The sequence below is a fragment of the Streptomyces sp. NPDC024017 genome, from assembly GCF_040638895.1.
Taxonomy (GTDB): Bacteria; Actinomycetota; Actinomycetes; order Streptomycetales; family Streptomycetaceae; genus Streptomyces.
Genome location: NZ_JBEZYZ010000002.1, coordinates 113,526 through 169,613, shown reverse-complemented (window position 1 = coordinate 169,613; position 56,088 = coordinate 113,526). Strand labels below are relative to the sequence as shown.

Genomic DNA, 56,088 nt, shown 5'->3' with positions numbered 1-56,088 from the left:
ATGGAGGTCTTGTCCGCGCCGGTCGGCGCCGCGGGCCGGGCGGGCCGGCCGACCAGCACGAACCGCGTCTGGGCGTTCTCCGCGTCGTGGATCCCGGTCTCCAGGGCCTCCAGGCCGTAGCGGGCGGCCGCGAACTCACCCGCGAAGGCGGCGTCGTACTGGCCCTCCTGGACCAGCCGGGCGGCGTCCGCGTTCGAGGCGGCCGACTCCCAGTGGGCGTCCGGGAGGTGCTTCTTCAGCCAGTTGCGCACCTGCGGCTGCGCGGCCGGGTGGGCGGAGACGGTCTTGATGTCCGACAGCTTCGTGCCGGGCCTGACCAACAGCGCGAAGGTGATCGACAGCAGCACCTCGCGGTAGATCATCAGCGGTGCGCCGGCGACCAGCTCGTCGAGGGTGGTGGTGATGCCGCCCTCGACGGAGTTCTCGATCGGCACGAACGCGGCCTCGGCCTCGCCGGCGCGTACCGCGTCGAGCGCGGACTGGACGGACACGTACGGGATGAGCTCCCGGGTGGCGGCCTCGGGAAGCGTGCGCAGGGCGACTTCGGTGAAGGTGCCCTCGGGGCCGAGATACGCATAGCTCGCTGGCATGACCTCACCCTAATGGGCCCGCGGAAGCGCTATCCCCCACAAGCCCGCACAGGGGTGAACTCTCACCCCTCCAGCAACTTCTGCCCCACGTATTCGCCCTCCGCCGCTCCGCCCGGCACCGCGAACAGCCCGCTCGACTCGTGCCGGATGAACTGCGACAGGGCGTCGCCGCGGTCGAGCTTGCGCTGCACCGGCACGAAGCCGCGCAGCGGATCGGCCTGCCAGCAGACGAAGAGCAGGCCGGCGTCGGGCACCCCGTCGGTGTCGATGCCGTCGTGGAAGGAGAACGGGCGGCGGAGCATCGCCGCGCCGCCGTTCTGGTCGGGCCGGGTGATGCGGGCGTGGGCGTTGATGGGGACGACCAGGTTGCCCTTGGCGTCCGTCTTCTCCAGGTCCATCGCGGTCGTCTCGGTGCCTCCGGACAGCGCCGCCCCGTCGGACTTGCGGCGCCCGATCACGTCCTCCTGCGCGGTGACGGAGAGCTTCTCCCAGTCGTCGAGGAGCATGCGGATGCGGCGTACGACGGCGTAGGAGCCGTTCGCCATCCAGGCCGGGTCGCCCTTCTCGGGGACGAAGATGCGCTGGTCGAAGTCGGTTTCGCTCGGCTTCGGATTGCGGGTGCCGTCGATCTGGCCCATCAGGTTGCGGGCCGTCATGGGGTGGGAGGTGGCTCCCGGTGAGCGGTTGAAGCCGTTCATCTGCCAGCGGACCTTGGCCGCCCGGCCCGCGTCCTTCTGGATCGCGCGCAGGGCGTGGAAGGCGACCAGGGCGTCGTTGGCGCCGATCTGCACCCAGAGGTCGCCGTTGCTGCGGTTCTTGTCGAGGTGGTCGGAGGAGAACTCGGGCAGCGGGTCCAGGGCGGTGGGGCGCTGCTTCTCCAGGCCCGTTCTGGCGAAGAAGCTGTGGCCGAAGCCGAAGGTGATCGTCAGTGACGAGGGTCCGGCGTCGCGGGCCACGTCGGTGTCGTCGTGAGTGCTCGGCTCGCCGGCCATCAGGCGCCGGGCCGTCTCCGACCAGCGGCGGAGCAGGGCGGCGGCCTCCTTGCGGCCGGCGCCCGCCGCCAGGTCGAAGGCGACGAGGTGGCCGCGTGCCTGGAGGCCGTCGGTGATGCCGGGCTGATGTTTCCCGTGAAACATCGCCCGGTCCGTGCCGAGCGAGGTGAGCGGAGCGGCGGCTTCGGAGGGGGCGGCCGCGTAGCCCACGGCGGCGCCCGCCGTGCCGAGGACGACCCCGGTGGCACCGGCGGTGCCGAGCAGCCGCCGCCGTGAGATGCCCTCGTGGGCGGGGGCCGCTTCGCTCTCCCCCGTGGTGGCCTCGGGGGTACGGGCCTTCGGAAGGGACTGTTCAGGCATGGTCGTTCAGCCGATCTGCGCGTTCTTGGTGACGGTCACCTCGTCGATGTCGGAGGTCCGCACGGTCACGGCGACCTGCCAGTCGCCGGCCATGGGGATCTGCACTCCGTTCGCCGACCAGTGTCCGGTTGCGATGTGGTCGGGGATGACGGGCAGGGGCCCGAGGTCCTTGGCCTTCAGGGTGAAGTCGACCTTCACCTCGGGGATGTCGAAGGCCCGTCCGTTGGGCCGCTCCACGTAGACGTGCATCTCGTTGTCGCCCACGCGTGCGGGGTCGACGTCGATGGTGACGATGCCCTTGCCGTCCTCGCCGCCGGTGTCGAACGGCATGTTCAGGGTCAGTGCCCCGGAGGCGCCCGAGTCCGCGGAGGGGGACACGGAGGACGAGGTGGCCGCCTTGGCCTCCTGCTCGGTGCGCCCCGGCTCGGTTTGGGTCAGCACGGTGGTGACGGCGAGCAGTACGACCGCGATGCCGGCCTCGGTCAGTACGGAGCGGCGCAGCCCGAAGCGGTTCGGGTCCGCGTCCCGCATCCGCTTCTGCCGTGCGGCGTCCCGTGCGGCCTGCTGCCGGGCGAGCTGGGCGGCCCGTTCGGAGTCGGCGGGCTCGGGGTCGGACTGCTGCTCGTCGGGGTCGAGGCCGGTGCCGGTGTCACTGCCGCCGTCGCCGTCACTTCCGCCCTCACCGGAGCCGTCCCCCTGGCCGCCAGCAGAGGCGTCCACGTCCCCGGCGGCATCCGCCCCCGCGCCGACCCGCTCCTTCTCCCGTACCGCCGATGCCTCCACCGGGACCGTCTCCGCGAGCCGCCCCGTCCACCGGCGCGAGATCCACGCCACGCCGACCAGGACGACCACGAGGGCGATCTTGGCCAGGAGGAGCTGGCCGTAGCGGGTGTCGGTGAAGGCCGACCAGGAGCCGAGCTGGCGCCAGGACTGGTACGTCCCGGTCGCGATCAGGGTGAGGACGCTGCCGAAGCCGACCCGGGAGAAGCGGCGTACGGCCGGTGCGTCGACGGGCGTGTCGGCGGGGGCGCGGTACAGGGCGACCAACAGCGCGCCCAGTCCGCCGAGCCAGGCGGCGACGGCCAGCAGATGGAGCACGTCGACCGGCATGGCGATGCCCGCCTGGAGGCCGACCGAGGCGTGCTCGGACATCGCCCAGCTCGCGGCGAGCCCGGCTGCCACGACGACGCCGCCGATCGAGAGCCCGAAGGTGAGGTCCCGCTTCTCCTGGGCGTCCTCACGCTTGTCATAGGCCCCGAACAGCACGGCGATGAACAGGGCCGCCGCGGCGAGCAGCAGCAGCCGGGACACCAGGGCCGCGCCGGTCTTGGTCTGCAGCACCTGCCCGAGCAGCGACAGGTCGAAGACGTCGGCGACCTTCCCGGAGCCCGTGAACGAGCCGCGCAGCAACAGCAGCGCGAGGGTGGCCGCGGTGAGCGCGACCCACCCGGTGACGACGAACCGCTGAACCGGCCGCACCCCGGAACCCCGCCGCCAGCAGGCGAGCACGAAGGCGGCGCCGCCGGCCATCACGATGAAACCGGCGTACGACACGTACCGCCCGAAGCCGTACAACCAGCCCACGACCCCGTCGTCGGCCGCCTGTCCGGAGACCGACACGGACGTCTTGGAGGGGGCGCCGATGGAGAAGGTCCAGGCGCCGGCGACGGGATGGCTGTCCGCCGAGACGACCTGGTAGGCCACGGTGTACGTGCCGTCGGGCAGGCCCGAGTGCAGCGGTACGGCGTACGTCGTGCCGCTGACGTTGGCCGGCTTGCCCGTGTCGACGCGCTTGCCCTCGGGGTCGAGCACGCGCAGCGAGTCGTCGGACAGCGCGACCTGCTCGGAGAAGGTGAGCGAGATCCGGGCCGGGGCCTTGTCGACCACCGCCCCCTGCCCGGGGTCGCTGCCGGTCACCGCGGCGTGCGCGGAGGCCGGGCCGGCTCCGGCGAGGAGCGCGCAGGCCGCGGCCAGGAGCAGCAGCACCAGTGTCCGGACGCGGGGGGCGATGGTCTGCGTCACAGGGTCCCTCCCTCAGTGTCCGGTCTTCGGTGTGTAGGTCGCCGGCTTCACCGGCATCTCGACCTTCACGGGGGCGGAGTGGGCGAAGTGCAGTTCGAGGGAGACCGTCCGGCCTTCCTTCGGCTTGCTCTTCAGCTGCTCGAACATCAGGTGGTCGCCGCCGCTCTTCAGCTCCAGCCGTCCGCCCGCGGGGATCTTCAGGCTCTTGACCTCCTGCATCGCCCCGTCGACGGTCTGGTGCACGGTGACCTGTCCGGCGACGTCACTGGTGACCGAGGTGAGCTCGTCGGCGGCGCCGCCCTTGTTGGTGACGGTGAGGAAGCCGGCCGCCATGTCGTCGGACACCGGCTGCGGCATGTACGCGGAGCCGACGGAGAGTTCCGCCTTCCCCGACTCGCCTTCACCGCCGGAGTCCGAGCCGCCGCAGCCCGTCAGGGCCAGCGTCCCGGCTATGACGAGGGCCGCCGCCGGGCCGAGCCGCCGCCTCACGGCTTCTCCCCCTTGACGATCTTGGGGAGGTCCTTGGTGTAGTCGTCGACGGAGGCGTCCTCGCCGTAGAGCACATAGCCGCCGTCGGTCTTCGGGGAGAACGCGATGACCTGGGTGCCGTGCTCGGAGACGAGCTTGCCGTTCTTGTCCTTCGTGGTCGGCTCGATGGAGATGCCGAGGGTGCGGGCGCCGGCCTGGATGGTCGCGAAGTCGCCGGTGAGGCCGACGAAGCTGGAGTCGATGCCCTTGAGCCACTTGCCGAGTTCGGCCGAGGTGTCGCGCTTGGGGTCGGTGGTGACGAACACCACGCGCAGCTCGTCCTGCTCGGCCTTCGGCAGCTGCTTCTTGGCGACGGCGATGTTGTTCATCGTCAGCGGGCAGACGTCGGGGCAGTGGGTGTAGCCGAAGTAGATCAGCGTGGGCTTGCCCTCGGTCTCCTTGCGGAGGTCGTACTTCTTGCCCTGCGTGTCGGTGAGGACCAGGTCCGGCTTCTCGAAGGGCTTGTCGAGGACGGTGGCGGCCTTGTCGGTGCCGGCCTCCTCCGACACCACGGCGACGGGCTTGTCGCTGTCGTCGCCGCTGCCGCAGGCGGTCAGGGTCAGGGAGGCGGCGGCGAGCAGTGCGGCCGCGGCGAAGGTCTTGGTGCGCATAGAAAAATGTCCCAGATGTCGGTGACCCGGCGCGCACCGGGGGTGCCCCCCGCTCAGGGCGGGGGGTCCGGTGCGCGCCGTCAACGGAAGCAGGCTCAGGCGTCGGACCGCCGACGCCCGGCGAGCACGCCGTAGGCGACACCCGCCGCGCCGACCACGATGCCGACGATGCCGAGCACGCGGGCGGTGGTGTCGGTGCCGTCGGAGGAGGCGGAGTCGGAGGCGGCGGTGTCGGCGGAGGTCTTCTCGGCCGACTCGGCGTGGGAGTCCTCGTCAGCCGCCGAGCCGTGGTGCCCGTCCTCGGAGGCGGCGGACAGCTCCAGCACCGGGGCCGGGTTGTCGGGCTCCTCCTGGCCCTTCTGCGGCACCTCGATCCAGCGGACGACCTCCTTGTTGGAGTACGTCTGCAGGGCCTTGAAGACCAACTCGTCGGTGTCCTCGGGCAGCTGGCCGACGGAGAGCGGGAACTTCTCGAAGTAGCCGGGCTCGATCCCCTTGCCGTCGGCGGTCCAGGTGACCTTGGTGACGGCCTCGGTGATCTTCTCGCCGTGCATCTCCAGCGGCTTGTCCAGCTTGGACGTGGTGACGTCGATCTTCCAGCCCGGCATGGGCTCCGGCATGACGGAGGCCAGCGGGTGGTCGGTGGGGAAGTTGACCTCGAGCTTGGTGGTCGAGGCGTCGTCACGCTCGTTCGGAACCTTGAAGTTCACCACCGCGTAGCCGCCCTTGGCGGCCGTGCCTTCGGGCTGCACGCTGACGTGCGCGAAGGCGGGGGCGGACAGGGCGAGAACGGTGACACCGGCGGCGGCACCGGCCGCGACGATACGGGAAACCTTCATGGAAGGAGCACTCCGCTGTGAGTTCGGTCTGGATGGTGTGGAAGGAGGGCTGCGCACGCGCGCGTGCCGCACGACGGCGGCCCTCCTCCGCGGGATCCAGGGCTCCGGGGCTCCGAAGAGGAGCACCCGGGACATCCGAGGGGCGCAGTGGTGGTGGTCGCGTCGCGTCAGGCGGCGAGGGCGAGTGCGGCTGCGGAAGCCGGGGCGGCGGGCGGGCCGCGCCGGATCACCGTGTGCTGGAGCGCCGTCGTGCGAGGCATCGGGGGCGCGGGCCGGGCGGCGTGCGCCGGGCGCGGGCCGGCCCCCGGGGCTCCCGGAAGCCCGGCGCGCAGGGCGCGCACCAGCGCGAGAGCGGCCCTCAGGGAGCGCACGAGCGCCCCCTCGGCGACTCCCTGCGCCGACAGTTCGGTGAGCCGCAGCAGTGCCAGGTCGCCGTGGCGCAGCAGCCAGCCGGCGGCGAGTGCCGCGAGGACGTGACCGAGCAGCATCGGCAGGGACGGCCACAGCGAGGCCGACGGCTCGGACAGAGGATCCCCGGGCAGGTGCGTGTGCGCCCCCGGGGACGGCTGGATCCGGGCCTCGGTGAGGATCCTGTGGGCCTGCGCCGGGCTGATCGCCGCCGCCGTCGTGCCGCACACGAACCGCGCGGCCTGCTGGACCAGCGCGGCGTCGCTCCCGCCCGCCGGCGCCGAGGCCGTGGCGGCGGCCGTACCGTGCTGGCCGAGGCCGAACAAGGTGTGGAGCACCGTCTGGCCGACGGCGAGCAGCGCCGCGATCCCCGCCAGCGAGCGCACCCGCCCGGCGAGTGGAGCCGCCACCGCGGCCACCCCGAGGAACCCGGCGCCCAGCGTCCACAGCGGGATGCCTTCGCAGGAGGCGAGCGCGTGACCTGCCCCGGCCAGCACGACGCAGACCGCGGCGAACACCGCGGCCCGCAGGATCCGGAGCGTGTGTCCGGAGCGCGTCGCGCGCGCGTGGGGGGCAGTCATGGCGGGCTCATCATCGCACTGGCCCCGTAGGCCTCGTGCGGCAGGTCCGCAAGATGCCGTACGACCGGAACGTCATGCTCTGGCCCCGCGCGCCCCCGGATGCGCCGATACCTGCGCCCACATACACCGATCAGGACCAGCGCGCATCCGCCGTATGGGCGGCGTCACGTCAACTTCACGCTTACACAGGGGCACTGAGGGCAATACGTAACGGTATGTCGAGCCGCAGCCAGGAGGCTGGAGCATGAGCATCTGGTGGTCACTCCATCTGCGGCGCGAAGCTGCGAGCGTGCCGCTCGCCCGCCGCCTGCTGATCGGCACGATGGAGACCGCGGGCGTCGACCCGGACATCTCCTACGACCTCTCCGTCGCGCTCAGCGAGGCGTGCGCGAACGCCGTGGAGCACGGCGGGGACACGGGGCGTGGCCCCGGCTCGGAGGCGTACCGGGTCACCGCGTACCTCGACGGGGAGAAGTGCCGGATCGAGGTCGCCGACGCGGGCCCGGGGTTCCCCGCGGCGTCAGCCGGTCCGTCCCGCCCGGCGATCCGTCCCGCGCACTCCGACGCGGAGAACGGCAGGGGGCTGTGCCTCATCGAGGAGCTCGCCGACCACGTCCACATCGGCAACAAGCCGGGCCGGGGCGGAGCCGTGGTGAGCTTCGACAAGGTCCTGAAGTGGCGTTCCGACGCACCGCTGATGGCGGTCTGACCTCCAGCGGACAGGGCGGTGTTTCACGTGAAACACCGCCCGTGACCGACCGCCCTACAGCGCCCCCCAGTCCAGCGTCGTACGCGCCAGCCCCGCCACCTCCGTGAGCAGCGCCAGCCGCGCCGCCCGGACCGCCGGGTCGGGGTCCATCACCAGCACCTCGTCGAAGAAGGCGCCGATCGCGTCGACCAGCGGGGCGGAGACCTCGATCAGCGCGCCGAGATCGTCCTCCTGCCCCTGCAGCGCCTGCCGTACGGCCTGTGCGCTCTCCGCGAGACGCAGTTCGGCGGGGGCGGTCAGCAGGGACACGTCCGCCGCCTCGACACCGCCCTCGGGCAGGATGCGCACCACCCGCTGGAAAGCGGCAGCGAGTGCCTCGAACGCCTCGCTGCCGACCTGCTGCTCCAGCGTGGCCAGCGTGCGATCGCCGTGGGCAGGTCGGTCGGCCCACACCAGCACGGCCTGGACGAGCCGGTGCTCGTGTCCGGCGTCGGTGAGCTGCTGCTCATAGCGCCGGGTGATGAGCTCGGCGGCCTCGGCGACCCGCTCGGCGGGCACCTCGACGCCCTGTGCGGCGTACCGTACGGCCGCCGCGCGCAACCCCTCGCTCACCCGCACCCCGGCCACGGCCGGCAGGTTCCGCAGTACGTTGAGCAGCCCGATCGCGGCCCGGCGCACCCCGTACGGGTCGGAGCTCCCGGTCGGCGCGGCGCCGATCAGGAACATGCCCGTCACCAGGTCGAACCGGTCGGCGAGGGACAGCACGGCCCCCGCGTCCCCGGCCGGCAGGGCGCCGCCGGCGGAGCGGGGCAGCTCCATCTCGGCCAGCGCCCGGGCGACCTCGTCGGACTCGCCGGACCGGCGGGCGTACTCCTCCGCCATGACCCCGGCGAGCCCGGAGAACTCGATCACCATCTGCGACGCCAGGTCGAACTTGGCCAGGGCGCCGGCCCGCCGCACGACCTCCACCGACTCCTCCGGGAGCCCGGCCCGACCGGCCAGGTCCTGAGCGAGGGAGGCGAGCCGGACCGCACGGTCGGCGACCGTGCCGAGGCGGTCCTCGAAGGTCAGCTTGTCCAGCCGCCGCCGGAACTCCTCCGGCGCCACCTTCAGGTCCGCCCGCCAGAAGAACGCGGCGTCCTCGTAGCGGGCCCGCAGCACCGCCTCGTTGCCCGCCCGGACCACGTCGTCGTCGCACAGGGCGTTGGCGAAGGTCACGAAGTGCGGCATGAGCCGCTCCCCGTCCAGCACCGGCAGATAGCGCTGGTGCTTGCGCATCACGGTGGTCAGGACACTCGCGGGCAGTTCGAGGTAGCGCTCGTCGAACGAGCCCCGCACGGCGTACGGGAACTCCAGGATGTCGGTGATCTCGTCGATCAGCCCGGACTGGCCCTCCACGTCGATGCGCCCGCCCACCTCGGCGGCGGCCTCCAGGGCACCGCGCACGACCGCGCCGCGCCGGGCCTCGCGGTCGAGCAGGATGCCGTGCATGTGCAGGAAGTGCGGGTAGCCCTCGGCGGAGGTCACCCGGACCTCCGGGTAGGGCGCCTGCCGCTGCACCCGCGTGGTGTCGCCGGCCGACAGCGAGGAGACCACCACGGGCAGGGGAGTGCGGCCCAGCAGCGCGAGCAGCCAGCGCACGGGACGCGAGAACGACAGCCCCGGATCGCTCCAGCGCATGTTGCGCCCGGCCCGCAGCCCGGAGACGACCTCGGCCAGCAGGTCGCTGAGCACCTCGACGGCCGGGCGCCCCTCCTCGTGCCGGGTGACGGCCACGTACTCGGCCCCGTTGAACTCGACCACCCGCACGTCGGCCGGTTCGGCGCCCTGGCTGCGGGCGAAGCCCTGGAGCGCGGGAGTGGGGGCGCCGTCCTTGTAGGCGGCGGCGACCTTGGGCCCGCGCACGGTCCGCATGGTGTCCCGCTCGCGCGGCTGCACCCCGTCGACCGTGATCACGATCCGGCGCGGTGTGGCCATCACGTTGATCGCGCCGTGCCCCAGCCGGGTCGCGGCGAGCTTGGCGGTGACCGACTCGCGCACCGCTTCGGTGGTGGCGGGGACGTCGGCGTAGGGCAGTTCCTCCACGCCGATCTCGAACAGCAGCGTCTCGACGCCGGGCACCTTGGGCAGCATGGCCCGCTCGGCCGGAGCCGGCGCCGCCGCCAGCCCGAGCGGATGCTCCAGCGCGGCCCGCCGCCGCTCCCACAGCTTCGCCGTTTCGTGCGTCAGGCCCCGCATCAGCGAGAACGCCTTGGCCCGCTCGGTGGTGCTGATCGCACCGCGCGCGTCGAGCACGTTGAAGGTGTGGCTGCACTTGAGCACATACGTGTACGCCGGGACCGGCAGCTCCAGGTCCAGCAGGCGCCGCGCCTCGGCCGCGTACGACTCGAACAAGCGGTGGTTGGTGTCGATGTCGGCGTCGTCGAGGTAGTAGCGGCTCATCTCGTACTCGTTCTGCCCGAACACCTCGCCGTAGGTGATGCCCGGGGCGTAGGCGATGTCCTTGAAGTGGGACACGCCCTGGAGGTTCATCAGGATGCGTTCGAGCCCGTACGTGATCTCCACCGACACCGGGTCCAGGGCGACGCCGCCGACCTGCTGGAAGTAGGTGAACTGGGTGATCTCCATGCCGTCCAGCCAGACCTCCCAGCCCAGCCCCCAGGCGCCGAGGGCGGGCGAGGCCCAGTTGTCCTCGACGAACCGCACGTCGTGCGCGTTCAGATCGACACCCAGGGCGCGCAGGCTGCCCAGATACAGCTCCTGCGGGTTGCCCGGGTCGGGCTTGAGGATCACCTGGAACTGGGTGTGGGTCTGGAGCCGGTTGGGATTCTCGCCGTAGCGCGAGTCGTCAGGCCGCACGCTCGGCTCCACGTAGGCGACGCTCCACGGCTCGGGACCGAGTACCCGCAGCGCCGTGGCCGGGTTGGCCGTACCGGCTCCGACCTCGGTGTTGAGCGGCTGCGTGATCATGCAGCCGTTGTCGCTCCAGTACTTCTGCAGGGTGAGGATGGCGTCCTGCATGGTCAGCGCCGTCTGAACGTTCTTCATGATGATCGCGCCTGTTCCCCGAGTCGGACCGGCAAGGTCGGCCATGATCTCACACGTCAACTACCGCTGACCTGCTGTTTCTTGACCGACCGGTCGGACGCTTCGAGCCGGTTCACAGCATGCCCACAGCCGGGCCTCATGTCCCTGACGGGTGGCGCCCCTACATTCCCGGTCCCATGACGGGAACGCAGCACGGGAACGGCCGCGAGGACGAGGCGCTCGCCCGGGCCGCCGTCGACGCACTGATCGGCCAGCTGGCCCTGGCGCCCAAGCCGGGGCTGCCCGACCCACGCGACCTGACGGCCCGGGCCACCCGCCGGGACCACAGCGCCCTGCGCTGGTCGGCCAGGGCCCTGTTCCCCGGCCTCACGGCCATGGCCGCGACGGCCCGCCGCACGGGCGAGCCCAGTGCCCGCCTCCGGACGGACCTGGGCGCGATCGGCCGCTCCACGGAACACACGGTGGCGCTGACGGGCGGCGGTCACCGGGGCGCCCTGTGGACGCTGGGACTGCTCGTGGCGGCGGCGGCACTGCGACCGGGAGCCGAACCGGCCGACACCACCGCCCTGGCCAAACAGCTGGCCGCCCACCCCGACCGCAAAGCCCCGCGCCGCCCCTCCCGCGGCTCCACGATGTCGGCCCGCTACGGCGCGGCCGGCGCGAGAGGAGAGGCCAGAGCCGGCTTCCCCCACGTGCGCCGGGCCCTGACCGCCCTCACCACGGCCCGCACCCGGGGCGCCCCCGAGCACCGGGCCCGCCTGGACGCCCTGCTCACGGTGATGTCCACACTCCAGGACACGGAACTGCTCTACACGGCGGGCCCGATGGGCCTGCGTCAGGTCCAGGCCGGAGCGCGCGGGGTCCTGGAAGCGGGCGGTGCGGCGACGGAGCATGGTGCGGCGGCGCTGGCAGCCCTGGACACCGACCTCACCGGCCGAGGCTGGACTCCCAGCGGCAGCGCACCCCTGCTGGCGGGCGCCCTGTTCCTGGACGCCGTCAGCTCTTGACGGACGCCATCCAGGCCTCGACCTCGTCCGAACGCCGCGGCAGCGCGGCACTCAGATTCCGGTTGCCGTCGTCCGTCACGAGGATGTCGTCCTCGATCCGCACGCCGATACCCCGGTACTCCTCCGGCACCGTCAGGTCATCGGCCTGGAAGTACAGCCCGGGCTCGACGGTCAGGCACATCCCCGGCTCGAGGACACCGTCCACGTACGCCTCGACCCGCGCCGCCGCACAGTCATGGACGTCCATGCCGAGCATGTGCCCGGTCCCGTGCAGCGTCCAGCGCCGCTGCAGCCCCAGCTCCAGCACCCGCTCCACGGGCCCTTCGACCAGCCCCCACTCGACGAGCTTCTCGGCCAGCACCCGCTGCGCGGCATCGTGGAAGTCGCGGTACTTCGCGCCCGGCTTCACCGCGGCGATCCCGGCCTCCTGGGCCTCGTACACCGCGTCGTAGATCTTGCGCTGGATCTCGCTGAACCGCCCGTTGATCGGCAGCGTGCGCGTCACGTCGGCCGTGTAGTACGTGTGCGTCTCCACACCCGCGTCGAGCAGCAGCAGCTCGCCGGAGCGCACGGCCCCGTCGTTGCGCACCCAGTGCAGCGTGCAGGCGTGCGGCCCGGCCGCCGCGATGGTGCCGTAGCCGACGTCGTTGCCCTCCACGCGTGCGCGGAGGAAGAACGTGCCCTCGATGTACCGCTCGGAGGTCGCCTCGGCCTTGTCGAGGACCTTCACCACGTCCTCGAAGCCGCGCACGGTCGAGTCGACCGCCTTCTGCAGCTCGCCGACCTCGAACTCGTCCTTGACCAGCCGCGCCTCGGAGAGAAAGACCCGCAGCTCCTCGTCACGCTCGGCGGTGACCTTGTCGGTCAGGGCCGCCTCGATGCCGGCGTCGTACCCGCGCACGACCCGCACCGGCCCGGTGGCCTCGCGCAGGGCGCCGGCCAGCTCGCGCACGTCGGAGGCGGGGATGCCGTACAGCGTCCCGGCCTCGGTGAGGGAGTGCCGGCGGCCGACCCACAGCTCGCCCTGGCCGTCCAGCCAGAACTCGCCGTTCTCGCGGTCGGAGCGCGGCAGGAGGTAGATCGTCGCCTCGTGGCCCTCGTCCTTGGGCTCGAGGACCAGGACGCCGTCCTCGGTCTGGTTGCCGGTGAGGTAGGCGTACTCGACGGAGGCGCGGAAGGCGTACTCGGTGTCGTTCGAGCGGGTCTTCAGGTTGCCCGCGGGGATCACCAGACGCTCGCCCGGGAAGCGCGCGGAGAGCGCCGCCCGGCGGGCCGCGGTCTCGGCGGCCTGGGGGATGGGCTCGAGATCGCGCAGCTCGGTGTCGGCCCAGCCGCTCTTCATATTCTCGGCAAGCTCGTCGGACACGCCCGGGTACAGTCCGTTCTTCCGCTGCTTGATCGGCTCTTCGCTCTCGTCCGGGGTCTCCGGGATGAGCTCCTCCGCCACGGTCATCCTCCTCGATACGGCACTGGACCACCGTCCACTGTACGGCGGCCCGGAAGCGGCCCCAGGGCGATGACGAGGAGCGTTACTCGAAGCGGACCGCCAGCAGGACGACGTCCTCGGCACCCTCCGCCGCGTCCAGCCCGTCCGGCAGCACGCTCCGCAGGACGTGGTCGGCGATCGCCCCGGGGTCGCCGCGCAGGGGCCGGGGCACTGCGGCCGCCGCCGCGTGCAGCCGGGCGAAGGCGCGGTCGGTCGCCTCGCCGGTGCGGTGCAGCAGCCCGTCCGTGTAGAGCAGAACCGTCTCTCCGGGTTCGGCGAGGATCTCCACGCTGGGCGCCTCCCAGCAGGCGAGCATGCCGAGCGGGGCGGAGACGGACGTCTCCACGAACTGGGTGCGGCGCTGTCCGATCAGCAGCGGCGGGCTGTGCCCGGCACCGGCCAGCGTGATCTTGCGCGCGGCCGGTTCGCAGTAGCCGAAGAGGGCCGTGGCCGAGCGGGCCGGTTCGGTCAGCCGCAGCAGCAGCTCCAGGTCGGACAGGACGGCGACCGGGTCCTCCCCCTCCATCACGGCGTACGCGCGCAGCGAGGCCCGCAGTCGTCCCATGGCGGCGACCGCGCTCGGGCCCGACCCGGTGACGGATCCGACGGCGAGGCCGAGGGCGGCGTCGGGCAGCGGCAGCGCGTCGTACCAGTCGCCGCCGCCGCGCGGGCTCGTGCGGTGCCGGGCGGCCAGCTGGACACCGGCGACCCGGGGCAGCCGCGCGGGCAGCAGCTCGTCCGACATCGTGGCCATGGACGTGCGCGTGCGTTCCAGTTCGAGGAGGCGGGCGAGGTGCTCGGCGGCGTACCGCGCGTAGAGGCCGGAGAGGTGGCGCTGCCGCTCGCCCGGTTCGGCGGGTTCGTCGTAGAGCCAGACGGCGGCGCCGAGGCGGCCGGCGGTGTCGGTGGTCAGGGGGAGGGCGTAGCTCGCGGCGTAGCCGAGGCGGGCCGCGACCTCGCGGTGACGGGGGTCGAGCCCCTCCGCGGCGAACAGGTCGGGTTCGGCGATGCCGCCCTCGCCGCCCGGCAGCCCGTCGAGGATCCGGCCGTAGGACAGGGCGCTGCGCGGCACCGTCTCGATGTGGCCGAGATCGGAGCGGGCCAGGCCCAGGCCGATGGTGGTGTCCGGGCCGAGTCCGTCGCCGGGTTCGAGGACGACGAGGCCGCGCCGGGCGCCCACCAGTGCGGCGCCGGCCCGCAGCAGTTCCTGGAGCGCTTCGTCGAGCGTGGCCGTGCGGGCCAGGCGTTCGGTGAGTTCGTGCAGGGTGGTGAGGTCGGAGACCCAGCCGGCGAGACGGTCCTGGAGCACCGCGCCGGGAGGGGTCGGGGGATGTGCGGGGACGGCCGGGGTCGCGCCCGTCGCGACGGGCGCGACAGTGTGTGCGGGCGCCGGAACCGTTGAATCGATTCCAGCCACTTTCGGAGGGTGCGGAGCGTTCATGGCGTCCGGCCTTCCAACCGGTACGTACTGCTCAAAAGCATCGCAAACCCCCATGTCATTCTGCGTCGCTAGCAGTGTCTCCACATGTACACGCACTCGTGAGGAGATGTCCAGCATTGTCCTGCCGGGATTCCTGGTGTCCGTGAGGTCCGGGAGAACAACTCCCCTTCCTCTTGCGGAAATGCAAAGTTGGCTTAAAACTGCCTCAGGGGACGGCTTATTGCGGTCGACTGGGCTTGCTCGACGGAGCGTCACAACGGTCGTGATGGGTACGTACTCGGTGAAGGCCAGGGGTGGTTGGGAATCACCCGGAACCTGGTGACGGAACCGGGCGTCCTATCCACCGACGACCGTGCCCCATCCTCCCGTGGCGGAGGCGGAGAGAAATACGCGCGACGGCAAACGCCATACTTCGCCACCCCTACGCCACGCCCGTGCTTTGGACAGACGCAGTATGGGCGGGACAGTCGCGGAGGCTGCCCGAAGCTCGACCCATAGGGGTTCCCCTTGCTTGATGCAGGGGTGTGATGCGCCAACAGGTACGCACAGTGAAGTGATCGACACATGATGTGACGTGGACCACGGTGTTGCCAGGCGTGCAACGGAAAGGAACGAGCGCACATGCGCGAGATCCTCGGAAGGCGACGCAGGCTCTTGTCCCAGCGCAGCGACGGGCCTGAACTGATCGGCGCGGCCCTGACCTACGCGACGGAATGGCAGTGGCCCGTACTCCCGGGCGTGGCGGCGGACCCGCAGGGGCACTCCCGCTGCAGCTGCCCCGACCCCGACTGCACGGTGCCCGGCGCGCACCCCTTCGACCCCGGCCTCCTCGCGGCCACCACCGACGGACGCATGGTGCGCTGGTGGTGGGGCAACCGGCCGACGGCGCCGATCGTCCTGGCCACCGGCGGCCACGCCCCCTGCGCGGTCTCCCTGCCGGCCCTGCCGGCCGCCCGCGCCCTCGAGGCGCTCGACCAGATGGGCATGCGGCTCGGCCCGGTCGTCGCCTCCCCCGCCCGCTGGGCGATCCTCGTCAAGCCGTACTCGATGGAGCAGCTCGGCGAGCTGCTCTACGCGAAGGACTTCGTGCCCGGCTCCCTCCGCTTCCACGGCGAGGGCGGCTACCTGGCCCTGCCCCCGTCCGAGACGGGCCAGGGCGAGATCCGCTGGGAGCGCGCGCCGCTGCCCGGCTCGGCCTCGCCGTGGGTGCCCGATGTCGAGGCCGTGGTGGACGCCGTGGTCGAAGCCCTCACTCGTACGGGTGTGAGCGCGCCCGAGTTCTAGGGCTGTCGGGCGCGCCGAGCCCGGCGCCCGCCCCGGCGCGTTAAGTTCCGGAACCATGCGGCGACACGCCCGGGGCCGCTCCCGGGACTCCCGAAAGACCAGACTGCTCGCCCTCGTGGGCGTCGTGGCGGTGTCCGCGATCGCACTGCCGCTGGCGGTGGCATCCGCGGGGTCCGTGGGGTCCACGGGGCCCAAGGGATCCAAGGGCGCTGTGGGCTCGGTGGGTGCCGGCGTCCGTACGTCCGGATCCGGTGCCCTGCGCCCCTCCCCGCGCGCCGACGACAAGGCGCCAGGGGCGGCCTCCACCGTCCCCGGCCTCCCGGCGCTCGGTCAGGGCCTGTCGGCCGCCGTGCGCTGTGGTCCCGAACTGTCCTCCCCCGACGGCATCGAGGCGCAGACCTGTGTGGTGACGCAGGGTGCGCAGACCTGGGCGCGGACCTACTACCGCAATGCGACGGGCCAGGCGCTGGACGCCGTACTCAGCCTCATGGGTCCTGAGGACCGCAGCGTGCGGATGAGGTGCGCCGTGGGGGCGGAGGACGAGCCGGGGACGTGTGAGACGCCCCGGGAGCCCACGCGCGGGAATCCTGCGGCGTACACCGCTGTCGCGGAGTTCGCCGAGCGGGGCGGGCGGGGGCCGCTGCTGTTGCGCTCGGGAAGCAACTCGCCTGTACGAACCGGCAGTTGAGGAGCGGCTGCATTCCGTGAACGGAAGCGGAGACGCAAAGACCCGGTTGCTGGCGACGGGGGATGCACCAGCAACCGGGCTACAGGAACGGTAACAAGAGATCGGCGGTTCGCAAATTCGAACTCGCCTTTCCAGTCACCGACTGGCTTGTCCCCGCCGGGAGTTGTGATCCGGCGAGGGCGCGACGACCCGGCCGGCCGGTGGACGGCCGACCGGATGCCGCGGCGGGCTTCAGCTGAGCGTGACCTGCCGGTTGGTGAGGCCGCCGCGGGCGCGGCGCTCGTCCGCGGTGAGCGGCGCGTCCGTCGCCAGGGCGGCGGCGAGGCGCTCGGCGAACTCGGCCGCCGGCTTCTCCACGTCCTCGGCGGTGACCCCGCTCGGCAGGTCCCACACCGGCACCGTCAGCCCGTGAGCGCGGAAGGAGCCGACCAGGCGGGTGCCCTCGCCGAGGCTGGAGCGGCCCGCGGCGTGCAGCCGCGCCAGAGCGTCCAGAAGCAGCTCCTCGGCGTGCGGCATGACCCACCGCAGATGGTTCTTCTCCGGCGTCTCGCACCAGTACGCGGCGTCCACGCCCTGGAGCTTGACGGTCGGGATGGCCGCGGAGTTGGCCCGCTCCAGGGAGGCGGTCACGTCGGGCGTGGCGTTCTCCGGGTCCGGCACCCAGAACTCGAAGCCGCTGTGCACTTCTGGCTCGAACGCGCCCTCGGGGTCGAGCAGATCCTGCAGCCGCGGGCTGTCGGCCGGGGCGCGGCGGCCCTGGACGGGCGTGCCGGGCTGGGCTTCCAGGGCGCGCTGGAGGGTGTCGGCGAGGTCGCGGCTGATGTCGCCGGACGAGGTGTCGTTCTGCAGGCCGATCAGGACCGAGCCGTCGTCGCGGCGCAGCGCGGGCCAGGCCATGGGAAGCACCGTGGCCAGCGTGACCGCGGGGACACCCTCGGGCAGGCCGTCCTTGAGCGTCAGCTCGACCGTGGCCGCCGGGACCAGCTCGCGCAGGGCGACCCAGTCGCACTCGCCGGGCAGGCCCTCGAAGGGGCGGTGCACCAGCTCGGTCGCGGCGTGGGAGGCGGCCCGGCCGTGACAGGCCTTGTAGCGGCGGCCGCTGCCGCAGGGGCAGGGCTCGCGAGCGCCGACGACCGGAACGTCTCCATCGGCGCCTGCGGTGCGGGCCCCGCCCGTGGTCTGCGGGCGCTTGGCCTTCGTCTGGGGTCGCTTCTTGGCCATCGGTGGGTCTCCCGGTTACGGCTCGTCTCGTACGGTCGCGAGCCTAGCCGTTCGTGCCCCGGGCCACGGGGTCCTGTGGACAACGCCCGGTTCAGCGCGGCGTACGCGCTCAGTCCATGTCGTCGAAGGCGTCCGCGAAGTCCAGTCCGGGTATCTGGGAGACCGCGGGGGCGGTGATGCGTGTCGCGAAATCGTCGCGGCGGTGGCCCGCGTCCGGGTCGTGGACGTCGTCGTGGACGATGACCCACACCGTGACCTCGCCGCGGATGTCGTCCCGTACGCCCCAGTCGTCGGCGAGCGCGGTGATGATGTTCAGCCCGCGGCCGCCGTGCGCGGTGACCGACGGGGTCGCGGGGGCGGGGCGGGTCGGGCCGCCGCCGTCCGTGACCTCGACGACGAGTCGGCCGGCCGGCTCCACGCGCCACGCGGCCCGGACGTCACCGTCACCGGAGAGCGCGTCGCCCAGGGGCCTGCCGTGCTTGCACGCATTGCTCAAAAGTTCGGAAAGGATCAGTACGGCGTCGTCGATGACCGATTCCGCCACGCCACCTCTGCGCAACTGCGCACGCATCCGGTGTCGCGCTTCTCCCACGCCCGCAGGGCCATGGGGTACGGCCATGCTCGACGACGTGGGCACCTCCTGTGCCACCACCAACGCCACCCCCGAGACCTCCTTCGCCCCACGCCACGGTGTGGATGCCCCATTGGCCTGTACCGGAAACCGGCCAATCCACGTCCGGTGACGCATTCACCACGAACGAATACGGACCGAACGCGCCGGAGCACTCCTTGTAATCGCATGGCTGGAAATCATCGGTGTGGCCGAGATGGGAGGATCCCGCCCCTCAAGGCGTGAGGTCAAGAGGTGTGCGTGGGTCTGGTGGGATGTGAGAGGTCGGCGGTCCCGGTCGTCAGCGGCCGAGCTGGTCCAGCACCGCGCGCGGGCGGTTGGTGATGATGGCGTCGACGCCCAGCTCGACGCAGTGGTCCACGTCCTCCGGCTCGTTCACGGTCCACACGTGCACCTGGTGGCCGGCCTGCTTCAGGCGCTCGATGTACGTGGGATGGTTGCGCACGATCCGGATGGAGGGGCCCGCGATCCGCACGCCCGGGGGCAGCCGTCCGTCGCGCAGCCGGGGCGAGGGGAACTGCGTCAGATGGACCGTCGGAAGGGTCGGCGAAGCGGCCCGTACGCGGTGCAGCGAGCGGGCCGAGAAGCTCATGACCCGCACCTGTGACTCCGCCGCGGAGGCCGGGGCGTCGAGGCCGAACCGCTTCAGCAGGACCAGCAGGCGGTCCTCGACCTGCCCCGCCCAGCGGGTGGGGTGCTTGGTCTCGATGGCCAGTTCCACGCGGCGCCCGGCGTCGGCGACGAGTTCCAGCAGCCGCTCCAGCGTGAGGACGGAGGTCGCCTCGCGGTCCTCCGGGCGGTGCTCCCAGTCGGGTTCCTCGTCGCGTCCCCGCCAGGCCTCGCCCGTCTTCCAGGAGCCGAAGTCGAGGGCGGCGAGGTCGGCGAGCTCCAGCGCGGAGACCGCGCCGCGGCCGTTGGACGTACGGTTGATCCGGCGGTCGTGTACGCACACCAGGTGGCCGTCGGCGGTGAGGCGCACATCGCATTCGAGGGCGTCCGCGCCGTCCTCGATCGCCTTGGTGTACGCGGCCAGGGTGTGCTCCGGGGCGTCCTCGGAGGCTCCGCGGTGGGCGACGACTTGAATCACATGCTGCCGTGTGTGGGTCACCGCGTCATGGTGCCACCGAGTGCGGGTACGCGTCCGGTCGGACGGACTCGACGGATGCACGGGTCCGGACGGAGGCATAGGGATTGCATCCTTTTCGCCTGTAATGACCTATATAAAGAATGGCCTCGGACGCACAGCCACCGCTTATGGTGCTCTGACGGCCTGTGGGAAAAGCTGACGGCATACAAAGGGACAAGCGCAGCTGTATCGCGTCGGACCCGTCGAACGGCGGGAAAAGCGTGACCGAGTGCGACCCGGAAAACAGCCGTGGATCTAGGAGAGAAGCTGTGAGCACCGAGAACGAGGGCACCGCGGTACCCCCCGCCCCGTCCGCACCCCCCGTGCCGGTGGACGCTCCCGCTGCTCCGGCGCCCCAGGCACAGGCCCCCCAGGGGCCGTACGGGCAGGACGCCCAGGGCCAGGCCCCCCAGGGGCCGTACGGGCAGGACGCCCAGGGCCAGGCCCCGCACGGGCAGGGCGCCTCCGGTGACGCCGGTCACCCCGGCGCCTCCTCTTCCGCCCCCGACCCGTCCTGGCCCCCGCCCCCGCCGCCGAGCGCCCCGTACGGCGACGGCGGTTCCGGGTCCGGCTCGGGCGGCTGGGGTTCGTCGTACCAGCAGCCGGCGCCGAAGTCCGGCCGCGGGCGCGGCGGGCTGGTCGCCGCGATCCTGGTGGCCGCGCTGGTCGCGGGCGGCGCGGGCGGCGGGCTCGGATATGTGCTGGCGAAGGACAACGACGAGAGCACCGGTTCCACGACGGTCTCGGCCTCCGCGAGTGGCGGCGACGTCAAGCGCGACCCGGGCACGACCGCGGGTGTCGCCGGCAAGGCGCTGCCGAGCACGGTCACGATCGAGGCCGAGAGCACCAGCGGCGAGGGCGGCACCGGCACGGGCTTCGTCTTCGACAAGCAGGGCCACATCGTCACCAACAACCACGTGGTGGCGGACGCGGTGGACGGCGGCAAGCTCACGGCGACCTTCCCGACCGGCAAGAAGTACGACGCCGAGGTGGTCGGTCACGCGCAGGGCTACGACGTGGCCGTCATCAAGCTCAAGGACGCCCCCTCCGACCTGAAGCCGCTCACCCTGGGCGACTCGGACAAGGTGGCCGTCGGCGACTCGACCATCGCGATCGGCGCCCCGTTCGGCCTGTCCGACACGGTGACGACGGGCATCATCAGCGCCAAGAACCGCCCGGTGGCCTCCAGCGACGGCAGCGGCAGCCAGGCGTCGTACATGAGCGCCCTGCAGACCGACGCCTCGATCAACCCGGGCAACTCCGGCGGTCCGCTGCTGGACGCGCAGGGCAATGTCATCGGCATCAACTCCGCGATCCAGTCCACCGGCAACGGCGGCTTCGGCACCGGCCAGTCGGGCTCGATCGGCCTGGGCTTCGCCATCCCGATCAACCAGGCCAAGTACGTCGCCCAGGAGCTGATCAAGAACGGCAAGCCGGTGTACGCGAAGATCGGCGCGTCCGTCTCCCTGGACGACAGCTCCGACGGCGCGCAGATCACCGACCAGGGCGCGGGCGGCGCGGCACCGGTCGAGCCGGGCGGCCCCGCTGCCAAGGCGGGCCTCAAGCCGGGCGACGTCATCATCAAGCTCGACGACCGGGTGATCGACTCCGGCCCCACCCTGATCGGCGAGATCTGGACCCACCAGCCCGGCGACAAGGTCGCGATCACCTACGAGCGCGGCGGCAAGCAGCACACGGTCGACGTCACGCTCGGCTCCCGCGTCGGCGACAACTGACCCCCACCGGCCCGCACCGACCCGTTACCCTTGTCCCCGCGCCGCCGATCACGGCCGGCGCGGGGAGGCGTGCCCGAGCGGCCGAAGGGAACGGTCTTGAAAACCGTCGTGGCAGCGATGTCACCGTGGGTTCAAATCCCACCGCCTCCGCGCAGGTCATAGGTGTTGCAGTGCAGAAGGGTGCCCCTCGGCGAGGGGCACCCTTCTGCGTGGGGCAACGGCAACCGGCTCACCGCCGTCTTCAGCCTTGAGATTCCACGACGCAGGAGTGTCATGACGAACACCAGGGCCCGGACGGCCGCGCTGATCACGCCCGTCGGGCGGGAGGCCCAGGACGAGGCGAGGGCGCTGGCCCGGGACGGACGTACGGGCAAGGCCGTCCGGCGGGTGCGCAAGGGCTCCTGGCTCAAGCGGGGCCCGGCCCGGGAGGCGGTGGGCATGCTGGCCGACGGGCACACGCTGCCCACGAGCAGTGCCGAGGCGCTGGCTGCCCTGCGGCGCATCGACGCCCCGCTGGTCGCGGAACTGGCCGCTCTGCTCGGCGACGGTCAGCAGATCGCCGCGGTCAAGCTGCTCCGCGAGCGGACCGGTGTCGATCTGGCCGGTGGCTATCACCTCGTCCTGGAACTGGGCAGCGAGCCGGAAACCCAGTGAGCACTACGATCAGCGAGGCGTGCTGGTCGGAGAAGGGTGGGTGAACGCCGCCGTGAGTCGGCGCATCGTCGTCGTCACCGCCGTGCACGGTCCCCATGCCCGGTTCCTGCCGGAGGCCTACGCGTCGTTGTGCGCGCAGCGGCTTCCCGGGGACTGGGAGTGGCACTGGGTCGTGCAGGAGGACGGGGAGAGCGAAGGCGTCAGGCCGTATGTGCCCAGGGACGCTCGCGTGACGTTCCGACAGGGGCGGGCCGGGGGGCCCGGTGTCGCGAGGACCATGGCGCTGGCGCACGGGGACGGGGCGTACGTGAAGGTCCTCGACGCCGACGACCGGTTGGCGCCGGGCGCGCTCGCGCGGGATCTCGCCGCGCTGGAAGGGGATCCGGACCTCGGCTGGGCCACGTCGCGGGTGCTCGACCTCATGCCCGACGGGTCGACCGTCGGGTTTCCGGGCGATCCGGACCAGGGGCCGATCGAGCGCGGGGCCGTGCTCGCGCACTGGAAGGCGAACGGCTTCCTCGCGCAGGTGCATCCCGCCTCGCTGTTCGTGCGGCGGGAGTTGCTGCTCGCCCTGGGCGGGTGGATGGCGCTGCCCGCCTCGGAGGACACGGGGCTGCTGCTGGCGCTGAACGCGGTGAGCCGGGGCTGGTTCTCGGCGGAGGTGGGCCTGCTGTACCGGAAGTGGGACGGGCAGGTGACCGGGCAGGCGGCCCATACGGACCGGGCCGAGCGGGAGGTGCGGATGGCTGTCGTGGAGGCCAGGGCCAGGGCGTTGTCCCGGCTCCAGTGGGGTGCCCCGGCCGCTCTATGAGAGCAGTTCGGTCTGCATCGGGGCCGTCGGCGTCAGGTCGTGGCGGGTGTACCACTCCGTGCCGAGCAGCCGTTCCCGTTCGGGCAGGGGAAGTGCGGCGACGAGGCCCGGAGCGGCTCCCCGCGCCACCTCCGTGCGGTGGGCCAGGACCGCCGCGACCTTCCGGTCCAGCCAGGGGGAGACGTCGACGGTGGCGGTGACGCGTGCGTCGGGGACCGTGTGCACGGCCTTGCCCACGGGGGCCAGGTGTCCGCCCCACGCCCGGGCGGCCGAGTGCGGGTGGGTGGACAGGTACAGGGCGCTCGGCTGCCACTGATCTCCGGCGTCCGGGTAGAGGCGTTCCAGGCCGGCGGCGTGGACCGCGAGCGCGGTCACGCGGTGGGTGTGCACATGGTCCTCGTGCCCCGTCAGCCCCCCGTAGGCGTCGTGGGTGACGACGATCTGCGGGCGGAAGTCCCGGAGGTGCGCGACCAGTTTCCCCACCGCCTCGTCCAGCGGGGCGTCGCACCAGCGCGGTCTGCCCGGGGCCGAGTGCGGGACGTGGGAGTCGGCGTAGCCCAGCATGCGGGGTGTGCCGGCGCCCAGGATGTGGAGCGCCTCGGCCAGTTCCTCGGCGCGTGGGGTGTCCGCCGACCAGGTCGCGGTGACGACCGCCGTGCGCGCGCCCGCGGACGCGTGGCGGGCGAGGACGCCGCCCGCCGACAGGGACTCGTCATCGGGATGGGCGAAGACCGCGAGCAGGCTCGGTACCGGCATCCGCCCTCGCTACGGCCCGTCCGGCGCCGACCGCGGCGTCTCGGTGAGGGTGATCGCCTGGCTCGGGCACTTCTCCACCGCCTCCAGGATCTCCGGTTCCTCACCAACCTGCTCGCGGCCCGGGCGGACGGCCCCGAAGCCGTCGACGAACTCGAAGACCGCCGGCACCCGGTGGACGCACTCGGCGGAGCCGTAGCAGAGCTCGCGGTCTACGGAGACCTTCATCCTCGTTCGTCCCCCTCCTGACGGCATCGGGGTCCCGTGGCCGTCGGGAGTTCACTGCCCAACGGGCCGTCGGCTGAACCGGCCCGGCTAGCGTGTGGCCCCGGCGGTGGCCAGCCAGTGGGCGACCCGGCGTACGGCGGCCTCGTCGAGCCGTTCGACCAGGGCCTGGACGGTCGTGTCGTCCTCGGGGGAGAGGTCGTAGAGGCCCGCCTTGGTCAGGCCGGCGATGAGGACCTGGTGGCGGCGGCCGGTCATCCGTTCCGCCAGGCTGGTCGGTTCGCCGGGGGCGGGCTCAGGATCCGGCTGAGATGCAGCGGTCTGCTTCAGCGGGGTGTCGAACCGGTGCCACGCGCCGTCCTTCGGCCCCCACAGGGCGACGGTCACCTCGTCGCCCCGCGCGCGCATGGTCTGGGTCATCTCGCCGAGGGCGTACAGCACGGGCGAGCGGTGGGGCGACTGCGCGGCCGTCCGCCAGGAGCCCGCGGCCGGCCGGTAGAACATCGCGACCCAGCGCGGAGCGCCCTGCGGTCGTGGGCTCTCGGGACGTGACTCCACTGCGCTCACCCCTGTACATCGCTCCGGAAGCGGTACGGCAGGCCGACCATAGCTGACGGGTCGTCAGTTATCCAGGGTCGGAGGGCACGGTCCGCCAAGGCCCGGGGCACGGTCCGCCGAGGCCCGGTGGCACGGTCCGCCAGGGTTGCGGGGCGGGGTCGGCCGGGGAGGATCACCACGTCGTCCGGCACCGGTCCCTCCCCTCGTGGGGACCGGTACCGAACGGTGGAGCTGCCGTCGTCCGGGTCGGACGGAAGCTGACCGGCTAGGTGCGCTGCTGCGTCCGGATCCTGCCATTTCCGGCCATGGAGGAGGAGGTTCCGGTGCCTAGCGGACGGTATTGCCGCAGGTCAGCCATATAGAGTGAGTTTTCCGGTCCGGACGTCCAGGCGTGGGAAGTAAGGAGCTGAGACCTTGAGTTCCGACTCGGGGGCACGCACCGCCTTCGCGGAACGCCTCGCACTGCTGTACAAGGAAGCCGGCAACCCTCCTCTCAAGCGGGTGTCCGAAGCGGTCGTCCGGCTCCAGCGGGTCGACGAACGCGGGCGGCCCGTGCGGGTGTCCGCCCAGCGCATCAGCGACTGGCGGCGAGCCCGGAACGTACCCGCCCAGTTCCCCGCTCTCGCGGCCGTGCTGCACGTGCTGATCCCCGATGCGCGGCGCTCGCGGCCCACGCCGGTCTCCCCCGGTCTGTACGACCTCGGCCAGTGGCAGCGGCTGTGGGAACGCGCGGTGGCCGACCCGGTCGGCGAGCGTCCCGCGGCGTCCGCGGCCGAGGAGCGCCCTGCGGACGAGACCGCGTCCGCGCCCGGCGGGGTGTGCCCGTACCGGGGGCTGGCCTCCTACCGCCGCGAGGACGCCCGGTGGTTCTTCGGCCGGGAGCGGAGCACGGACGCACTCGTCACCCAGCTCGGGGCCGTCGCGGGGACGGGCGGCCTGGTCATGCTCGTGGGCGCGTCGGGGGCGGGGAAGTCCTCGCTGCTGAACGCCGGTCTGGTGCCCGCCCTGCGGGACGGCGCGCTGGGCGGTGACGACGGCGACGAGAGCGGCCGGGCGCGAGAGGTCGTGCAGCTCGTGCCCGGCGGTGATCCGCTGGCGGAGCTGAGCCGGTGCATCCCCGAGCTGGCCCCCCTCGTCTCGGCCCTGACCCCGCCGGGGGAAGACTCCCCCCGGCCGGAGACAGGCGGATCCGACACCGCCTGCTCAGGGGCCCCTGGACCGTCCCCCGCCTGGGGACCCGCACCGCAGGAACCCGGCGGCGGCCCACCCGCCACGGAACCCGGCGCTCCGCCCTTCGTCGACGCCGTCCGTGCGGCCGTCGCCGCCTGGGCCCGGCACGAAGCCCCCTCCGGGGCCCGTCCGGTCGTCATCGTGGATCAGTTCGAGGAGACCTTCACCCTCTGCCCCGACGAGGCGGACCGGCGCACCTTCATCGAGGTCCTGCACGCCGCCTGCTCGCCCGCCGGCCCCGGCGAACCGGCCCCGGCGGTCGTGGTGCTGGGCATACGCGCCGACTTCTACGACCGCTGCCTGAGGTATCCCGAGCTGGCCGACGCGCTCCAGCACCGGCACATGGTGCTCGGGCCGCTGACCACCCCGGAGCTGCGCGAGGCGGTGACCGGCCCGGCCAAGGCCGTCGGCCTGGAGCTGGAGCCGGGTCTGGCGGAACTGATCGTCCGGGAGGTCAGCACCGACGGGCCGCGCGGGGCACACGACGCCGGCGTGCTGCCGCTCCTCTCGCACGCCCTGCTCGCCACCTGGCAGCGCAGGAAAGGAGGCCGGCTCACGCTGGCCGGCTACCGCGCGGCCGGCGGCATCCAGGGCGCGGTCGCGGCGACCGCCGAACGGGCCTGGACCGGCCTCGACCCGGCCGCGCGCACCGCGGCCCGGCTGCTCCTGCTCCGCCTGGTCCGGCTGGGCGAGGACACCCAGGCCACCCGCCGCCGCGGGACCCGGCGTCAGCTGGCGCAAGAGTCGACCGACCCCGGCAAGACCGAGGAGTCCCTCGAGGCGCTGGTCCGCGCCCGGCTGGTGACCCTCGACGCGGAGACCGTGGAGATCACCCACGAGGCGCTGCTGCACGCCTGGCCGCGGCTGCGCGACTGGATCGACGAGGACCGGCAGGGCAATCTGCTGCGCCAGCGCCTGGAGGAGGACGGCCGGGCCTGGGAGGAGTCGAACCGCGACACGTCCCTGCTCTACCGGGGGTCCCGGCTGGAACAGGCCCACGGCTGGGCGAGATCCGCCGGGGACACGTTCCTGACCCGCAGCGCGGTGGAGTTCCTGGCCGCCTCGGTCCGGCTGCGCCGGCGGAACATCTGGATCGGCCGGGGCGCGGTGGCGACGCTGGTCGTGCTGGCGATGCTGGCCGTCGGGTCGGCCGTCGTCGCCTGGAAGCAGCGGGACGAAGCCGTCTTCGAGCAGGTGCTCGCCCAGTCCGACCGCGTGCAGGAGACCGATCCGTCGCTGTCCGCGCAGTTAGACCTGGTGGCGCACGGGCTGCGGCCGGACGACAAGGGCGCGAACAGCCGTCTGCTCTCCATCGTGAACGCTCCGCTCTCCACGCCCCTCACCGGCCACACGGGCGCCGTCTACCTCACGACCTTCAGCCCGGACGGACAGACCCTGGCCACCGCCAGCTACGACCGGACCGTCCGGCTGTGGGACGTCGCCGACCCCAAGCGCCCGAAGCCGCTGGGCAAGCCCCTCACCGGTCACACGAGCTGGGTGAGCAGCTCGATCTTCAGCCCGGACGGCCGGACCCTCGCCAGCGCCTCCGACGACGGCACCATACGGCTGTGGGACGTGACCGACCCCGAGCACCCGAAGTCGCTCGGCGGGCCCCTGACCGGCCATGGCGGCACGATCTACCTGATCGCCTTCAGCCCGGACGGACGCACGCTGGCCTCCGCCGGCGACGACCGCACCGTCCGGCTGTGGAACGTGGCCGACCCGCGCCGGCCGCGGCCCCTGGGCAAACCCCTGACCGGGCACACGGCCGCCGTGCGGTCGGTGGCGTTCGGACCGGACGGCAAAACCCTGGCCGCGGGGGGCGACGACGGCACGATCCGGCTGTGGGACGTGTCCGACCCCGGGCGCCCGGAGCCGGCCGGGTCGCCGCTGACCGGCCACACCACCACCGTGCACTCGGTGGCCTTCAGCCCCGACGGGCGCACGCTCGCCAGCGGCAGCTCGGACGGCACCGTACGCCTGTGGAACATGGCCGGTCCGGGCCGCCCGGCCGCGATCGGCACGCCGCTCACCGGCCACACCGGCCCGGTGTGGTCGGTGGCCTTCAGCCCCGACGGGAACATGCTCGCCGCGGCCAGCGCGGACAGCACCGCGAGCCTGTGGAAGGTCAGCGACCCGGAGTATCCGTCGCAGGTCGGAGGGCCCCTCGCGGGCAGCAGCGGTGAGATGTACGCGCTCGGCTTCAGTCCCGACGGGCGCACCCTCGCCACCGGGGCGGGCGACAACAAGGTCCGCCTGTGGTCCCTGCCGACGTCGGACATGACCGGCCGGACCGGAGTGTTCCGGCCGGACGGGCGGCTGCTCGCGACGGCGGCGCGGGACGGGCGGATCCGGCTGTGGGACGTACGGACGCCCGGCAGGCCGGTGCGGATGGGCGAACCGTTCCGCCCGGGCAAGGGCGACGTGCGCTCCCTGGAGTTCTCCCCGGACGGCCGCACCCTCGCGGTCGTGACGGGCAACCGGGTGGTGGAGCTGTGGAACCTCGGCGACCCCGAGCGCCCTGTCCGCCACGGCTCACCCGCCCCCCTGCACATCCGGTACGCCGACCCGCTGGCCTTCAGCCCGGACGGGCAGGTCCTGGCCACCGCCGACGACGACCGCACCATCCAGCTGTGGAACATCGGCGACCCGGCCCGCCCGCGCCCGCTCGGCACGCCCCTCACCGGTCACAAGGGCTACGTCAACCACCTCGTGTTCAGCCCGGACGGCCGGACGCTCGCCAGTGGCAGCGCGGACGGCACGATCCGGCTGTGGAACGCGACCGACCCCGGCCGGGTGACCTTGATCGGGGAGCCTCTGAAGGGCCACCTCGGAGCGGTCAACGCCCTCGCCTACAGCCGCGACGGCCGCACGCTGGCCAGCGCCGGCGACGACAACTCGGTCCGCCTCTGGGACATCACGGACCCCGCCGAGGCGTCCGAGCAGGCACGCCTCAGGGGTCATACGGAGGCGGTCGTGTCGCTGACGTTCAGCCAGGACGGCCGCACCCTGGCCAGCGGCGGCAACGACAGCACCGTCCGGCTGTGGAACGTGTCCGACCCCTCGCACGCCACCGCCATCGGGCAGTCGATGAGCCCCCACTCCAAGACCGGAACGTTCCTGGCGTTCAGCCCGAACAGCCACATGCTGGGGGTGTCCAGCGGCGCGGACACCATCCGGCTCTGGAACCTCGACGTCGACACGGCCGTCCGCCGCATCTGCGCGATGACCCGGGGCGTGCTGACGCAGGACACCTGGCGGGAGTACCTGCCCCGGCTCTCCTACGATCCGCCGTGCGAGGACTGACGAGGCCGTCTCGCACAACAGGCCCGGCAATCAAGGCAGTTGAGTGATACGAGTCACAACCCGGGCCTTCCTGGCGGCCAGTCGGCTCGCGGGGCGTAAGCGCTTGTTACCCTTGGCCATAGCTCGACCGCTGGTGCATCCCCCGTCGCCAGCGGTCGGGCCTTTTTTCAGCGCAGGTCGAGGCGCATCAGAATCCGGGGATGACCGGCCAGGACCGAGGCCGTGTCCGCCGCGTGGGCGAAGCCGGCGCGCTCGAAGTTCTTCCGCAGGCCCGCGTACGCCATCGTCAGGTCGACCTTGGCGTCGCCGTTGTCCAGCGGGTACGCCTCGATCGCCGGTGCGCCCCGGTCCCGGGCGAACTCGACCGCACCGGCGATGAGGGCGTGCGAGATGCCCTGCTTGCGATGTCCGGGGCGGACCCGGACGCACCAGAGCGACCACACCGGCAGATCGTCGACGTGCGGGATCTTGCGGTTGCGGGCGAAGGAGGTGTCCGCGCGCGGGGCGACGGCGGCCCAGCCGACCGGCTCGTCACCGTCGTAGGCGAGCACGCCCGGGGGCGGCTCCGCGCGGCACAGCTCGGCGACGTACTCGCCGCGGGCCGGGCCGCGCAGCTCGTTGTTGAGCCTGGAGGGGATCCGGTAGCTCAGACACCAGCAGACGTTCGCCCCGGGCGACTTCGGCCCGAGCACGGCACGGACGTCCTCGAAGTCCGTGGCCGGCCGAACGTCGATGCTCATGCCCTCACGATGCCACGCGCCGGGCACCTGCGCCCATCGAGATCGTCCGGGAGCCCGGCGGGGAACTCGTCGGCGCCTTCGAGAGGTTGCTGCCGACGGTCCACGGCACCACGTTCTAGGCGGACGCCGCCCGCAGCAGCCGCAGTTGGCCGATCTCGCTCACGTTCTTCATCAGTTCCGCGTTCACCCAGGCCACCATGTGCTCGACGGTGTGCTCGGGATCGTTCGGCCAGGGGAACGGGGCCGTGGCGTCCAGGTCCTGGTCGGTGAGGTCGTCCAGGACCTTCAGCCACTGGGTGCGCAGGTCCCGCAGCCACTCGACCGTCGGGGCGCCCTCACCGGGCCAGACGATGTCCGCCCGGTCGCGGGGCGGGCGGCCCTGTGCGTGGTCGAGGGTGACGCTCCACCACCATCCGATGTGCCAGCTCACCCACCCGAGGGTGGGTACGGGCACCGGGTCGGGCTCGGTGTCCGCCCAGTCCGGGACCCAGGTGCCGTCGGGCCCCCGGCGCATCGTCCAGCAGAGCTCCGCGGGCTCCCAGAGGAAGTCCCCGGGCTCCAGTCGCTCCAGGTGGTACTCGAACAGTGACCAGGTGAACTCGAACTGCCAGCGCGGCAGTTCCGTACGGGAAGCGCTCATCGGACGACACTACGGGGGCGCCGGGGCGTCCCGGGCCAGTCCCGCCCAGTCGAGGTCGCGCAGCGCGGGCTCGGCGTCGCAGCCCGACGGCAGGCGGGGCGAGGACTGGAACCAGACGACGGTCAGGCGCGAGCGGTAGGCGACCGGGTCGCGGGCCGGGTCCAGGGCGGCGGAGTGGAACGTGCCGAGGCAGGCCACGGCGGGCAGCACCTCGACCGGCCCGAGGCCGCCCGCGTACTGGTCGGGGTACTCGCGCGGCGGCGGGAGGAGGTGCACCGGCGTGCCCGGGCGGGACCGCTCGGCGGCGTGCAGGAGGCTCCGGATCCGCAGGTCGTTCAGCGGCTTGCAGGGGTAGCCGTCCAGCAGGTCGCCGTACGTCGACGAGAACCGCAGCTCGGCGAGGTCCACCGGGCGGCCGGAGGCCAGGACGAGGCGGGCGAGCGCCAGGGCCGGCGTTTTTGCGTGGCGTTGCATCGAGGTCTTTCGGTGGTGGTCATGGGCGGTGCCTTGGTCACGGCCGGTGCCCCGTCAGCCGTGCCGCCGACGCGATCGTCGCCCTGGCCTCCCGCTCGGACAGACCGGTGTCGATGGCCGCGTCGACCAGGGGATCCACCAGCGCCGGGCCGATGCCGTCCTCGTAGGCCCGGCAGGCCGCCCAGAACAGGCGGGTGTTGCGCTGGCCCTCGTGCGCGGCCAGGACGAACTGGACCAGGCCCTGGCCGTGCCCGCCGGCCGCCGGGGGCACCGGGTGGTGGGGGTGGTGGGTGCGCGGTGGCGGGAGCAGCAGCCGCAGGAGGGAGCGCGGGCAGCGGGCGGGGGCCAGGTGCGCGGTGCCCGGGGCGGCGGCGTACACGCCCTGGCCCGTGCGGGAGCCGGGGCCGACCAGGTAGCCGCCCGCGCCCCGGATGTCGATGCCGGGGGCGAGCCGGCCCGCCGAGTTGGGGACGACCACCTCGGGCGGGCCGCTCAGCCACAGGTGACGCCCGCCGGACGGGGTCACGACGACCACGGTCGGCGGGATCGTGAACAGGTGCCGCAGCGCCAGCTCGCGCAGGGCGGCCGAGGAGTCCGTGCCGGTCTTCACGTCCAGGTCGAGGCCGATCAGATGGTGCGGGGGCAGCCCGCAGGCGATGCCGTAACCGGTCGCCCAGGGCGCGGCGGCGAACAGTTCGCGGATGCGGTCCGGGTCGCTGGAGGCGTCGTAGACGCCGTGCCCGAGCCGGCCGCACGCGCCGTGGCAGGGGGAGGGGGCGGGGTCGTCGCGGTGCGGGGAGCGCAGCGCCGGGAGCTTGGAGCGGGACAGGGGGATGACGGCCAGTCCGCGTTCGGCGGCTGACAGGGCGTGTGCGAGGGCCAGCGTCGTGGCCTGCCGGTCGGTGGTGGCCATGACTCTAGTTTCGTACGTACGTTCGAAAAAGGAAAGAGGGAGCGGGTGTGACGCGCCGGGGCCGGGCGGCGGCGGGGAAAAGTGCTGGAACGCTTCGTCCCTTGCGGTGCCTGGGTTCGAACGCCCCCTTCCGCTCCCATCTGGGGCTGAAGTGACAGACAGGGGTTTATCGACTTGTCCTCACGCTTGCGTGCGAATAGTGGCTTCCGGTGTGGTTCGCCGGGGATTCGGTGGGCAACTCTGGACTCGCGACGTCGCGCACCGCACCGGGGCGGCCGGCCAACTTCCCTGGTGACAGCAGTGGTTCACGCACGAAACGGCCATGAGCCGGTGCGTCCTCGGTTCGATCAGTCCTGGAGGGACAAGAAACATGGCAAGCATCCGTACCGCCCGCGTCATCGCAGCCGTCTCCGCCCTGCCGCTCGCAGCCGCCCTCTTCACCGGTGTCGCGGCGGCGGACAACGGCGCCTTCGCGGACAACGGATCCATCGCGTCCGCCACGGAGGCCGAACAGGGCATCCTCGGCAGCGGCGTCGGCGGCGACAACTTCGGCACCGCGGCCACCACCCAGCAACAGGCCGTCGGTGACGGCGCCTCGAACCAGAGCAACACGGCCCAGGTCAACGGCTCGGAGTTCACGGCCGTCAACCAGGGCAACGCCAACACCGCCATCAGCTTCTCCCCGCTGTGGTGGTGAGCTGAGCGGGCCGGTGCGCCGGCATCGGCCCGGGTGCGGTGGGGGTGTGCTTCGTGGGGTGACAAGCGTCTAAGCGGCGGTACTCCGGTACCGCCGCTCAGGCGTTTTCGTGTCTGCGGGGTCTTGACGGGACACCGTATCTGACGGACAGTCAGAAACCGTGAGTGGTGAGCCGGAGGTCCACGAGGAGTTCGAGGCGCGCCTGAAGGCCTACGAGGGCCGGCCGGCCGCCGCCACCGGGGTCGGCCGCGACCCGGTCAACGAGCCGATGATCAGGCACTGGTGCGAGGCCGTGGGCGACACCAGCCCCGCGTACACGGGACCGGACGCCATCGCTCCGCCCACCATGCTCCAGGCATGGACCATGGCCGGGCTCACCCACCGCCCGGAGCGCACGGCCGCGTACGACGAACTCCTCACCCTGCTCGACGAGTCGGGTCACGCCGCGGTCGTCGCCACCGACTGCGAACAGGAGTACCTGCGACCGCTGCGCCCGGGCGACGAGATCACCTTCGACTCCGTGATCGAGTCGGTGTCCGGCCGCAAGACCACCAAACTCGGCTCGGGCTACTTCGTCACCACCCGCACGGACGTCCGGGCCGGCGGAGAACTCGCCGGCACCCACCGCTTCCGCATCCTCAAGTACGCCCCCGCACACCGGCCTTCGAAGCCGGCCGAACGCCGCCCCCGCCCGGTCGTCAACCGCGACAACGCCGGCTTCTGGGACGGCGTGGCCCGCCACGAGCTCCTCATCCAGCGCTGCACCGGCTGCGGCGCGCTGCGTTTCCCCTGGCTGCCGGGCTGCAACGCATGCGGCTCCCCGGACTGGGACACCGTCGAGGCGAGCGGCGAGGGCACGGTCTACTCGTACGTCGTCATGCACCACCCGCCCTTCCCGGCCTTCGAACCGCCGTACGCGGTCGGGCTGATCGAACTCGCCGAGGGCGTGCGGATCGTCAGCAACGTCGTGGACGTGCCGTACGACAAGGTGCGGATCGGCATGCCGGTGCGGCTGGAGTTCCGGCGCTACGACGACGAGCTGGTGCTGCCCGTCTTCCAGGGGGTGACGCCGTGAAGGCCGGCGACCGGCTCCCGCCGCTGGAGATCCCCATCACCCGCACCCTGATCGTCGCCGGGGCGATCGCCTCCCGGGACTACCAGGACGTCCACCACGACCCGGACCTCGCCCGGCAGAAGGGCTCCCCCGACATCTTCATGAACATCCTGACGACCAACGGCCTGGTCGGCCGCTACATCACGGACCACTTCGGCCCGCGCGCGGAGCTGCGCCGGGTGGCCATCCGGCTCGGCGCGCCCAACCACCCCGGCGACACGATGGTCCTGACCGGCACGGTCGAGGAGGTCGACGGGGACACGGCGACCGTCCGGGTCGTCGGTGCGAACGGACTCGGCAAGCACGTCACCGGCACCGTGACGGTGAGGGTCCCGGCATGAGCCTGCGCGGGCGGGACGGTCTCGGCGGGCGCGCGGCCGTCGTCGGTGTGGGGGCCACCGCCTTCTCCAAGGACTCGGGCCGCAGCGAACTGAGCCTCGCCGTCGAGGCGGTGCGGGCGGCCCTCGCGGACGCCGGACTGACACCGGCCGACGTCGACGGGATGGTCACCTTCACCATGGACACCAGCCCCGAGATCACCGTCGCCCAGGCGGCGGGCATCGGGGAGCTGTCCTTCTTCTCCCGGATCCACTACGGCGGCGGCGCGGCCTGCGCCACCGTCCAGCAGGCCGCCCTGGCGATCGCCTCGGGCGTGGCCGACGTGGTCGTCTGCTACCGGGCGTTCAACGAGCGCTCGGGCCGCCGCTTCGGCTCCGGGGTGCGGCAGCGGGAACCCTCGGCGGAGGGCGCGGCCCTCGGCTGGTCGCTGCCGTTCGGCCTGCTCACCCCGGCCTCCTGGGTGGCGATGGCGGCCCAGCGCTACCTCCACACCTACGGGCTGACCCCGGAGGCCTTCGGGCACGTGGCGGTCGTCGACCGGAAGCACGCGGCGACCAACCCGGCGGCCTGGTTCCACGGCCGGCCCATCACCCTGGCCGACCACGCCGCCTCGCGCTGGATTGTCGAACCGCTGCGGCTGCTGGACTGCTGCCAGGAGACGGACGGCGGCCAGGCCCTCGTCGTCACCTCGGTCGAACGGGCCCGCGACCTGCCCCACCCGCCCGCCGTGATCACCGCGGCCGCCCAGGGCGCCGGACGCGCCCAGGAGCAGATGACCAGCTTCTACCGCGACGACCTGACCGGCCTGCCCGAGACCGCGGTCGTGGCCCGGCAGCTGTGGCACACCTCGGGGCTGGCGCCGGCCGACATCGACGTGGGCATCCTCTACGACCACTTCACGCCGTTCGTGCTGATGCAGCTGGAGGAGCTCGGCTTCTGCGGCCCCGGCGAGGCGGCGGACTTCGTGGCCGAGGAGCGCCTGCCCCTCAACACACACGGCGGGCAGCTGGGAGAGGCGTACCTGCACGGCATGAACGGCATCGCGGAGGCCGTCCGGCAGATCAGGGGCACGGCGGCGAACCAGGTGCCCGGGGCGGAACGGGTCCTGGTGACGGGGGGGACGGGCGTGCCGACGTCGGGACTCGTACTGACCGCCGGCCCCCAGGGGTGAACCCGCAGTACCCCGGGCCCGCCGCTCCACCTACAGGAGGTGCAGCGGGCCCTACCCCTACAACCTGAGGGGGACCCCGCTTCGGGACCTGCGGCCGATCCGCTCGCCGGGCCCTCGCTCATAGCGTTGAGCCATGACCACACTCGTCTGCACGAGCGCTTCGAAGGCGGCCGGACCAGCGGCGCAGACCCTTCCGTACCCGTCGTTCTCGTCGTACGTCAGGGCCCGCCAGCCGGTGCTGCTGCGTACCGCCCGCTCGCTCACCGGCAACCCGAGCGACGCGGAGGACCTGCTGCAGACCGCCCTCACCAAGACGTACGTCGCCTGGGAGCGCATCGAGGACCACCGTGCCCTGGACGGCTATGTGCGCCGGGCGCTGCTGAACACCCGGACCTCGCAGTGGCGCAAGCGCAAGGTCGACGAGTTCGCCTGCGACGAGATGCCCGAGCCGGACCCGGTGGCCGGCGGTGACGACCCGGCCGAGCAGCAGGCGCTGCGCGACGCGATGTGGCGGGCGATCATGCGGCTGCCCGCCCGGCAGCGGGCGATGGTGGTCCTCAGGTACTACGAGGACCTCAGCGAGGTCCAGACGGCCGAGGTGCTCGGCGTTTCGGTGGGCACGGTGAAGTCGGCCGTCTCACGGGCGCTCGGCAAGCTCCGCGAGGACGCTGACCTGGGACTTGTCCGCCAGTGAGGCGGTGCCCCGCCCGCTTGTGAGCTGCCCCTCCGGCATGGCGTGATCTGATCGATCGCCCGGTCCTAGTGACATACCACGCGGTATGTGCGCAGAATCAGCGCAACCTTTACCACCGCGTAGGCAAAGTCGCCCCCGGGAGGACGCCGTGCTGAGCACCATGCAGGACGTACCGCTGCTGATCTCAAGGATCCTGACCCACGGGTCGACGATCCACGGGACGTCGCAGGTGACCACCTGGACCGGTGAGGACGAGCCGCACCGCCGCTCCTTCGCGGAGATCGGCGCCCGCGCGGCCCAGCTGGCCCACGCGCTGCGGGACGACCTCGGCGTCACCGGCGACGAGCGCGTGGCAACCCTGGCCTGGAACAACGCGGAACACGTCGAGGCGTACTTCGCGATCCCGTCCATGGGCGCGGTCCTCCACACCCTGAACCTCCGCCTGCCACCCGAGCAACTGGCCTGGATCGTCAACCACGCCGCCGACCGCGTGATCATCGCCAACGGTTCGCTGCTCCCCCTCCTCGCCCCGCTGCTGCCGCACCTGAAGCCGGTCGAGCACGTGGTCGTCACGGGCCCCGGGGACCGCTCGCTCCTCGACGGCGCGGCCGTCCGCGTCCACGAGTACGAGGACCTGATCGCCGGCAAGCCGACCTCGTACGACTGGCCCGAGCTGGACGAACGCCAGGCCGCCGCGATGTGCTACACCTCCGGTACGACCGGCGACCCCAAGGGCGTGGTCTACAGCCACCGCTCCATCTATCTGCACTCGATGCAGGTCAACATGGCCCAGTCGATGGGCCTGACCGACGAGGACACCTCGCTGGTCGTGGTGCCCCAGTTCCATGTGAACGCCTGGGGTCTGCCGCACGCGACCTTCATGACCGGCGTCAACATGCTGATGCCGGACCGTTTCCTCCAGCCGGCCCCGCTCGCCGCGATGATCGAGAGCGAGCGGCCGACCCACGCCGCCGCCGTCCCCACCATCTGGCAGGGCCTGCTCGCCGAGCTGACCGCGAACCCCCGCGACGTCTCCTCCCTCGGCCAGGTCACCATCGGCGGCTCGGCCTGTCCGCCCTCGCTGATGGAGGCCTTCGACAAGCTGGGCATGCGGGTCTGCCACGCCTGGGGCATGACGGAGACGTCCCCGCTGGGCACGATCGCCCGCCCGCCGGCCGGTGTGGTCGGCACGGAGGAGGAGTTCGCCTACCGCCTCACCCAGGGCCGCTTCCCGGCCGGCGTCGAGGGCCGCCTGACCGGCCCCGGCGGCGAACGCCTCCCCTGGGACGGGGAGTCGGCCGGCGAGCTGGAGGTGCGCGGCCCCTGGATCGCCGGTGCCTACTACAACGGGCCCGACGGCGAACCCCTCCGCCCCGCCGACAAGTTCAGCGAGGACGGCTGGCTCAAGACGGGCGACGTCGGCACGATCTCCGCCGACGGCTACCTCACCCTCACCGACCGGGCCAAGGACGTCATCAAGTCCGGCGGCGAGTGGATCTCGTCGGTGGAGCTGGAGAACGCGCTGATGTCCCACCCGGACGTCGCCGAGGCGGCCGTCGTCGCCGTCCCCGACGACAAGTGGGGCGAGCGCCCCCTGGCCACGGTCGTCCTCAAGGAGGGCTCCACCGCCACGTTCGAGACCCTGCGCAGTTTCCTCGCCGAAGAGGGCCGCATCGCCAAGTGGCAGCTCCCGGAGCGCTGGACGGTCATCGCGGCGGTCCCGAAGACGAGCGTAGGCAAGTTCGACAAGAAGGTGCTGCGCAGGCAGTACGCGCAGGGCGAGCTGGACATCACGTCCCTGGGCTGACCGGCTGACCGGCTGATCGGTTGACCGGCTGAGCTTCGCGGAGCCCCTGGTGACGTCTGACGTCCGGGGGCTTCCGCGTGCCTGCACCGAGGCCCCGCCCGGCGATCTCCGCTACCTCGCCGAACGGTTGACCGAGGCGTTACGGGACGCGCTCCGCACCCACCTCGCGCAGCCGCCTCACCTCACCGCCGCGACCAGCTCAACCCCCACCCCAGCACCAGCCACACGCCCGCGACCCCGCACACCCCGCCCCAGCCGACGTGGCTGAAGGCAACCCCCGCGAGGGCCGAAGCGGCGGCGCCGCCCGCGAAACCGGCGACCACATAGGCGGTGTTGGCCGTGGCGGGAGTGGACGTCGCGGTCAGGGCGAGGGTCTGGTTGGCCACGTGGGAGGCGACCAGCGCCGCGTGCACGGCGATCGCGGCGGCGAACAGCGCCCACAGCACCTGCCCGCCCAGCCAGAACAGCGGCACGGACACGGCGGCGATCAGATACGCGGACTGCACGACCCGCGCCGCCCCGAACCGGTCCACGAGCCCGCCGGCCAGCGGCGCCACCGCACTCGCGGTCAGTCCGAACAGTCCGAACAGCCCGGCGGTCGCGGTGGACAGCCCGTACCCCGGCCCGGTCAGCAGCAGGGCCAGCGAGGTCCACAGCGCGCTCCACGCACCGAACATCCCGGCCTGCCGCACACACGCCCGCCACAGCTCCGGCGAGCTCCGCAGCACCGACGGCAGTGCGACGAGCCCCGCGAACAGCGGGCCTTCCCGGCGCCGCCGCGACGGCAGGACCACCGCGGTCGCGAGCCCCAGGGCGAGCGTGAGCACGGCCGCACCCGCGAACACCCACCGCCAGCCGAAGGCCTGCCCGGCCAGTCCGCCGAGCACCCGGGCCGCGACGATGCCGGTGAACAGGCCCGCGATGACCGCCGCGACATGACGGGCACGCCGCTCGGCGGGGGCCCGCTCGGCGACCAGCGGGACGAGCAGCTGGGGGATGACGGTCGCCGCCGAGGCGACGAACATCGCGACCGCGAGGGCGGCGGTGCCCGGGGCGGCCGCACTGGCACCCAGCGCGACAGCGGTGACGAGCGTGAGCCCGGCGACCAGCCGGCGCCGGTTCGCACTGTCGCCGAGCGGGGCGAAGAACAGCAGCCCGACCGCGTAGCCGAGCTGGGCGACCGAGGCGATCCAGGCGATGGCCGAGGGCGCCGAGCCGAAGTCGCGGGCCATGAGCGGGAGCAGCGGCGCGGCGAGGTAGATGTTGGCGGCGGTGACCGCGCTGCACACGGCGATCAAGGTGAGGAAGAGCCCGGGGGCGGGCTCGCGGGTCTGCCGCACGGGGGCCGTGACCCGGGCGGCGATGGTGGTCGCTGACGGCATGGGAGGGGACTCCTTGGAGTCGGCTCTAGCAACTAACTGGTTGGTTGGCTGATGAGGGAACAGTCTGGGTCGCCCCGCCATTCCCTGTCAACCAAACAGTTGGTTACCCGGCGCGCTACCCTCTCCCCCATGGCAGCAAGGGACCCCGAGGCCACCAAGGCCCGGATCTTCGAGGCAGCGGTCGCCGAGTTCGCCCGGCACGGCATCGCCGGCGCCCGCATCGACCGCATCGCCGGCGAGGCGAAGGCCAACAAACAGCTCATCTACGCCTACTTCGGCAACAAGGCGGAGCTGTTCGCGATCGTCCTCGAGAAGAAGATGCTCCACCTCGCCGAGGCCGTCCCCGTCGACCCGGACGACATCGAGGGCTGGATCGACCGCCTGATGGACTACCACGCCGCCCACCCGGAGCTGTTGCGCCTGCTCTTCTGGGAGGGCCTGGAGTACGGCAGCACCGAACTGCCCCACGAGTCCGACCGCCAGGAGCACTACGCCCGCAAGGTCGCCGCCCTCCGGGAGGGGCAGCGGCGCGGAGCCGTCACGGACGCGATCCCGGCGGCCGACCTGCTGTTCCTGCTGACCGCCCTGGCCAACTGGACCGCCGTCGTCCCCCAGATGCGGCGCATCCTGGTCGGCGAGGGCGAGCCGGAACGGGACCGCCTGCGGGCATCGGTGAAGGAGGCGGCGCGCCGGCTGACGGCACGCTAGGACCTGCCGGACGGCACGCCAGGGCCCGCTAGTTGGTGCCGATCCGGCTGAGCAGCTCGACGATCCTGGTCTGCACCTCGGAACTGGTGGACCGCTCCGCGAGGAAGAGCACCGTTTCCCCGGAGGCCAGCCGCGGCAGGTCGGCCTGGTCGACGGCGGCGGTGTAGACGACGAGCGGGGTGCGGTTGAGCTGCCCGTTCGCCCGCAGCCAGTCCACGATCCCGGCCTGGCGCCGATGCACCTGGAGCAGGTCCATCACCACCAGGTTCGGCCGGAACTGCCCCGCCAGCGTCACCGCGTCCGCGTCACTCGCGGCCCGCGCGACCTGCATCCCGCGCCGCTCCAGGGTCGCCGTCAGCGCCAGCGCGATCTCCGCGTGCTCCTCGATCAGCAGGACCCGCGGCGGATGCTGCTCACTGTCGCGCGGCGCCAGCGCCTTCAGCAGGACGGCCGGATCGGCACCGTACGCCGCGTCCCGCGAGGCCTGCCCGAGCCCGGCCGTGACGAGGACGGGCACCTCGGCGGCCACGGCGGCCTGCCGCAGCGACTGCAGTGCCGTACGCGTGATCGGCCCGGTCAGCGGGTCGACGAACAGCGCGGCGGGGAAGGCCGCGATCTGCGCGTCGACCTCCTCGCGCGAGTTCACGATCACCGGCCGGTAGCCACGGTCGCTCAGCGCCTGCTGGGTGCTGACGTCCGGTGCCGGCCACACCAGCAGCCGTCGCGGGTTGTCCAGCGGCTCCGGCGGCAACTCGTCGTCCATCGGCTGGGGCCGGGGCGGATCGGCCACCTCGACGGCCCCGCCGGGCCCGTCCAGCGGCTCGGGTCCCTCGGCGGCGTTCTCGTCCGGTGCGCCTATGGCGTACGACCGTCCGCCGCCCTCGGTCATCTGCGCGAGGCGTGACTGACCGGCGAGGGACGGCTGCGCCGGAACGGGGGCGGTGGCCGGGGCGGAGGCCTGCGCGGCGACCGGCGGCGGCGTGTGATCGGCCGCCGGATGCGGGCGCGCGGCCTGCTCCGGGCGGGGTTTCTGGTCCGCCGGACGCTGCTGCCCCTGCTCCGGGCGGGCCGCCTGGTCCGTACGCGTCGCCGGGTCGGGCGGCGTGCCGAGCTTGCGGCGCCGGCCCGAGCCGCCCGGCTGGTGCGGGGGAGGCGTCGCCGACTGCTGCGGGGCGGACTGGGGGACGGGTACGGCCGACGGATGCTGGACCTGGGCCGCCTGCCGGTTGAACGGCACGCCCTGGCCCAGCGTCCGCACGCTGATCGCCCGCCCCTGCGTCGAGTTCGGGTCGACGGGCGCCGTGGCCTCCGCGGGCAACGGCTGGGCCGCCCGCTGCGCGCCCTCCGGCGGCAGCGGGGTGCCCGGGGCGAGGGTGTTCTGCTGCGCTGCCCGGGGAGCCGTGCCGTTCTGGGGCGCGGGGTGCGGGGAACCGGCCCCCGACGTGTCGTCGGCGGCGGGCCAGGGCTGGGCGGCGGGGGCGCCGCCCTGCGGCGGGATTCCGTGGGCGTTAGTGCCCTGGGCCGGAGCTCCCTGAGCGGGCGTGCCCTGCGGCGGGGTGCCCTGGCCGGGTGCGGCCTCCGCGGGGAGCGGCAGGCCGGCGGAGGTCTGCTGCCCCGGTGCGGCGACGCCCGGCTGCGGCAGGGGCTGGGCCGGGGCCGGAGGCTGCAGGACCTGCCCCGGGAGAGCCGCCTGCACACTCTGCCCGAGCCCGCCCTGAGCGGGGACGGACACACCCTGCGGGGGCACGGCGGCACCCTGCGGCTGGGTGCCCTGAGGAGCCTGTACGTGGGGGACGTTCCCCTGCGCAGGCACGGCGCTGCCCTGCGGGTGCACGGTGTTCCCCTGCGCGGGAACCGGCATGCCCTGCGGCGGCACGGCCGTACCCGGCGCGACGGGGGAAGCGGCGACGCCGGTCTGGACGGGCGCACCCTGGCCAGGCGCGGCCTGCCCCTGCGGGACCTGCCCGGTGGCGTCCTGCTGCGCGGGAACACCCTGCGCGGGAACGGCCTGCGCGGCACCGGCAGGCACGGAAGCGGCGGGCACAGCACCCGCGGGCATGGGACCTGCTGCCGACGCGGCACCCACAGGCACGGAACCCGCAGGCACGGAACCCGCAGGCACGGAACCCGTAGGCACGGAACCGGCAGGCACGGAACCCGCAGGCACCGGACCCACCTGGTCGGCGCTCCCCGGGACCTGCGCTCCGGCCCCCTCGGCCGGCTGAGGCGTCGCGACGGCACGCCGCCGGCGGCCGGTCGGCGCACTGGTCGGATGCGGCTGCGGCGGAGTGTGGTCGGCGGACTGGTCGTGCGGAACGGCGTCGTGCCGCCCCTCCTCGGCCACCCCGTCACCGGCAGCGGTGACACCGGGGACCGCCACGGCCCCCTGCCCCTGAACCGGCACCTGCCCCTGAACCGGCACCTGCCCCTGAACCGGCACCTGCCCCTGAGCGGGCATCGCACCCGGCGCGACCGCGGGACCGTCGGCGACCTGCTGCCCCTGTTCGGCCTGGGCCTCCTGGGCCGGGGGCGGAGTCTGGTCGGCCTCGGCCGGCGGCAGCGCGAACACCGGACGCGGCCCGGCCGCCTCCTGTGCGGCGGCAGCCCGCTCGTTGGCGGCGGCCAGCGCACGGCGCCGGCGCCCGGTCGGCTGCTGGGCCTGCCCCTGAGCCGCATCGGCCTCACCGCCGGACGACGGCGCGGGCAGTGCCGGCGGCAGCGCGGCCTGCTCACCGGGTTCACGCCGGGCACGGCGCCCGGACGGCGCGGGCACACCCTGCGGCGGCACGGTCCCGCCCAGCCCCGTGTTCGAGGCGGCGGCCCCCGCCGCGTGCTCGGCGGCCGTCATCACGGCCCCCTCGGCGACACCCTGGACAGCGCTCCCGACGTCTCCCGCACCGGCGTCCTCGGCCCCGCGCCGCCGCCGCCCGGTACCGCCCGACGCGGAGCCCTCACCGGACGCCTGAGCCGGAAGGGCGGCCTGCTCCCCGGCGGCCCGGCGCCTGCGCCGCCCGGTGGGCACGGCACCGTCGGCTCCGGGACCTCCGGCCCCGTCGCCCTCGCCACCCGAAACATCTCCGTCCAGGAAGGCATCGGTGGTGGCCCGCCGCGCCCGGCGCCGCCCGCCGACGGACGTCTGCTCTGCAGGATCCACGAGAGCGACCGCGGCGGACTCGTCCACCGGCTGGGCGGCAACGGCCCCGGCCCCGCCCCCGATCGGCACCTCGAGGACGTACGCGCTCCCGCTCATCCCCGGCACGTCATGCGTCTGCAGCACACCGCCGTGGGCCCGGACGATCCCGCGCACGATGGGCTCGTGCACGGTGTCGCCACCGGCGTACGGCCCGCGCACCTCGATGCGGACGACCTCGCCGCGCTGCGCCGCCGCCACCACGACGGTGTTGTCCAGGTAACCGCCCGCCGACACGGGCGTGTTGCCGGTCGCGTCGACGCCCGCCACATCCGCGACGAGATGCGCGAGGGCGGTCGCGAGCAGCCGGGGATCGACCTCGGCCTCGATGGGCGGCGCGTGCACGGCGAACTGCACCCGCCCGGGCCCGATCAGCTCCACGGCCCCGTCGACCCCGGCGGCGACGACGGCGTCCAGCATCACCTTCGTACGGGAGACGTTCTCGCTGCCCGCGTCGAGTCGCTGGTACCCGAGGACGTTGTCGATCAGTGTGGTGATGCGCGCATAGCCGGCCGACAGGTGATGCAGCACCTGGTTGGCCTCGGGCCACAGCTGCCCGGCGTCGTCGGCGGCCAGCGCGGCCAGCTCGCGGCGCAGTTCCTCCAGCGGCCCGCGCAGCGACCGGCCGAGCAGCGTCAGCAGCTGCTCGTGCCGGGCGGCGAGCGCCTCGAACCGGTCCTTCTCCCGCTCTCCGAGCGCGGCGTACCGGTCCTCGTTCGCGCCGAGTTCCTCGGCGTGCCGCTCGGTGAGCTCCTCGATCTCGGTGACGTGCTGCTGGCGCAGCGCGGTGAGCTCCGAGGCGTGCTCCTCGGCGATCCGCTCCAGTTCCTCGGCGTGGCGCTTCTCGGCCGCTTCCTTCTCCTCGACGACGGCGTCGTACGGCCGCCGGTCGGTGAAGGTCATCACGGCGCCGACGAGCTGGTCGCCGTCGCGCACGGGCGCGGTCGTCAGGTCGACCGGCACCTTGCCGCCGTCCTTGGCGTACAGCACCTGGCTGCGCACCCGGTGCTTGCGCCCGGAGCGCAGGGTGTCGGCGAGCGGGGAGTCCTCGTACGGGAAGGGCGAGCCGTCGGCGCGCGAGTGCAGCACGAGGTCGTGCAGTTCGCGCCCGCCGAGATCGCTGGCCCGGAATCCCAGTATCTGGGCGGCGGCCGGATTGACGAGCACGATCCGTCCGTCGGTGTCGGTCCCGACGACGCCCTCGGCCGCGGCCCGCAGGATCATCTCGGTCTGCCGCTGCGACCGCGCGAGCTCGGCCTCGGTGTCCACGGTCCCGGTCAGGTCCCTCACGACGAGCATGAGCAGCTCGTCACCGCTGTACCCGTAACCGTCGTAGGCCTGCTGCCCGTTCTCCAGATTCGCACTGGTGACCTCGACGGGGAACTCGGTCCCGTCGGTCCTGCGCGCGATCATCCGGGTCGGCTTGGTCCGGGCCTGCGGATCGAGGTGCTCCGGCCGCCGCATGGAGCCGGGGATGAGCTTGGAGTCGAACTGCGGCAGCAGATCGAGCAGCCCGCGCCCCACCAGAGCGGTCCCCGGGGTCTCGAAGGCCTCCAGGGCGATGGTGTTCGCGTTGACGACCGTCCCGTTGGCGTTGACCAGCACCAACGCGTCGGGAAGCGCGTCCAGTATGGCTGCGAGGCGAGCAGCGCCTCGGGATGGCCTGCTGCTCACGAGACGCTTCCTCCCTGTTACCGCACTTTGCCGACCGCTCGGGCCATCTTGCCAACCGTCCCGCAGCGTGTCACGCGAGGGAGTCTAAGGGCTGCGGTTGCGCTCGCGACGCCGGATGAGAGCGAGGTCGCACGAGGAAGTGACCCCGAACTGACGACCGAGTAAGCGGAAACGCCCGCCCTCCTGCGACGACGTCGCGGGACCTTCGCGGGACCTTTACGACGACGGCGTTTCTGTACCTTTTGGCCAGGCTGGCGCGATGAGGGCGGACAGTGGCGCAAATGGGGGGTACGGCGCCGGCCGACGGCCCGACGCCCCGTCCCACCCGCCGGTATGAGTGGACGGCTCAGGCCTCGGCGCCTCGGTCGCCCCCCACGCCCGGCAGGAGCGGCACGAGCCGGTCCCAGCGGGAGATCTGGCAGCCGTCGCGGCGGTCGTACGTGGCGTCGACGGGCCGTCCGGCCCAGGTGCCGGTGACGTGCGCGGTGGCCGGCCCGCCGTACTGCATGGTGCAGAAGCCGCCCTCCGGCGCGGGCGCGAAGACGTCCTGCCCCCACCGCGTGTCCCGCTCCAGGGCGGCACAGGCACCGCTCGGGTCGGGGTGGCTGCCGCCGTCGGGGCCGCAGTACAGCTCGAACGTCCCGTCGGCACCGCCGCCGGCGTTGCGCACGGTGACGGTGAGGTGATCCCGGTCCGGGCCGCCGCCGGGCCTGGTGGGAGACAGCAGACCGGTCTCGCCGGCCTGGGCATACGCGGCCGGGGGCACCGCGGTCAGCGAACCGGCGGCGGCGACGGAGGCGGCGGCACCGACGAGGAAGCGCCGCAGGACGGGGCGGGCGGTGGCCCGGGGAGTGGCACGCAACATGTCGTGACTAACGCGACGCGGCCCAGGACGTTGCGCGCGGACGCCCGAGCGAGGCCCGTACGGGCCTGACAAGGGCTTTGCCCTGCGCCCTTCCCGCCTAGTACCGTGGGGGTCGATTGGTGACAGCACGCTCGACTGTGTCATCATCGGCACGCAACGCTCGCGCTCGCGCGGGAGTGATGCTGGAGGCGTCGCCTAGTCCGGTCTATGGCGCCGCACTGCTAATGCGGTTTGGGTCTTAAAGCCCATCGAGGGTTCAAATCCCTCCGCCTCCGCACTCGATCACGAAGCCCCGGTCATCCGACCGGGGCTTCGCTGTCGTTGCACCCCCAGAAGTGCCGTTTCCGCAGCTCACAAGGGGTGCGGCTAACGGATTTCACATGGCGGCGGCAGTCATGTAATGTTCTTCCTGTCGCCGCGAGCGAGCCGGAAGGCCCGAGAGCGGCGAAAAAACAGAACAAGCACTCGTAGCTTAACGGATAGAGCATCTGACTACGGATCAGAAGGTTGCAGGTTCGAATCCTGCCGAGTGCACACAGGTGAGAGGCCCCGGAGAGATCCGGGGCCTCTTGCGTTTCAGGTGCGTTCAGCAGCGAAGTACGGCAACGGCTGATGTCAGCCGGTCTCGGCACCGCCCATCGCAGCAGACAGCTTGCCGAGCGCGGCGCGTACCTCCTCCTCGCTCGCTTCGGCGTAGACCTCCATCGTCATGGCGATCTGCGAGTGCCGGAGGATGCGCTGAGCCACCTTTGGGTGAACCTTGAGGGCCACCAGGAGCGAGCTGCATGTGTGGCGGGTGTTCCTGAGCGGGATCACTAGGCAGAACTCCGGCAGAGGAAGGAAGTCGTCCGACTCCTCTGTCCTGGTCTCACGGTGGAGGAGAGGACGACCGTGCGGACGCCCGCGTCGGACTTGGTCTCACCGGGGGCGCGTCTGCCGTTCGTTCGCTCGGGCTCGGCCACGCGGACGCGGATGACGAGGTTGTCCAGGTCGACGTCTCGGCGGCGAAGGCCGGCCAGCTCCTCCGGCCGCATCGGACCGTACGCGCCCAGGTAGACCATTCCATGGTGGAGGTGTACGAGGCCAGCAGCCGGGCCACCGAGACGGGCAGCCCGACGGTGGACCAGTACGCCGCCGGATGGGCATGGCGGGCGTAGGCTGCGCCGCCTATCGCAGCGAGCGACCCGCCCAGCTCGGTCCACATCACCAGGTCGGTCACGACAAGGACCGCTCAAGGCGTGTCGCCTGTCATCAACGTCCCGGGACAGCACACCTCCCGATGATGAGAAGAAGCAGCGCGAGGACGGTCATGGTTGCCTGTCCCCCTCCTGACCCTGGCTCCTTCCTGACCCCATTGCAAACGACTCCGAAAGAAACACCCGGTGCAGAACGAGTACGCGCCTGACCACCCGCGGAAGCTCAGAGCGACGTTCGGGCTATTGCACGTCCACGAAGTCGCCGGTCGCCTTGACGGCCGGGGTGGTGGAGGTCCCTGCGAAGTTCCAGCGCCAGTAGCCGTCTTCGGAGGCGGTGGCAGTGGTCGTCAGGTTGCCGGTGCTGGAGGTGTACACGGTCTTGATGGTCGCGTAGGTCGTAGTGCCGGCCTTGCGGAACTGGAGCCTGACCGGCTGGTTGGTGTAACCCCGGTAGTCGAGATTGTCCCAGTCGGCCCGGGTGAGCTTGCCGGTGACGGTGAGGGTCTTGCCCCTGGCAATCGGTTCCGGGCCCGCGTTCACGGTGAGGTTGGACTGCCGCTGCAGACGGGTCGTGGTGTAGCTCGCCGATTGGGTCCAGCTGTCGTCATTGGCCACCCCCTGCACACTGACCTTCCAGGTGCCGGCATGGGCGTTGGTGAGCGCGGTGCCGCCGTACTTCCAGTCCGGTTCGAGGGAGATCGTCTGCGAGCAGGTGGAGGTGGTGGCGCTCGAGGCGACGCAGTCCGCGTGGGAGTAGTACTCGTTCGACACGATGCGGTCGTCGTAGGTCTCGTAGGGGTTCGCACCGTCCGGTCCGCGCCACAGGACGAAGTCCGCGTCCTGGATGCCCGACGGGTGGGTGAAGGTCCCTGAAACCGTGATCGTCTTGGCATAGAGACCGACCACGATGTTCTTGCCACCGTCGAAGGAGACGTTGCTGATCTGGACGTCGGTCTGGGTCTCGTCGCCGTAGGCACCGGGGACGGCGAAGCCGGCCAGCGCGGCGACGGCACTGAGCAGAGCAAAGGCAGCGCGCTTGCGCATGTGTCTCCTTCACAGAGTGAAAAGTGGGAACCCGCCGAGCGGGAGCAGCGGGGCAGGTGAAGCCGGTCAGGGACCGGTGACCGACTTGATCGTGTACGGGAAGCTCTCCTGCTGCCAGATCACCGTGAACCGGGAGATCGGGCGGGCGTCGACCTGGGGTACCCGGCCGTCCGACGTGAGTGTCTTCACGCTGCCGAAGGTGCCGGAACGGCTGATCAGGCGGGCGCCGGCCTTGGTGTAGCTGTACGGGGGCGTCGACTTGGGGACGACCGTGTGGAAGACCAGCATGCCGTCGCCGTCGTCGTCGAGGGCCAGGTCGGGGCGGTCGCCGGGACCCAGGCTGGCGACGGCGCCCCGGGCACCGGCCGCGGAGAGGCGGCGGCCGAGCAACTCGAGTTTGCCGCTGCTGTAGCGGGTCCACACGATCATCGAGTCGCCGTCGAGGTCGGTCGCGAGGGCGTGGTGGAAGCCCACGTTGTCCGTGGAGGCCGAGATGCGCAGGGGAGCCGCCAGGGTGCCGGTGCGGCTCCAGCGGGACGCCCAGACCTGCGAGACGGAGCCGCCGCCGGAGTGGTAGGTGATGACCGCGTCGCCGTCCCGGTCCACTCCGACCCGCACCATGCCGAAACCGCCGTACGACGCGATCGGCGACGTGAGCACCTTCGTCGAGGAGACGGATGTCGACGTGATCCGCCTGGCCACGACGTCTGAGGCCCGTGCCCAGGCGACGACGAACTGGCCGTTGCGGTCGACGCCGATGGCCGGTTTCTCGGCCGAGCCCGAGCCGAGGGTGATGGCCGCGCCGACCGTCCCGTCGAGCTTGAGGCGGCGGGCTACCGCGTACCAGCTTCCGTCGCGGATCTCCGTCCACGCCGCCATCGCGGTGCCGCCCGGGGTCACACCGACCACCGGGGTGGTCGCGGGCGCCGACGTGGACAGCTTCTGCAGCGGTCCGACGAGGCTGCCGGAGGCCGAGAGCCGGCGGCCCACGACCTGGCTGTCCTGCTGCCAGACCACCGCCGAGTCGCCGGTGTCGTCGGAGGCGGCCTCCGGCCAGGACGGCGCGGCACCGTCGGGCGACAGGGTGCGGATCGCTGTCACCGTACCGCTCGCGGTCTTCACTCTGGCCTGGATCCGGTGGTAGCAGCCCGGCGTCGACAAATCGCAGGCGTTCCAGGCCAGCAGGGCGTCGCCCTGCCGGTCGACCGACACCGTGGGGGAATCGTCAGGGGTCCAGCCCGAGGCCGACACGTTCCACGTCGACGTCCACGCTGCCTCGGCGTTCATGGCCATCGTCGCGGTGACCGCGATTCCGGCTGCCGCGGCGACGGAAGCCCCGGCAAGAACACGACGCTTCACCGAACGTCGATGACGTGCTGCACGCAGAGCCACCCTCATCCCCCACTTCCCGTGACTTGAGCACAGCCGCCACAGGCCGCCCCCAACACCCAGCGCACCTGCATGCTCAAACGTCACATGCGTACGGACTCGGCGGGGGCTACCCGGGCACCGGCATGGTCATCCCGCACCGCCGCGAGCGCGGCCAGGCGGACGAGTCCGAGGTCGTAGGCGAAGATCACGGCCTGGATGCGGTCGCAGGGCCGGTCTTGACCAGGATGCGTCCGAATCTGCCACTGGAACCCCTTTAATGACCGATCTTTGTAAAGCTACGGATCAGAAGGTTGCAGGTTCGAATCCTGCCGAGTGCACACAGACCAGAGGCCCCGGATCACTCCTGGGCTCTGGCGTTTCACCGAAGTCACGCTGCCCGTAACCTCCTCCTGTGCCCGCACCCCGCCTGCATCGCGTCGCCGTCCTTGTGCTCGAGGGTGCGAAGCCGCTCGATGTCGGAATTCCCGCGCAGGTGTTCACGACCCGCGCGAGCATGCCGTACGAGGTGCGGGTGTGCGGGGCGACACCCGGTCTCGTGACCGGCGGCGATGGCCTCGCCTACTACGTCGCCCACGGCCTCGACGCGCTCGCGTGGGCCGACATCGTCTTCGTCCCCGGCTACCGGTTCCCGGACCGCGACGACCCGCCGCGGGCCGTCGTCGAGGCACTGATCGCCGCCCACGACCGGGGCGCGCGGCTCGCCGCCATCTCGACGGGCGCCTTCGCGCTCGCCGCCACGGGCCTGCTCGACGGCAGGCGCGCCACGACGCACTGGCACTACACGCGGGCACTCGTGGCCAGGCATCCGCTCGTCCAGGTCGACGAGAACGTGCTGTTCGTCGACGAGGGCAGTGTGCTCACCTCGGCCGGCGCCGCCTCCGGCATCGACCTGTGCCTGCACATCCTGCGCCGTGACCTCGGAGTGGCCGCGTCCAACCACGCGGCCCGGCGTCTGGTCGCGGCCCCCTACCGCAGCGGCGGCCAGGCCCAGTACGTGCCGCGCAGCGTCCCCGAGCCGCTCGGCGAGCGGTTCGCCGCCACCCGCGAGTGGGCGCTGCACCGGCTCGGCGAGCCCCTCAGCCTCGACACACTGGCGCGGCAGGCAGGGGTTTCGCCGCGCACGTTCTCCCGGCGCTTCGTCGAGGAGACCGGCTACACGCCGATGCAGTGGGTGATGCGCGCCCGCATCGACCTGGCCCGCGAACTGCTCGAGCGCTCGGAGCGCGGCGTCGAACAGATCGCCGCCGACATCGGGCTCGGCACCGGCGCGAACCTGCGCCTGCACTTCCAGCGCATCCTCGGCACCACGCCGAGCGAGTACCGGCGCACCTTCACCCGGGGCGAGTAGCCCGCCCGGCACCTGGCCGGATCCTTTTGAACCGTGGCGATCCCGCCACTGTCAGCGGCGTCGGCGGCGGGCGAGCCTGGTGGGGAGGGAAGGGACATCACTCATGACTCGCATCGCCATCAACGGATTCGGCCGCATCGGGCGCAATGTGCTGCGCGCACTGCTGGAGCGCGACAGCGCGCTCGAGATCGTCGCCGTCAACGACCTGACGGAGCCCGCCACTCTCGCCCGGCTGCTCGCCTACGACAGCACGGCCGGCCGGCTCGGGCGCCCGGTGACCGCCGACGGGGACACCCTCGTCGTCGACGGCCGTCGGATCAGGGTGCTGGCCGAGCGCGAACCGGCGCAGCTGCCGTGGGCCGAACTCGGCGTCGACATCGTCCTGGAAGCCACCGGCCGCTTCACCTCGGCCAAGGCCGCCCGGGCCCACCTCGACGCGGGTGCGAAGAAGGTGCTCGTCAGCGCCCCGTCGGACGGTGCCGACGTCACGCTCGCGTTCGGGGTCAACACCGACGCCTACGACCCGGCCGTGCACACGGTCGTCTCGAACGCCTCCTGCACCACCAACGCGCTCGCGCCGCTGGCCGCGGTCCTCGACGAACTCGCCGGTATCGAGCACGGGTTCATGACGACGGTGCACGCCTACACGCAGGAGCAGAACCTGCAGGACGGTCCGCACCGCGACGCCCGTCGCGCCCGGGCCGCCGGCGTCAACATCGTGCCGACCACGACCGGTGCCGCCAAGGCGATCGGTCTGGTGCTGCCGAATCTCGAGGGCAAGCTGTCGGGCGACTCGATCCGCGTACCGGTGCCGGTGGGCTCGATCGTCGAACTCAACACGACCGTCGCCCGCGACGTGACGCGCGACGACGTGCTGGCGGCGTACCGCGCTGCGGCTCAGGGGCCGCTGGCCGGCATCCTCGAGTACTCGGACGACCCGCTCGTGTCGTCCGACATCACGGGCAATCCCGCCTCGTCGATCTTCGACTCGGCCCTCACCCGCGTCGACGGCCGCCACGTCAAGGTGGTCGCGTGGTACGACAACGAGTGGGGCTTCTCGAACCGCGTGATCGACACGCTCGAACTCCTCGCCGCCGGCTGACCGGACGCCGGGATGCTGCCCCGCCGCCGGCGACCGTGCCGGAGGCGGGGCTTTTTTCGGGCGCTTTTGCCGGGCCGGGCGGACACGGTCGGCCGGGTGTCGCCGCGCTCAGTCGGGGCGGCAGTGCTCCTCCAGGTAGGTCGCCGCCAGTGTGCTCGCGCGGGTGAACCAGTCGTGCAGGACCGCGATCTCGTCCGGGGAGTAGTCCGCGAAGAGGTGGGTGAGGCGGGCGTAGTACGGCTCGTAGACCTCTCGGATGCGGGCGACCGCGCCGGGCTGGGCCGCTACCCGGATGCGGCGGCGGTCCGTGGGGTCGGGGCGGCGGGTGATGTAGCCGGCGCGCTCCAGGCGGTTGAGGATGCCGGTGACGGCGCCGGTGGTGACGTGGACGCGGGCCGCCAGGTCGCCTGCCGTGGGGAGGTTCTCGCCGGCCTCGATGACGTAGGCGAAGCAGGTGAGGTCGGTCACACTCAGGCCCACCTGCTGGGCGATCTCGTGCTGCCCGACCAGGTGAGTCGCGATGAGCTGGTCCATCGCCGACAGCGCCTGCTCCGGTGTGGCGGCCGGACGCGGCTTGGCTTGCATTCCCAGATCCCTTAGTTCGTGAGATGTTTGGGTCGTAAAAGTCTTAGCAGGTGAGGGGTTCGCCGAGTCGGAGTCCTCGGGTGCGAGGGAGTGGCACGTGAGTGCACATCAGTATGACCACGGGCACACGGTCGCGGGGTGGGTCGGAACCGGCATCGCCAGCGTCGGGGCCGGTGTGGCGGGGCTGGGAGTCTGCACCGTCTCCGGTGTGCTGATCGCCGGCGGGCTGGCGATCGGAGTCGTGAGTCTGCTCGTCACCTGGGCTCTGCATCTCGCCGGGTGGGGGAAGGGGCCGGGCGTGCGGCCCCGGGCGGAGTGGGGGTGGCGCGTACGGGACTCGGCGGCGCCGGGCGGGCACGAGGAGTGCCTGGGATGCCGGCTGGCCGGGCGGGGCCGGCGGCGTGGCACGGGTGCGGTGCCGATCATGCCGGCGCAGCGCGAGGGGGAGCCGGAGACCGTCGCAGCCGTCGGGGCCGACTCCGCGCGGTGAGGCGGTTCCTCGTCGGCCCGCCCCGTTGCCGGTGAGGCCGTTTTTCGTCCGCCGCCCCCCGTTGTCAGTGATGCCCCCTACTCTCGGCAGAGATGGCACAGGGATGGAAGTGCTCGGGGCTGCGGTGGTCGGCGGACGGTCCCGTGCTGCTGTGGGACGGCGGCCGACGCAGTGCGCTGACCTGGGGGAAACGCGTGGCCTTCGGGGTCGCGGAAGGGGCCGTGCGCACCTGTGTGGGGGCCCGGGGGCATGCGTGCCCGGTGGGTGCGGCCGTGCCCGGGCGCAGTACGGGGGCGCGGTGCGAGGAGTGCGCGCGGCTGGACCGGGCGCACTCCGTGGCGGCGGACACCATCGCCGACGATCCCCGGCCGTACCACGTCTATCTGGCGTGGTTCGGACCCGGCATGGTCAAGGTCGGGATCACGGCGCAGGAGCGGGGCTCCGCGCGGCTGCTCGAACAGGGAGCCGTCTGTTTCAGCTGGCTCGGCGTCGGTCCGCTCATGGCCGCGCGGCGTACGGAGGAGCTGTTGCGGGCCGCCCTGCGGGTGCCCGACCGCATTCCGTACGCCGAGAAGCGGGCGGTGCGGGCCGCGCTGCCGGAGGCCGCCGCCGACCGGGCCCGTGAGGTCGCCGAGCTGCATGAGCGGGCGGTCGCGCTCCCCGCGTGGCCGGAGTCCCTGGTGCGGGAGCCGCTGCACGTCGTCGATCACGTGGGGGTGTTCGGGCTCGCGTCGGTGCCCGTCGCCGTGGGGGACGTGAGCGAGCTCGTCGCCGGGGGTGTGGTCGGCGGAGAGCTGGTCGCGGCCGCCGGGCCCGATCTGCATCTGGCCACCGGGGGCGGGGTCGTGGTGCTCGACACGCGGTTGATGACCGGGTGGGGACTGGTGCCCGCCCCGGCGGGAGAACTGACCGTGCCGGTAAGGCAGTTCAGGGAGGCGGCAGGCGTGCAGGACGGCTTGTTCTGACCCGCCCGGCCTTCCCAGGTGTTCCCTGAGAGGCACCTGTGTGTTTCTCAGGGAAATCACAGGTTGTCGAAAGCGTGCTCTCAGAGGCCCTCGACATCGTGTTCACATGACCACGACCTCGCCCCAGGGGCGCACCGAACTGCTGAGGCCGGACGGGAGCCCCGTCCGAGTGCTTGTGGTGGACGACGAGCTGTCGATCACCGAGCTGCTGTCCATGGCCCTGCGCTACGAGGGATGCCAGATCCGGAGTGCCGGTGACGGCACGGGCGCGATCCAGACCGCCCGCGACTTCCGGCCCGACGCGGTGGTCCTCGACATGATGCTGCCCGACATGGACGGCCTGGCCGTCCTCGGGCGGCTGCGCCGGGAACTGCCGGACGTGCCCGTGCTGTTCCTGACCGCCAAGGACGCCGTCGAGGACCGGATCGCCGGGCTGACGGCGGGCGGTGACGACTACGTCACCAAGCCGTTCAGCCTGGAGGAGGTCGTCGCGCGGCTGCGCGGGCTGATACGCCGGTCCGGTGCGGCCGACCGGCGCTCGGACTCCATGCTGGTCGTCGGCGACCTCACCCTCGACGAGGACAGTCACGAGGTGACCCGGGCCGGGGACAACATCCACCTGACCGCGACCGAGTTCGAGCTGCTGCGGTTCCTGATGCGCAACCCGCGGCGCGTGCTCAGCAAGGCGCAGATCCTCGACCGGGTGTGGTCGTACGACTTCGGCGGCCAGGCCAACGTCGTCGAGCTCTACATCTCCTACCTGCGGCGGAAGATCGACGCCGGACGCGAGCCGATGATCCACACGCGGCGCGGTGCCGGGTATCTGATCAAGCCCGCGGCCTCATGAGCGGACGACGACGGCCGCGTACGCAGCAGCGGGCAGGCGGGCAGCGAGCAGGCAAGCCACGCACACTGCGGACGCGGCTCGTCGTCGCGTCCGTGGTGCTGATCGCCGTGGTGTGTGCGGTGATCGGGACCGTGACGACCCTCGCCCTGCGGTCGCATCTGTACGAGCAGTTGAACGGTCAGGTCGAGGACATCGGCAAGCGCCTGTCGGGCCCCATGAAACCCGGGGGCGGAGACGACTCCGAGACGACGGCGGACCGGATCACGGGCTTCCTCGAGGGACCGGCACAGCCGAAGACCATCGCCGCCGAGGTCGGCGCCGACGGCACGCTCACCCGGGCTGCCCTCGCCGAGAAGGCCTCCGACGACAACGGCCCCTTCCAGCGAAATCCGGTCGCCGACCTCACGGACGAGCAGAAGGCCGCCCTCGCCGAGGTGCCGACCACGGGTATGCACACCGTCGACATCCCCGGCCTCGGCGAATACCGCGTGCAGTACGTCCACGGGGCCGACGGAGGCACCTACTACGTCGCCCTGCCCACCGAGTCGGTCAATGCCACCATCAGCACCCTCATCCTCGTCGAGGTGAGCGTCACCGGCGCCGGACTGGTCGCCGCCGCCATCGCCGGCTCCGTCCTCATCGGCGTGGCCACCCGCCCCCTGCGCCGCGTCGCCGCCACCGCCACCCGGGTCTCCGAACTCCCCCTGCACACCGGCGAGGTGAACCTCAGCGAGCGGGTCCCCGACTCCGAGACCGACCCGCACACCGAGGTCGGACAGGTCGGCGCCGCGCTCAACCGGATGCTGGACCACGTCCACGGGGCGCTGCACGCCCGGCAGCAGAGCGAGACGCGCGTCAGGCAGTTCGTCGCCGACGCCAGTCACGAGCTGCGCACCCCCCTCGCCTCCATCCGCGGGTACGCCGAGCTGACCAGACGCGGGCGGGAGGACGTCGGGCCCGACACCCGGCACGCGCTCGGGCGGATCGAGTCCGAGGCCGGCCGGATGACCCTCCTCGTCGAGGATCTGCTGCTGCTCGCCCGGCTCGACGCGGGCCGGCCCCTCCAGTTCGAGCAGACCGACCTCGTCCCGCTCGTCGTGGACACCATCAGCGACGCCCGCGCGGCCGGCCAGGACCACAACTGGCGCCTCGACCTGCCCGACGAGCCCGCGCTCGTGTCGGCGGACGCGGCCCGGCTGCAACAGGTCCTGGTCAACCTGCTCGGCAACGCGCGCACCCACACGCCACCCGGTACGACCGTCACCGCCCGCGTCCAGCGGCGCGGCACCTGGCTGTGCGTGGACGTCGAGGACAACGGCCAGGGCATTCCGCCCGAGTTGCTCCCGCACGTCTTCGAACGGTTCGCGCGCGGCGACTCCGCGCGGTCCCGCTCCACCGGCTCGACCGGTCTCGGCCTCGCCATCGTGCAGGCCGTGGCGACCGCGCACGGCGGCGCCGTGACGGTCGACAGCGTGCCCGGGCGGACCGTGTTCACCGTGCACCTGCCCGCGCTCCCGGCGCAGCCGCAGCCGGACATGAGCCGGCAGCAGCACTCACAGGCACGCCACAGCGTCACCACATGGGCACAACAGGGCGCCTGACGAAAGTCGGTTCCATGCGAACCGATTCTTCTCCCGGCACCCTGCCGGCGCGGGAGCACCTCCCGGCCGCACCAGCCGGTACGCCTGTCCTGGACGTAGTGATCCCCGTCTACAACGAGGAGAAGGACCTCCAGCCGTGCGTCCGCAGACTGCACGAACACCTCGACCGGACGTTTCCGTACGCGTTCCGCATCACGATCGCGGACAACGCCTCCACGGACACCACCCCGCAGGTGGCCGGGCGGCTGGCGGCGGAGATCCCCGA

Annotated in this window: 48 protein-coding genes, 3 tRNA genes and 3 pseudogenes (2 of these 54 running past the window's edge); 25 read left to right on the top strand and 29 right to left on the bottom strand. The window is 72.4% G+C overall.

Features of this window, described 5'->3' with window-relative positions:
- The 7 genes from pheA to AB0G20_RS05515 all read right to left on the bottom strand — a co-directional run.
- On the bottom strand, positions 1-590 hold the 5' portion of the coding sequence (gene pheA, locus AB0G20_RS05545; RefSeq protein ID WP_361296224.1) for a prephenate dehydratase. 343 nt of this gene lie to the left of the window's left edge; the window shows 590 of its 933 coding nt (coding positions 1-590); its start codon is at positions 588-590; its stop codon lies beyond the left edge, outside the window.
- A gap of 62 nt (positions 591-652) precedes the next feature.
- A complete protein-coding gene (gene efeB, locus AB0G20_RS05540; RefSeq protein ID WP_361296221.1) occupies positions 653-1,942 on the bottom strand; it encodes an iron uptake transporter deferrochelatase/peroxidase subunit in 1,290 nt (429 codons plus the stop codon).
- 6 nt (positions 1,943-1,948) lie between these two features.
- Positions 1,949-3,964 carry a copper resistance protein CopC gene (locus tag AB0G20_RS05535; protein WP_361296218.1) on the bottom strand — a complete coding sequence of 672 codons (2,016 nt, stop codon included), beginning with the start codon at positions 3,962-3,964 and terminating at the stop codon, positions 1,949-1,951.
- Between the two features lie 12 nt (positions 3,965-3,976).
- A complete protein-coding gene (locus tag AB0G20_RS05530; RefSeq protein WP_361296215.1) occupies positions 3,977-4,453 on the bottom strand; it encodes a copper chaperone PCu(A)C in 477 nt (158 codons plus the stop codon).
- A complete protein-coding gene (locus tag AB0G20_RS05525) occupies positions 4,450-5,103 on the bottom strand; it encodes an SCO family protein (RefSeq protein WP_361296212.1) in 654 nt (217 codons plus the stop codon). The genes AB0G20_RS05530 and AB0G20_RS05525 overlap by 4 nt, the downstream gene beginning before the upstream one ends.
- A gap of 95 nt (positions 5,104-5,198) precedes the next feature.
- Entirely contained in the window at positions 5,199-5,942 is a 744-nt protein-coding gene (locus tag AB0G20_RS05520) for a YcnI family protein (protein WP_361296209.1), read from the bottom strand.
- 167 nt (positions 5,943-6,109) lie between these two features.
- The gene (locus AB0G20_RS05515) at positions 6,110-6,931 is read right to left on the bottom strand and encodes a hypothetical protein (protein WP_361296206.1); all 822 of its coding nucleotides are present in this window, start codon (positions 6,929-6,931) and stop codon (positions 6,110-6,112) included.
- A 244-nt stretch (positions 6,932-7,175) separates the two neighbouring features.
- On the opposite strand from AB0G20_RS05515, the gene AB0G20_RS05510 reads away from it, so the two are divergent.
- Positions 7,176-7,640 (top strand): ATP-binding protein, encoded by a 465-nt coding sequence (locus AB0G20_RS05510; RefSeq protein ID WP_361296203.1) that lies wholly within the window; start codon positions 7,176-7,178, stop codon positions 7,638-7,640.
- Positions 7,641-7,694: 54 nt separating this feature from the next.
- On the opposite strand, the gene AB0G20_RS05505 is transcribed toward AB0G20_RS05510, so the two are convergent.
- Positions 7,695-10,688 carry a glycine--tRNA ligase gene (locus tag AB0G20_RS05505; protein ID WP_361296200.1) on the bottom strand — a complete coding sequence of 998 codons (2,994 nt, stop codon included), beginning with the start codon at positions 10,686-10,688 and terminating at the stop codon, positions 7,695-7,697.
- Positions 10,689-10,864: 176 nt separating this feature from the next.
- Here AB0G20_RS05505 and AB0G20_RS05500 point away from each other — a divergent pair, with 176 nt between their 5' ends.
- On the top strand, positions 10,865-11,695 hold the full coding sequence (locus AB0G20_RS05500; protein WP_361296197.1) for a triphosphoribosyl-dephospho-CoA synthase: 831 nt from the start codon (positions 10,865-10,867) through the stop codon (positions 11,693-11,695).
- Here the strand turns inward: AB0G20_RS05500 and AB0G20_RS05495 are convergent.
- Positions 11,685-13,148, bottom strand: a complete 1,464-nt coding sequence (locus AB0G20_RS05495; protein WP_361296194.1) for an aminopeptidase P family protein — start codon at positions 13,146-13,148, stop codon at positions 11,685-11,687. The two genes, AB0G20_RS05500 and AB0G20_RS05495, sit on opposite strands and share 11 nt — an antisense overlap.
- A 76-nt stretch (positions 13,149-13,224) precedes the next feature.
- On the bottom strand, positions 13,225-14,739 hold the full coding sequence (locus tag AB0G20_RS05490; RefSeq protein WP_361296191.1) for a PP2C family protein-serine/threonine phosphatase: 1,515 nt from the start codon (positions 14,737-14,739) through the stop codon (positions 13,225-13,227).
- Between the two features lie 504 nt (positions 14,740-15,243).
- Between AB0G20_RS05490 and AB0G20_RS05485 the strand changes: the two genes are divergently transcribed.
- Both AB0G20_RS05485 and AB0G20_RS05480 read left to right on the top strand, forming a co-directional pair.
- Entirely contained in the window at positions 15,244-15,906 is a 663-nt protein-coding gene (locus AB0G20_RS05485; protein ID WP_361296188.1) for a bifunctional DNA primase/polymerase, read from the top strand.
- Between the two features lie 55 nt (positions 15,907-15,961).
- A complete protein-coding gene (locus AB0G20_RS05480) occupies positions 15,962-16,594 on the top strand; it encodes a hypothetical protein (protein WP_361296185.1) in 633 nt (210 codons plus the stop codon).
- Positions 16,595-16,825: 231 nt separating this feature from the next.
- Here AB0G20_RS05480 and AB0G20_RS05475 read toward each other — a convergent pair whose 3' ends face one another.
- The 3 genes from AB0G20_RS05475 to AB0G20_RS05465 form a co-directional block, all read right to left on the bottom strand.
- Positions 16,826-17,815, bottom strand: coding sequence for a DUF5926 family protein (locus tag AB0G20_RS05475; protein ID WP_361296182.1), 990 nt, complete (start codon positions 17,813-17,815; stop codon positions 16,826-16,828).
- Between the two features lie 109 nt (positions 17,816-17,924).
- Positions 17,925-18,563 (bottom strand): ATP-binding protein, encoded by a 639-nt coding sequence (locus AB0G20_RS05470; RefSeq protein ID WP_361296179.1) that lies wholly within the window; start codon positions 18,561-18,563, stop codon positions 17,925-17,927.
- 163 nt (positions 18,564-18,726) lie between these two features.
- Positions 18,727-19,554, bottom strand: coding sequence for a glycerophosphodiester phosphodiesterase (locus tag AB0G20_RS05465; RefSeq protein WP_361296176.1), 828 nt, complete (start codon positions 19,552-19,554; stop codon positions 18,727-18,729).
- Between the two features lie 287 nt (positions 19,555-19,841).
- Between AB0G20_RS05465 and AB0G20_RS05460 the strand changes: the two genes are divergently transcribed.
- The 4 genes from AB0G20_RS05460 (at position 19,842) to AB0G20_RS05445 (ending at position 22,773) form a co-directional block, all read left to right on the top strand.
- Complete coding sequence (locus tag AB0G20_RS05460; protein WP_361296173.1) at positions 19,842-21,308, top strand: trypsin-like peptidase domain-containing protein; 1,467 nt, start codon at positions 19,842-19,844, stop codon at positions 21,306-21,308.
- Between the two features lie 63 nt (positions 21,309-21,371).
- A tRNA-Ser gene (locus AB0G20_RS05455) sits at positions 21,372-21,458 on the top strand.
- Positions 21,459-21,581: 123 nt separating this feature from the next.
- Positions 21,582-21,962 carry a hypothetical protein gene (locus AB0G20_RS05450; protein ID WP_361296170.1) on the top strand — a complete coding sequence of 127 codons (381 nt, stop codon included), beginning with the start codon at positions 21,582-21,584 and terminating at the stop codon, positions 21,960-21,962.
- Between the two features lie 52 nt (positions 21,963-22,014).
- A complete protein-coding gene (locus tag AB0G20_RS05445; protein WP_361297691.1) occupies positions 22,015-22,773 on the top strand; it encodes a glycosyltransferase in 759 nt (252 codons plus the stop codon).
- Here AB0G20_RS05445 and AB0G20_RS05440 read toward each other — a convergent pair.
- The 3 genes from AB0G20_RS05440 to AB0G20_RS05430 all read right to left on the bottom strand — a co-directional run bounded on the left by AB0G20_RS05440 (position 22,768) and on the right by AB0G20_RS05430 (position 24,309).
- Positions 22,768-23,529, bottom strand: coding sequence for a PIG-L deacetylase family protein (locus AB0G20_RS05440; protein WP_361296167.1), 762 nt, complete (start codon positions 23,527-23,529; stop codon positions 22,768-22,770). The genes AB0G20_RS05445 and AB0G20_RS05440 overlap by 6 nt on opposite strands.
- 9 nt (positions 23,530-23,538) lie before the next feature.
- The gene (locus AB0G20_RS05435; protein ID WP_361296164.1) at positions 23,539-23,754 is read right to left on the bottom strand and encodes a ferredoxin; all 216 of its coding nucleotides are present in this window, start codon (positions 23,752-23,754) and stop codon (positions 23,539-23,541) included.
- Positions 23,755-23,841: 87 nt separating this feature from the next.
- Positions 23,842-24,309 (bottom strand): hypothetical protein, encoded by a 468-nt coding sequence (locus AB0G20_RS05430; protein ID WP_361296161.1) that lies wholly within the window; start codon positions 24,307-24,309, stop codon positions 23,842-23,844.
- Between the two features lie 414 nt (positions 24,310-24,723).
- Between AB0G20_RS05430 and AB0G20_RS05425 the strand changes: the two genes are divergently transcribed.
- Complete coding sequence (locus tag AB0G20_RS05425; protein ID WP_361296158.1) at positions 24,724-28,845, top strand: hypothetical protein; 4,122 nt, start codon at positions 24,724-24,726, stop codon at positions 28,843-28,845.
- Between the two features lie 167 nt (positions 28,846-29,012).
- Here AB0G20_RS05425 and AB0G20_RS05420 read toward each other — a convergent pair whose 3' ends face one another.
- The 4 genes from AB0G20_RS05420 to AB0G20_RS05405 form a co-directional block, all read right to left on the bottom strand.
- The gene (locus AB0G20_RS05420; RefSeq protein WP_361296155.1) at positions 29,013-29,585 is read right to left on the bottom strand and encodes a GNAT family N-acetyltransferase; all 573 of its coding nucleotides are present in this window, start codon (positions 29,583-29,585) and stop codon (positions 29,013-29,015) included.
- A gap of 115 nt (positions 29,586-29,700) precedes the next feature.
- Entirely contained in the window at positions 29,701-30,225 is a 525-nt protein-coding gene (locus AB0G20_RS05415) for a DinB family protein (protein WP_361296152.1), read from the bottom strand.
- 9 nt (positions 30,226-30,234) lie between these two features.
- Positions 30,235-30,699 (bottom strand): hypothetical protein, encoded by a 465-nt coding sequence (locus AB0G20_RS05410; protein ID WP_361296149.1) that lies wholly within the window; start codon positions 30,697-30,699, stop codon positions 30,235-30,237.
- Positions 30,700-30,736: 37 nt separating this feature from the next.
- Positions 30,737-31,612 carry a bifunctional DNA primase/polymerase gene (locus AB0G20_RS05405; RefSeq protein WP_361296146.1) on the bottom strand — a complete coding sequence of 292 codons (876 nt, stop codon included), beginning with the start codon at positions 31,610-31,612 and terminating at the stop codon, positions 30,737-30,739.
- 370 nt (positions 31,613-31,982) lie between these two features.
- Here AB0G20_RS05405 and AB0G20_RS05400 point away from each other — a divergent pair, with 370 nt between their 5' ends.
- From AB0G20_RS05400 to AB0G20_RS05375, 6 genes are all read left to right on the top strand, one after another.
- A complete protein-coding gene (locus tag AB0G20_RS05400; protein ID WP_361296143.1) occupies positions 31,983-32,309 on the top strand; it encodes a hypothetical protein in 327 nt (108 codons plus the stop codon).
- Between the two features lie 160 nt (positions 32,310-32,469).
- Positions 32,470-33,384 carry a bifunctional MaoC family dehydratase N-terminal/OB-fold nucleic acid binding domain-containing protein gene (locus AB0G20_RS05395; RefSeq protein ID WP_361296140.1) on the top strand — a complete coding sequence of 305 codons (915 nt, stop codon included), beginning with the start codon at positions 32,470-32,472 and terminating at the stop codon, positions 33,382-33,384.
- The gene (locus AB0G20_RS05390) at positions 33,381-33,764 is read left to right on the top strand and encodes a MaoC family dehydratase (protein ID WP_361296137.1); all 384 of its coding nucleotides are present in this window, start codon (positions 33,381-33,383) and stop codon (positions 33,762-33,764) included. Before AB0G20_RS05395 ends, AB0G20_RS05390 begins: the two co-directional genes overlap by 4 nt.
- A complete protein-coding gene (locus AB0G20_RS05385; RefSeq protein WP_361296134.1) occupies positions 33,761-34,933 on the top strand; it encodes a lipid-transfer protein in 1,173 nt (390 codons plus the stop codon). The genes AB0G20_RS05390 and AB0G20_RS05385 overlap by 4 nt, the downstream gene beginning before the upstream one ends.
- 133 nt (positions 34,934-35,066) lie before the next feature.
- On the top strand, positions 35,067-35,627 hold the full coding sequence (locus tag AB0G20_RS05380; protein WP_361296131.1) for a SigE family RNA polymerase sigma factor: 561 nt from the start codon (positions 35,067-35,069) through the stop codon (positions 35,625-35,627).
- A gap of 160 nt (positions 35,628-35,787) precedes the next feature.
- The gene (locus tag AB0G20_RS05375) at positions 35,788-37,434 is read left to right on the top strand and encodes a long-chain fatty acid--CoA ligase (RefSeq protein ID WP_361297688.1); all 1,647 of its coding nucleotides are present in this window, start codon (positions 35,788-35,790) and stop codon (positions 37,432-37,434) included.
- 182 nt (positions 37,435-37,616) lie between these two features.
- On the opposite strand, the gene AB0G20_RS05370 is transcribed toward AB0G20_RS05375, so the two are convergent.
- Positions 37,617-38,816, bottom strand: a complete 1,200-nt coding sequence (locus AB0G20_RS05370; protein ID WP_361296128.1) for an MFS transporter — start codon at positions 38,814-38,816, stop codon at positions 37,617-37,619.
- 129 nt (positions 38,817-38,945) lie between these two features.
- On the opposite strand from AB0G20_RS05370, the gene AB0G20_RS05365 reads away from it, so the two are divergent.
- Positions 38,946-39,524: a TetR family transcriptional regulator gene (locus AB0G20_RS05365; RefSeq protein WP_031137765.1), complete on the top strand. Its 579-nt coding sequence runs from the start codon at positions 38,946-38,948 to the stop codon at positions 39,522-39,524.
- A gap of 28 nt (positions 39,525-39,552) precedes the next feature.
- Here AB0G20_RS05365 and AB0G20_RS05360 read toward each other — a convergent pair whose 3' ends face one another.
- Both AB0G20_RS05360 and AB0G20_RS05355 read right to left on the bottom strand, forming a co-directional pair.
- On the bottom strand, positions 39,553-44,322 hold the full coding sequence (locus AB0G20_RS05360; RefSeq protein ID WP_361297685.1) for a PAS domain-containing protein: 4,770 nt from the start codon (positions 44,320-44,322) through the stop codon (positions 39,553-39,555).
- Positions 44,323-44,734: 412 nt separating this feature from the next.
- Complete coding sequence (locus AB0G20_RS05355; RefSeq protein WP_361296124.1) at positions 44,735-45,253, bottom strand: SSI family serine proteinase inhibitor; 519 nt, start codon at positions 45,251-45,253, stop codon at positions 44,735-44,737.
- Positions 45,254-45,437: 184 nt separating this feature from the next.
- On the opposite strand from AB0G20_RS05355, the gene AB0G20_RS05350 reads away from it, so the two are divergent.
- Both AB0G20_RS05350 and AB0G20_RS05345 read left to right on the top strand, forming a co-directional pair.
- Positions 45,438-45,528: transfer RNA gene (locus AB0G20_RS05350), tRNA-Ser, on the top strand.
- A 186-nt stretch (positions 45,529-45,714) separates the two neighbouring features.
- Positions 45,715-45,787 (top strand) — tRNA-Arg (locus tag AB0G20_RS05345).
- A gap of 81 nt (positions 45,788-45,868) precedes the next feature.
- On the opposite strand, the pseudogene AB0G20_RS05340 reads toward AB0G20_RS05345, so the two are convergent.
- The 5 genes and pseudogenes from AB0G20_RS05340 to AB0G20_RS05320 form a co-directional block, all read right to left on the bottom strand.
- Positions 45,869-46,168, bottom strand: a pseudogene (locus tag AB0G20_RS05340) (hypothetical protein); the annotation flags it as partial.
- Positions 46,129-46,314 (bottom strand): annotated as a pseudogene (locus AB0G20_RS05335) (site-specific integrase); the annotation flags it as partial. The pseudogenes AB0G20_RS05340 and AB0G20_RS05335, both read right to left, overlap by 40 nt.
- Positions 46,314-46,472 (bottom strand): annotated as a pseudogene (locus tag AB0G20_RS05330) (conjugal transfer protein TraS); the annotation flags it as partial. The pseudogenes AB0G20_RS05330 and AB0G20_RS05335, both read right to left, overlap by 1 nt.
- Positions 46,473-46,689: 217 nt before the next feature.
- Complete coding sequence (locus tag AB0G20_RS05325) at positions 46,690-47,493, bottom strand: calcium-binding protein (protein ID WP_361296121.1); 804 nt, start codon at positions 47,491-47,493, stop codon at positions 46,690-46,692.
- Positions 47,494-47,559: 66 nt separating this feature from the next.
- Positions 47,560-48,852, bottom strand: a complete 1,293-nt coding sequence (locus AB0G20_RS05320; protein ID WP_361296118.1) for a hypothetical protein — start codon at positions 48,850-48,852, stop codon at positions 47,560-47,562.
- A gap of 424 nt (positions 48,853-49,276) precedes the next feature.
- Between AB0G20_RS05320 and AB0G20_RS05315 the strand changes: the two genes are divergently transcribed.
- Both AB0G20_RS05315 and gap read left to right on the top strand, forming a co-directional pair.
- Entirely contained in the window at positions 49,277-50,233 is a 957-nt protein-coding gene (locus AB0G20_RS05315; RefSeq protein ID WP_361296115.1) for a helix-turn-helix domain-containing protein, read from the top strand.
- Positions 50,234-50,336: 103 nt separating this feature from the next.
- Positions 50,337-51,335, top strand: coding sequence for a type I glyceraldehyde-3-phosphate dehydrogenase (gap, locus tag AB0G20_RS05310; protein ID WP_361296112.1), 999 nt, complete (start codon positions 50,337-50,339; stop codon positions 51,333-51,335).
- Between the two features lie 108 nt (positions 51,336-51,443).
- Here the strand turns inward: gap and AB0G20_RS05305 are convergent, their stop codons facing one another.
- Entirely contained in the window at positions 51,444-51,920 is a 477-nt protein-coding gene (locus AB0G20_RS05305) for a MarR family transcriptional regulator (RefSeq protein ID WP_361296109.1), read from the bottom strand.
- A 97-nt stretch (positions 51,921-52,017) separates the two neighbouring features.
- On the opposite strand from AB0G20_RS05305, the gene AB0G20_RS05300 reads away from it, so the two are divergent.
- From AB0G20_RS05300 to AB0G20_RS05280, 5 genes are all read left to right on the top strand, one after another.
- Positions 52,018-52,410 carry an HGxxPAAW family protein gene (locus tag AB0G20_RS05300; RefSeq protein WP_361296106.1) on the top strand — a complete coding sequence of 131 codons (393 nt, stop codon included), beginning with the start codon at positions 52,018-52,020 and terminating at the stop codon, positions 52,408-52,410.
- Between the two features lie 92 nt (positions 52,411-52,502).
- Positions 52,503-53,375, top strand: coding sequence for a DUF2797 domain-containing protein (locus AB0G20_RS05295; protein ID WP_361296103.1), 873 nt, complete (start codon positions 52,503-52,505; stop codon positions 53,373-53,375).
- A 106-nt stretch (positions 53,376-53,481) separates the two neighbouring features.
- Entirely contained in the window at positions 53,482-54,222 is a 741-nt protein-coding gene (locus AB0G20_RS05290; RefSeq protein WP_361296100.1) for a response regulator transcription factor, read from the top strand.
- Positions 54,219-55,823 carry a HAMP domain-containing sensor histidine kinase gene (locus AB0G20_RS05285; protein WP_361296097.1) on the top strand — a complete coding sequence of 535 codons (1,605 nt, stop codon included), beginning with the start codon at positions 54,219-54,221 and terminating at the stop codon, positions 55,821-55,823. Before AB0G20_RS05290 ends, AB0G20_RS05285 begins: the two co-directional genes overlap by 4 nt.
- 14 nt (positions 55,824-55,837) lie before the next feature.
- A protein-coding gene (locus AB0G20_RS05280; protein WP_361296094.1) for a bifunctional glycosyltransferase family 2/GtrA family protein crosses the window boundary here: on the top strand, positions 55,838-56,088 show its beginning. Its footprint extends 1,129 nt past the window's final position; only the first 251 of its 1,380 coding nucleotides appear in the window; it begins with the start codon at positions 55,838-55,840; its stop codon lies beyond the right edge, outside the window.

Excerpts from the sequence above, each read along its gene's own strand:
- efeB (WP_361296221.1), bottom strand. The coding sequence starts at position 1,942 with ATGCCTGAACAGTCCCTTCCGAAGGCCCGTACCCCCGAGGCCACCACG.
- AB0G20_RS05525 (WP_361296212.1), bottom strand. The coding sequence starts at position 5,103 with ATGCGCACCAAGACCTTCGCCGCGGCCGCACTGCTCGCCGCCGCCTCC.
- AB0G20_RS05520 (WP_361296209.1), bottom strand. The coding sequence starts at position 5,942 with ATGAAGGTTTCCCGTATCGTCGCGGCCGGTGCCGCCGCCGGTGTCACC.
- AB0G20_RS05515 (WP_361296206.1), bottom strand. The coding sequence starts at position 6,931 with ATGACTGCCCCCCACGCGCGCGCGACGCGCTCCGGACACACGCTCCGG.
- AB0G20_RS05510 (WP_361296203.1), top strand. The coding sequence starts at position 7,176 with ATGAGCATCTGGTGGTCACTCCATCTGCGGCGCGAAGCTGCGAGCGTG.
- AB0G20_RS05505 (WP_361296200.1), bottom strand. The coding sequence starts at position 10,688 with ATGAAGAACGTTCAGACGGCGCTGACCATGCAGGACGCCATCCTCACC.
- AB0G20_RS05500 (WP_361296197.1), top strand. The coding sequence starts at position 10,865 with ATGACGGGAACGCAGCACGGGAACGGCCGCGAGGACGAGGCGCTCGCC.
- AB0G20_RS05495 (WP_361296194.1), bottom strand. The coding sequence starts at position 13,148 with ATGACCGTGGCGGAGGAGCTCATCCCGGAGACCCCGGACGAGAGCGAA.
- AB0G20_RS05490 (WP_361296191.1), bottom strand. The coding sequence starts at position 14,739 with ATGCTGGACATCTCCTCACGAGTGCGTGTACATGTGGAGACACTGCTA.
- AB0G20_RS05485 (WP_361296188.1), top strand. The coding sequence starts at position 15,244 with ATGCGCGAGATCCTCGGAAGGCGACGCAGGCTCTTGTCCCAGCGCAGC.
- AB0G20_RS05480 (WP_361296185.1), top strand. The coding sequence starts at position 15,962 with ATGCGGCGACACGCCCGGGGCCGCTCCCGGGACTCCCGAAAGACCAGA.
- AB0G20_RS05475 (WP_361296182.1), bottom strand. The coding sequence starts at position 17,815 with ATGGCCAAGAAGCGACCCCAGACGAAGGCCAAGCGCCCGCAGACCACG.
- AB0G20_RS05470 (WP_361296179.1), bottom strand. The coding sequence starts at position 18,563 with ATGCGTCACCGGACGTGGATTGGCCGGTTTCCGGTACAGGCCAATGGG.
- AB0G20_RS05450 (WP_361296170.1), top strand. The coding sequence starts at position 21,582 with ATGACGAACACCAGGGCCCGGACGGCCGCGCTGATCACGCCCGTCGGG.
- AB0G20_RS05440 (WP_361296167.1), bottom strand. The coding sequence starts at position 23,529 with ATGCCGGTACCGAGCCTGCTCGCGGTCTTCGCCCATCCCGATGACGAG.
- AB0G20_RS05435 (WP_361296164.1), bottom strand. The coding sequence starts at position 23,754 with ATGAAGGTCTCCGTAGACCGCGAGCTCTGCTACGGCTCCGCCGAGTGC.
- AB0G20_RS05420 (WP_361296155.1), bottom strand. The coding sequence starts at position 29,585 with ATGAGCATCGACGTTCGGCCGGCCACGGACTTCGAGGACGTCCGTGCC.
- AB0G20_RS05415 (WP_361296152.1), bottom strand. The coding sequence starts at position 30,225 with ATGAGCGCTTCCCGTACGGAACTGCCGCGCTGGCAGTTCGAGTTCACC.
- AB0G20_RS05410 (WP_361296149.1), bottom strand. The coding sequence starts at position 30,699 with ATGCAACGCCACGCAAAAACGCCGGCCCTGGCGCTCGCCCGCCTCGTC.
- AB0G20_RS05405 (WP_361296146.1), bottom strand. The coding sequence starts at position 31,612 with ATGGCCACCACCGACCGGCAGGCCACGACGCTGGCCCTCGCACACGCC.
- AB0G20_RS05400 (WP_361296143.1), top strand. The coding sequence starts at position 31,983 with ATGGCAAGCATCCGTACCGCCCGCGTCATCGCAGCCGTCTCCGCCCTG.
- AB0G20_RS05385 (WP_361296134.1), top strand. The coding sequence starts at position 33,761 with ATGAGCCTGCGCGGGCGGGACGGTCTCGGCGGGCGCGCGGCCGTCGTC.
- AB0G20_RS05380 (WP_361296131.1), top strand. The coding sequence starts at position 35,067 with ATGACCACACTCGTCTGCACGAGCGCTTCGAAGGCGGCCGGACCAGCG.
- AB0G20_RS05375 (WP_361297688.1), top strand. The coding sequence starts at position 35,788 with ATGCAGGACGTACCGCTGCTGATCTCAAGGATCCTGACCCACGGGTCG.
- AB0G20_RS05370 (WP_361296128.1), bottom strand. The coding sequence starts at position 38,816 with ATGCCGTCAGCGACCACCATCGCCGCCCGGGTCACGGCCCCCGTGCGG.
- AB0G20_RS05365 (WP_031137765.1), top strand. The coding sequence starts at position 38,946 with ATGGCAGCAAGGGACCCCGAGGCCACCAAGGCCCGGATCTTCGAGGCA.
- AB0G20_RS05355 (WP_361296124.1), bottom strand. The coding sequence starts at position 45,253 with ATGTTGCGTGCCACTCCCCGGGCCACCGCCCGCCCCGTCCTGCGGCGC.
- AB0G20_RS05325 (WP_361296121.1), bottom strand. The coding sequence starts at position 47,493 with ATGCGCAAGCGCGCTGCCTTTGCTCTGCTCAGTGCCGTCGCCGCGCTG.
- gap (WP_361296112.1), top strand. The coding sequence starts at position 50,337 with ATGACTCGCATCGCCATCAACGGATTCGGCCGCATCGGGCGCAATGTG.
- AB0G20_RS05305 (WP_361296109.1), bottom strand. The coding sequence starts at position 51,920 with ATGCAAGCCAAGCCGCGTCCGGCCGCCACACCGGAGCAGGCGCTGTCG.
- AB0G20_RS05295 (WP_361296103.1), top strand. The coding sequence starts at position 52,503 with ATGGCACAGGGATGGAAGTGCTCGGGGCTGCGGTGGTCGGCGGACGGT.
- AB0G20_RS05290 (WP_361296100.1), top strand. The coding sequence starts at position 53,482 with ATGACCACGACCTCGCCCCAGGGGCGCACCGAACTGCTGAGGCCGGAC.
- AB0G20_RS05285 (WP_361296097.1), top strand. The coding sequence starts at position 54,219 with ATGAGCGGACGACGACGGCCGCGTACGCAGCAGCGGGCAGGCGGGCAG.